At 64.5% G+C, this 55,150-nt stretch carries 57 protein-coding genes (1 of these 57 cut by a window edge); 36 read left to right on the plus strand and 21 right to left on the minus strand.

Annotated elements, in window-relative coordinates; all coding sequences use genetic code 11:
- The 6 genes from EP237_RS08070 to EP237_RS08095 all read left to right on the plus strand — a co-directional run.
- Nucleotides 1–416: Hint domain-containing protein (locus EP237_RS08070; protein WP_206052269.1), on the plus strand; the 416-nt coding region annotated here is incomplete at its 5' end.
- Between the two features lie 105 nt (nucleotides 417–521).
- Complete coding sequence (locus EP237_RS08075) at nucleotides 522–2,315, plus strand: Hint domain-containing protein (protein WP_127559946.1); 1,794 nt, start codon at nucleotides 522–524, stop codon at nucleotides 2,313–2,315.
- Between the two features lie 340 nt (nucleotides 2,316–2,655).
- Nucleotides 2,656–3,363: a Hint domain-containing protein gene (locus tag EP237_RS08080; RefSeq protein WP_164744660.1), complete on the plus strand. Its 708-nt coding sequence runs from the start codon at nucleotides 2,656–2,658 to the stop codon at nucleotides 3,361–3,363.
- 120 nt (nucleotides 3,364–3,483) lie between these two features.
- The gene (locus tag EP237_RS08085) at nucleotides 3,484–3,861 is read left to right on the plus strand and encodes an NADH:ubiquinone oxidoreductase subunit NDUFA12 (protein WP_127559950.1); all 378 of its coding nucleotides are present in this window, start codon (nucleotides 3,484–3,486) and stop codon (nucleotides 3,859–3,861) included.
- Nucleotides 3,862–3,883: 22 nt separating this feature from the next.
- Nucleotides 3,884–4,333, plus strand: a complete 450-nt coding sequence (mlaD, locus tag EP237_RS08090; protein WP_127559952.1) for an outer membrane lipid asymmetry maintenance protein MlaD — start codon at nucleotides 3,884–3,886, stop codon at nucleotides 4,331–4,333.
- Complete coding sequence (locus EP237_RS08095; protein ID WP_127559954.1) at nucleotides 4,330–4,761, plus strand: DUF2155 domain-containing protein; 432 nt, start codon at nucleotides 4,330–4,332, stop codon at nucleotides 4,759–4,761. Before mlaD ends, EP237_RS08095 begins: the two co-directional genes overlap by 4 nt.
- Here the strand turns inward: EP237_RS08095 and aat are convergent.
- A complete protein-coding gene (aat, locus tag EP237_RS08100) occupies nucleotides 4,704–5,369 on the minus strand; it encodes a leucyl/phenylalanyl-tRNA--protein transferase (protein WP_127559956.1) in 666 nt (221 codons plus the stop codon). The two genes, EP237_RS08095 and aat, sit on opposite strands and share 58 nt — an antisense overlap.
- Before the next feature lie 150 nt (nucleotides 5,370–5,519).
- Between aat and EP237_RS08105 the strand changes: the two genes are divergently transcribed.
- The gene (locus EP237_RS08105; RefSeq protein WP_127559958.1) at nucleotides 5,520–6,587 is read left to right on the plus strand and encodes an agmatine deiminase family protein; all 1,068 of its coding nucleotides are present in this window, start codon (nucleotides 5,520–5,522) and stop codon (nucleotides 6,585–6,587) included.
- Nucleotides 6,584–7,036 (plus strand): hypothetical protein, encoded by a 453-nt coding sequence (locus EP237_RS08110; protein ID WP_127559960.1) that lies wholly within the window; start codon nucleotides 6,584–6,586, stop codon nucleotides 7,034–7,036. Before EP237_RS08105 ends, EP237_RS08110 begins: the two co-directional genes overlap by 4 nt.
- Nucleotides 7,037–7,082: 46 nt before the next feature.
- On the opposite strand, the gene accC is transcribed toward EP237_RS08110, so the two are convergent.
- Nucleotides 7,083–8,432, minus strand: coding sequence for an acetyl-CoA carboxylase biotin carboxylase subunit (gene accC / locus EP237_RS08115; protein ID WP_127559962.1), 1,350 nt, complete (start codon nucleotides 8,430–8,432; stop codon nucleotides 7,083–7,085).
- Between the two features lie 11 nt (nucleotides 8,433–8,443).
- Nucleotides 8,444–8,935, minus strand: a complete 492-nt coding sequence (gene accB / locus EP237_RS08120; RefSeq protein WP_127559964.1) for an acetyl-CoA carboxylase biotin carboxyl carrier protein — start codon at nucleotides 8,933–8,935, stop codon at nucleotides 8,444–8,446.
- 282 nt (nucleotides 8,936–9,217) lie between these two features.
- On the opposite strand from accB, the gene EP237_RS08125 reads away from it, so the two are divergent.
- The 4 genes from EP237_RS08125 to preA all read left to right on the plus strand — a co-directional run bounded on the left by EP237_RS08125 (nucleotide 9,218) and on the right by preA (nucleotide 12,777).
- Nucleotides 9,218–10,555, plus strand: coding sequence for an NAD(P)-dependent oxidoreductase (locus EP237_RS08125; RefSeq protein ID WP_127559966.1), 1,338 nt, complete (start codon nucleotides 9,218–9,220; stop codon nucleotides 10,553–10,555).
- Entirely contained in the window at nucleotides 10,552–10,944 is a 393-nt protein-coding gene (locus EP237_RS08130; protein WP_164744661.1) for a hypothetical protein, read from the plus strand. Before EP237_RS08125 ends, EP237_RS08130 begins: the two co-directional genes overlap by 4 nt.
- A gap of 140 nt (nucleotides 10,945–11,084) precedes the next feature.
- Nucleotides 11,085–11,375, plus strand: a complete 291-nt coding sequence (locus EP237_RS08135) for a hypothetical protein (RefSeq protein WP_127559971.1) — start codon at nucleotides 11,085–11,087, stop codon at nucleotides 11,373–11,375.
- 97 nt (nucleotides 11,376–11,472) lie between these two features.
- Nucleotides 11,473–12,777 carry an NAD-dependent dihydropyrimidine dehydrogenase subunit PreA gene (gene preA / locus EP237_RS08140; RefSeq protein WP_127559973.1) on the plus strand — a complete coding sequence of 435 codons (1,305 nt, stop codon included), beginning with the start codon at nucleotides 11,473–11,475 and terminating at the stop codon, nucleotides 12,775–12,777.
- Nucleotides 12,778–12,899: 122 nt separating this feature from the next.
- On the opposite strand, the gene EP237_RS08145 is transcribed toward preA, so the two are convergent.
- Together EP237_RS08145 and EP237_RS08150 are read right to left on the minus strand one after the other, a co-directional pair.
- Entirely contained in the window at nucleotides 12,900–14,105 is a 1,206-nt protein-coding gene (locus tag EP237_RS08145; protein ID WP_127559975.1) for an aminotransferase-like domain-containing protein, read from the minus strand.
- Nucleotides 14,106–14,186: 81 nt separating this feature from the next.
- Nucleotides 14,187–14,807, minus strand: a complete 621-nt coding sequence (locus EP237_RS08150; RefSeq protein WP_127559977.1) for a TetR family transcriptional regulator C-terminal domain-containing protein — start codon at nucleotides 14,805–14,807, stop codon at nucleotides 14,187–14,189.
- 234 nt (nucleotides 14,808–15,041) lie between these two features.
- Here EP237_RS08150 and EP237_RS08155 point away from each other — a divergent pair, with 234 nt between their 5' ends.
- The 17 genes from EP237_RS08155 (at nucleotide 15,042) to EP237_RS08235 (ending at nucleotide 31,794) form a co-directional block, all read left to right on the plus strand.
- On the plus strand, nucleotides 15,042–16,292 hold the full coding sequence (locus EP237_RS08155) for a Zn-dependent hydrolase (protein WP_127559979.1): 1,251 nt from the start codon (nucleotides 15,042–15,044) through the stop codon (nucleotides 16,290–16,292).
- Entirely contained in the window at nucleotides 16,289–16,540 is a 252-nt protein-coding gene (locus EP237_RS08160) for a hypothetical protein (RefSeq protein WP_127559982.1), read from the plus strand. The genes EP237_RS08155 and EP237_RS08160 overlap by 4 nt, the downstream gene beginning before the upstream one ends.
- Nucleotides 16,541–16,566: 26 nt before the next feature.
- Complete coding sequence (gene hydA, locus EP237_RS08165) at nucleotides 16,567–18,030, plus strand: dihydropyrimidinase (RefSeq protein ID WP_127559984.1); 1,464 nt, start codon at nucleotides 16,567–16,569, stop codon at nucleotides 18,028–18,030.
- A 91-nt stretch (nucleotides 18,031–18,121) separates the two neighbouring features.
- The gene (locus EP237_RS08170; RefSeq protein WP_127559986.1) at nucleotides 18,122–18,907 is read left to right on the plus strand and encodes an ABC transporter ATP-binding protein; all 786 of its coding nucleotides are present in this window, start codon (nucleotides 18,122–18,124) and stop codon (nucleotides 18,905–18,907) included.
- An 89-nt stretch (nucleotides 18,908–18,996) separates the two neighbouring features.
- The gene (locus EP237_RS08175; protein WP_127559988.1) at nucleotides 18,997–19,989 is read left to right on the plus strand and encodes an ABC transporter permease; all 993 of its coding nucleotides are present in this window, start codon (nucleotides 18,997–18,999) and stop codon (nucleotides 19,987–19,989) included.
- Nucleotides 19,986–20,942 (plus strand): ABC transporter permease, encoded by a 957-nt coding sequence (locus EP237_RS08180; protein ID WP_127559990.1) that lies wholly within the window; start codon nucleotides 19,986–19,988, stop codon nucleotides 20,940–20,942. Before EP237_RS08175 ends, EP237_RS08180 begins: the two co-directional genes overlap by 4 nt.
- A 35-nt stretch (nucleotides 20,943–20,977) precedes the next feature.
- Nucleotides 20,978–21,961 (plus strand): ABC transporter substrate-binding protein, encoded by a 984-nt coding sequence (locus EP237_RS08185; protein WP_127559992.1) that lies wholly within the window; start codon nucleotides 20,978–20,980, stop codon nucleotides 21,959–21,961.
- 175 nt (nucleotides 21,962–22,136) lie between these two features.
- On the plus strand, nucleotides 22,137–22,445 hold the full coding sequence (locus EP237_RS08190; protein ID WP_127559994.1) for an EthD family reductase: 309 nt from the start codon (nucleotides 22,137–22,139) through the stop codon (nucleotides 22,443–22,445).
- Nucleotides 22,446–22,520: 75 nt separating this feature from the next.
- A complete protein-coding gene (locus EP237_RS08195; protein WP_240661575.1) occupies nucleotides 22,521–23,852 on the plus strand; it encodes a short-chain fatty acyl-CoA regulator family protein in 1,332 nt (443 codons plus the stop codon).
- A gap of 92 nt (nucleotides 23,853–23,944) precedes the next feature.
- Nucleotides 23,945–24,331 (plus strand): response regulator transcription factor, encoded by a 387-nt coding sequence (locus EP237_RS08200; RefSeq protein WP_127559997.1) that lies wholly within the window; start codon nucleotides 23,945–23,947, stop codon nucleotides 24,329–24,331.
- Entirely contained in the window at nucleotides 24,328–24,612 is a 285-nt protein-coding gene (locus EP237_RS23095) for a hypothetical protein (RefSeq protein WP_164744659.1), read from the plus strand. The genes EP237_RS08200 and EP237_RS23095 overlap by 4 nt, the downstream gene beginning before the upstream one ends.
- Nucleotides 24,612–27,293, plus strand: coding sequence for a sensor histidine kinase (locus EP237_RS08210; protein ID WP_127559999.1), 2,682 nt, complete (start codon nucleotides 24,612–24,614; stop codon nucleotides 27,291–27,293). The genes EP237_RS23095 and EP237_RS08210 overlap by 1 nt, the downstream gene beginning before the upstream one ends.
- Nucleotides 27,294–27,356: 63 nt before the next feature.
- Nucleotides 27,357–28,331, plus strand: coding sequence for a FliM/FliN family flagellar motor switch protein (locus EP237_RS08215; RefSeq protein ID WP_127560001.1), 975 nt, complete (start codon nucleotides 27,357–27,359; stop codon nucleotides 28,329–28,331).
- Between the two features lie 55 nt (nucleotides 28,332–28,386).
- Nucleotides 28,387–29,211: a fumarylacetoacetate hydrolase family protein gene (locus EP237_RS08220; protein WP_127560003.1), complete on the plus strand. Its 825-nt coding sequence runs from the start codon at nucleotides 28,387–28,389 to the stop codon at nucleotides 29,209–29,211.
- A 173-nt stretch (nucleotides 29,212–29,384) separates the two neighbouring features.
- Entirely contained in the window at nucleotides 29,385–30,008 is a 624-nt protein-coding gene (locus tag EP237_RS08225) for a DUF6778 family protein (RefSeq protein ID WP_127560005.1), read from the plus strand.
- 38 nt (nucleotides 30,009–30,046) lie between these two features.
- Complete coding sequence (locus tag EP237_RS08230) at nucleotides 30,047–31,249, plus strand: RSP_2647 family RNA methyltransferase (RefSeq protein ID WP_127560007.1); 1,203 nt, start codon at nucleotides 30,047–30,049, stop codon at nucleotides 31,247–31,249.
- Nucleotides 31,246–31,794: an RSP_2648 family PIN domain-containing protein gene (locus EP237_RS08235; protein WP_127560009.1), complete on the plus strand. Its 549-nt coding sequence runs from the start codon at nucleotides 31,246–31,248 to the stop codon at nucleotides 31,792–31,794. Before EP237_RS08230 ends, EP237_RS08235 begins: the two co-directional genes overlap by 4 nt.
- A gap of 162 nt (nucleotides 31,795–31,956) precedes the next feature.
- On the opposite strand, the gene EP237_RS08240 is transcribed toward EP237_RS08235, so the two are convergent.
- From EP237_RS08240 to EP237_RS08255, 5 genes are all read right to left on the minus strand, one after another.
- On the minus strand, nucleotides 31,957–32,649 hold the full coding sequence (locus EP237_RS08240) for a M48 family metalloprotease (RefSeq protein ID WP_127560304.1): 693 nt from the start codon (nucleotides 32,647–32,649) through the stop codon (nucleotides 31,957–31,959).
- A gap of 42 nt (nucleotides 32,650–32,691) precedes the next feature.
- Nucleotides 32,692–34,122 carry an alkaline phosphatase D family protein gene (locus EP237_RS08245; protein WP_127560011.1) on the minus strand — a complete coding sequence of 477 codons (1,431 nt, stop codon included), beginning with the start codon at nucleotides 34,120–34,122 and terminating at the stop codon, nucleotides 32,692–32,694.
- Nucleotides 34,123–34,146: 24 nt separating this feature from the next.
- On the minus strand, nucleotides 34,147–34,761 hold the full coding sequence (locus EP237_RS08250; protein WP_164744662.1) for a DedA family protein: 615 nt from the start codon (nucleotides 34,759–34,761) through the stop codon (nucleotides 34,147–34,149).
- Entirely contained in the window at nucleotides 34,758–35,120 is a 363-nt protein-coding gene (locus EP237_RS23100) for a hypothetical protein (RefSeq protein WP_164744663.1), read from the minus strand. Before EP237_RS23100 ends, EP237_RS08250 begins: the two co-directional genes overlap by 4 nt.
- A gap of 141 nt (nucleotides 35,121–35,261) precedes the next feature.
- Nucleotides 35,262–35,477: a tautomerase family protein gene (locus EP237_RS08255; RefSeq protein ID WP_127560015.1), complete on the minus strand. Its 216-nt coding sequence runs from the start codon at nucleotides 35,475–35,477 to the stop codon at nucleotides 35,262–35,264.
- 148 nt (nucleotides 35,478–35,625) lie between these two features.
- Here EP237_RS08255 and EP237_RS08260 point away from each other — a divergent pair, with 148 nt between their 5' ends.
- Nucleotides 35,626–36,345, plus strand: coding sequence for a winged helix-turn-helix transcriptional regulator (locus EP237_RS08260; RefSeq protein WP_127560017.1), 720 nt, complete (start codon nucleotides 35,626–35,628; stop codon nucleotides 36,343–36,345).
- Nucleotides 36,346–36,413: 68 nt separating this feature from the next.
- Here EP237_RS08260 and EP237_RS08265 read toward each other — a convergent pair whose 3' ends face one another.
- From EP237_RS08265 to EP237_RS08275, 3 genes are all read right to left on the minus strand, one after another.
- A complete protein-coding gene (locus EP237_RS08265) occupies nucleotides 36,414–38,885 on the minus strand; it encodes a GcvT family protein (protein WP_127560019.1) in 2,472 nt (823 codons plus the stop codon).
- A gap of 17 nt (nucleotides 38,886–38,902) precedes the next feature.
- Nucleotides 38,903–40,879 carry an oxidoreductase gene (locus EP237_RS08270; RefSeq protein WP_127560021.1) on the minus strand — a complete coding sequence of 659 codons (1,977 nt, stop codon included), beginning with the start codon at nucleotides 40,877–40,879 and terminating at the stop codon, nucleotides 38,903–38,905.
- Nucleotides 40,880–40,996: 117 nt separating this feature from the next.
- On the minus strand, nucleotides 40,997–42,517 hold the full coding sequence (locus EP237_RS08275; RefSeq protein WP_127560023.1) for a trimethylamine methyltransferase family protein: 1,521 nt from the start codon (nucleotides 42,515–42,517) through the stop codon (nucleotides 40,997–40,999).
- Between the two features lie 95 nt (nucleotides 42,518–42,612).
- Here EP237_RS08275 and EP237_RS08280 point away from each other — a divergent pair, with 95 nt between their 5' ends.
- Complete coding sequence (locus EP237_RS08280; RefSeq protein WP_127560025.1) at nucleotides 42,613–43,524, plus strand: LysR substrate-binding domain-containing protein; 912 nt, start codon at nucleotides 42,613–42,615, stop codon at nucleotides 43,522–43,524.
- Here EP237_RS08280 and EP237_RS08285 read toward each other — a convergent pair.
- From EP237_RS08285 to EP237_RS08300, 5 genes are all read right to left on the minus strand, one after another.
- Nucleotides 43,521–44,705 carry a vWA domain-containing protein gene (locus EP237_RS08285; protein ID WP_127560026.1) on the minus strand — a complete coding sequence of 395 codons (1,185 nt, stop codon included), beginning with the start codon at nucleotides 44,703–44,705 and terminating at the stop codon, nucleotides 43,521–43,523. The two genes, EP237_RS08280 and EP237_RS08285, sit on opposite strands and share 4 nt — an antisense overlap.
- Nucleotides 44,706–44,715: 10 nt before the next feature.
- On the minus strand, nucleotides 44,716–44,883 hold the full coding sequence (locus tag EP237_RS23105; protein ID WP_164744664.1) for a hypothetical protein: 168 nt from the start codon (nucleotides 44,881–44,883) through the stop codon (nucleotides 44,716–44,718).
- Between the two features lie 10 nt (nucleotides 44,884–44,893).
- Entirely contained in the window at nucleotides 44,894–46,273 is a 1,380-nt protein-coding gene (locus EP237_RS08290; RefSeq protein ID WP_127560028.1) for a DUF2927 domain-containing protein, read from the minus strand.
- Between the two features lie 4 nt (nucleotides 46,274–46,277).
- A complete protein-coding gene (locus EP237_RS08295; RefSeq protein ID WP_240661576.1) occupies nucleotides 46,278–46,709 on the minus strand; it encodes a GNAT family N-acetyltransferase in 432 nt (143 codons plus the stop codon).
- 147 nt (nucleotides 46,710–46,856) lie between these two features.
- Complete coding sequence (locus tag EP237_RS08300) at nucleotides 46,857–47,699, minus strand: AAA family ATPase (protein WP_127560032.1); 843 nt, start codon at nucleotides 47,697–47,699, stop codon at nucleotides 46,857–46,859.
- Between the two features lie 182 nt (nucleotides 47,700–47,881).
- On the opposite strand from EP237_RS08300, the gene dksA reads away from it, so the two are divergent.
- The 4 genes from dksA to EP237_RS08320 all read left to right on the plus strand — a co-directional run bounded on the left by dksA (nucleotide 47,882) and on the right by EP237_RS08320 (nucleotide 51,932).
- Nucleotides 47,882–48,304 carry an RNA polymerase-binding protein DksA gene (gene dksA / locus EP237_RS08305; RefSeq protein WP_127560034.1) on the plus strand — a complete coding sequence of 141 codons (423 nt, stop codon included), beginning with the start codon at nucleotides 47,882–47,884 and terminating at the stop codon, nucleotides 48,302–48,304.
- A 106-nt stretch (nucleotides 48,305–48,410) separates the two neighbouring features.
- Entirely contained in the window at nucleotides 48,411–49,583 is a 1,173-nt protein-coding gene (locus EP237_RS08310; RefSeq protein WP_127560036.1) for an FAD-dependent monooxygenase, read from the plus strand.
- Nucleotides 49,584–49,970: 387 nt separating this feature from the next.
- Nucleotides 49,971–51,398, plus strand: a complete 1,428-nt coding sequence (locus EP237_RS08315) for a Do family serine endopeptidase (protein ID WP_164744665.1) — start codon at nucleotides 49,971–49,973, stop codon at nucleotides 51,396–51,398.
- A 144-nt stretch (nucleotides 51,399–51,542) separates the two neighbouring features.
- Nucleotides 51,543–51,932 (plus strand): nuclear transport factor 2 family protein, encoded by a 390-nt coding sequence (locus tag EP237_RS08320; protein WP_127560039.1) that lies wholly within the window; start codon nucleotides 51,543–51,545, stop codon nucleotides 51,930–51,932.
- 14 nt (nucleotides 51,933–51,946) lie between these two features.
- On the opposite strand, the gene EP237_RS08325 is transcribed toward EP237_RS08320, so the two are convergent.
- The gene (locus EP237_RS08325; protein WP_127560041.1) at nucleotides 51,947–52,549 is read right to left on the minus strand and encodes a TetR/AcrR family transcriptional regulator; all 603 of its coding nucleotides are present in this window, start codon (nucleotides 52,547–52,549) and stop codon (nucleotides 51,947–51,949) included.
- An 87-nt stretch (nucleotides 52,550–52,636) separates the two neighbouring features.
- On the opposite strand from EP237_RS08325, the gene EP237_RS08330 reads away from it, so the two are divergent.
- Nucleotides 52,637–53,113 carry an MAPEG family protein gene (locus tag EP237_RS08330; protein ID WP_127560043.1) on the plus strand — a complete coding sequence of 159 codons (477 nt, stop codon included), beginning with the start codon at nucleotides 52,637–52,639 and terminating at the stop codon, nucleotides 53,111–53,113.
- On the opposite strand, the gene EP237_RS08335 is transcribed toward EP237_RS08330, so the two are convergent.
- Entirely contained in the window at nucleotides 53,110–53,871 is a 762-nt protein-coding gene (locus tag EP237_RS08335) for an enoyl-CoA hydratase/isomerase family protein (protein WP_127560045.1), read from the minus strand. The two genes, EP237_RS08330 and EP237_RS08335, sit on opposite strands and share 4 nt — an antisense overlap.
- Nucleotide 53,872: 1 nt before the next feature.
- Nucleotides 53,873–55,150: the 3' portion of a phenylacetate--CoA ligase family protein gene (locus EP237_RS08340; protein ID WP_127560047.1), read on the minus strand. It continues 18 nt past the right edge of the window; 1,278 of the gene's 1,296 nt are visible here — the last part of the coding sequence; the start codon falls outside the window, past its right edge; the stop codon is at nucleotides 53,873–53,875.

Here is a 55,150-nt window from a genome sequence, read left to right on the forward strand (position 1 = left end):
CCGCCGAACGGCTGATGCCGGTGCGTTTCGCTGCTGGCGCGCTTGGCGATGGCCTGCCACACACGGATCTGACCGTGACCGCCGATCATGGCATGCTGGTCGATGGTGTCATCTGCCACGCGGGGGCTCTTGTGAACGGCACGACGATCACCCGCGTGCCACTTTCCGAGATGGGCGAGCGTTACACCGTCTACCACATCGAGACCGAGAACCACGAAATCATCCTCGCCGCCGGCGCGCCTGCTGAGACCTTCATCGACAATGTTTCCCGCCGGGTCTTCGACAACTTCGCCGAATTCGAAGCGCTCTATGGCGACGTGCCGGAGATGGAAGAGTTGCCCTATCCGCGTGCGATGTCCGCGCGACAGGTGCCGAAGGGCATTCTCATGCGCCTTTCGCAGCGAGATGTCGCCTGAGGGCGATCTCGACCTGCCTCTGCAACGCAGATTGACCGGCCGTTTGAGCGCGTGATACCGCTATTGGCATTGGTTTTCTATTAACTCTGCCTGCGGGGGTGTTTGGTGCTAGAGATTGTCAACACGGGCACCACCGATCTGGTGCATCTGACCGCTGTCCAGGTGAAATGGTCCGGCGTTCACATCGGCGGCGGCATCTATTTCAGCGCCAATCACTTCCCTTCGGCAGGCGGATCCCACACGGCAACGCCTCAGCAAGGCCTGCCCGGCGCGGCAGAGAGCCACGCAACGACGGAGTATGACTTTACGCTGCCCTCCGGGGGTGCCCCCTGGACAGCCTATCTGGAAGATCTTGACGGCAACAGTACCCCGGAAACGATCCTCGCCGGGTTCGACATCAGCCTGCAGGTGGGGGATCCTCTGGTCTCCACGGGGGCATTCTACAACGGTCCCGCCGCGCCGATGCTGATCGCCAACGATCCCAATGACCTGTCCGGCAATGTGGTGATCACCGGCTATCCCGAGGAGGACAACTCGCTCAACAACACCGCGGGCGTCCTGCACCAGACCACCGGCACCCTCGCCGCCGGTGACTATACCGAGCAGAACGTCAGCGGGGATATCGGCGGCTACTACACCGTAGAGGGGGCCGAACCCGTTGGCGGCATGAGCGGCGGAGGCACCTTCCTGACCTTCGATCCGAGCGGAGCTGGTGCGTCCCAGTCCTACCTGATCGGCGTCGTGGTGCGGGGGGGCGAATATACCACGCCCGGCGGGGTCGTGACCGGGACCTATGCGGAGTCCTCCAGCCTGTCGCCCCATTACGCCGAACTTGCCGCCGCGATCGAGTCCCTCTCTGGGGCGGACGCGCGGACCGCCGATGACTTTGCCCGCATGGTGCTGATGTCCGCGCAGTCAGCCGGGTCGTCCCTGACAACCGTCAATGGCCAGTTCTTCCACGAAGACATCTTCGGCGGGGTGAACAACGACACCCTTCTCGGCAATGGCGGCAATGACAGCATCTTTGGCCGGGACGGGGCGGATACGGTCAATGGCGGCGATGGCAGTGACACCTTGTCTGGCGGGACAGGCGCCGACCTGTTCCGTGGTTTCGGGGGAGGCGCAACCGACCGGATCACGGATTTCAATGCCGGTGAAGGGGACATCGTCGATCTGTCATCGCTCTTCAGCAACTTCTCCGAATTGCTTGCAGCCGCCACGGAACAAGGGGATGGATCATTGCTGATCTCCCTGCCCGCCGGGGTTGGCGGCGGATCCCTGGTGATGGACGGAACCAGCCTGTCTGCCTTGAACACCGCGAACACCAACCTTGTGTGCTTCTGTGCAGGGACGCAGATTGCAACGCCGGACGGCCCGCGCGCGGTCGAGGACCTTGGGATCGGTGACCGGGTTCAGACCGTTGAAGGGCGTTCCGTTCCGATCAAATGGATCGGTCGCCAGACGGTCATGACCCGCTTCGGCCCCGCTGAACGGCTGATGCCGGTGCGCTTTGATGCCGGGTCTTTGGGCGAGGGCCTGCCGCACACCGATCTGACAGTGACTGCCGATCATGGCATGCTTGTGGAGGACGTCATCTGCCACGCGGGGGCTCTGGCGAACGGGGTGACCATCCACCGGGTGCCTTTGGCCGAGATGGGAGAGACCTTCACCGTCTACCACATCGAGACCGAGGAACACGAAATCATCCTCGCAAATGGCGCGCCCGCCGAGACGTTTATCGACAATGTCTCCCGCCGGGTCTTCGACAACTATGCCGAGTTCGAGGCGCTCTACGGCGACGTGCCGGAGATGGAAGAGCTGCCTTACCCCCGCGCGATGTCTGTGCGGCAGGTGCCAGATTGGATGCAAAGGAAGCTTTTGCCATCTAAAGTTGCTTGATCTTCGGTAGCAAATGCTGCCCTCTACTGACTCTGGTGGATCACGTTTTCTGCTTTTCCTAGTCACTGCGCCTACGGCTTGGCGCATGCTTGTTAAGCAGTAGGCGTTGCATAATTACCAATAAATATTCAATCCGGAGTTAGGACACAGAATGGCCACTTACGACATTACCCACACCCTGGCTTACGACTACGGAAGCCCGGCAGGCTCGAACGGTTCGGTCCTTCTTCCAGCGCAAAACACCATAGCAGAGCTTAACGATCTACAGGGAGATATGGAGTTCACGGTAGGAAACTCCGTTCAGCTTTCAGGAGTCACGTACACATATGTTGGTCAGGTCATGATTGACGGGCAATCCTGGCCGATTTTCGACTATGTCGACACCAATCCGTTCCAGTTCCGGCTGGTCATGATGAATCAGCCCCCTTTGTCGCCACCTGCAACGCTAACCCCCGGTGATATCAGTACCGCTGCTTTCCCAACTTGTTTTGTCGAGGGCACAAAAATCAACAGTCCAGACGGAGAGCGCGCAGTTGAGAGCATCAAGATCGGAGATCGCGTACTCTCATCTGATGGCTCTGCTGTCCCGGTCAAATGGATCGGCCGTCAGACCGTCTCCACCCGGTTTGGTCCCGCCGAACGGCTGATGCCGGTGCGCTTTGCCGCTGGATCGCTTGGCAACGGACTGCCGCATACAGACCTGACGGTGACCGCTGACCACGGGATGCTGGTCGATGGAGTCATCTGCCACGCCGGGGCCTTGGTGAACGACACCACGATCACCCGCGTTCCCCTGTCCGAGATGGGCGAGACCTACACGGTCTATCACATTGAAACCGAGGAACACGAGATCATCCTCGCCAATGGTGCAGCTGCGGAGACGTTCATCGACAATGTCTCCCGCCGGGTGTTCGACAACTATGCGGAGTTCGAGGCGCTCTATGGTGACGTGCCCGAAATGCAGGAACTGCCTTATCCGCGTGCGATGTCCGCGCGGCAGGTGCCTCAGCACATTCGCGCGAGGATCTCGGCCAAGGCCGTCGCCTGATCCTCTCCCGCGGGCGGCCAAACCCCGCCCGCGACACCCATTCGCAGGGTTTCACGCTGGACCTTGGCCCGCAGATGCGGCATTAGAACCACAACGCGTATCTTGCCGGAGGCACAGCCCATGCTCTCTTTCCTCAACCGTCTGGTGACCTGGTGGAACGGGTCGACCGTCGGCACCCAGCTCTATACATGGCGCAATGGCCAGAAAGTGGGCGAGGACGATCAGGGCAACACCTATTTCCAGACCCGCGATGGCAAGCGCCGGTGGGTCATGTTCAACGGCGAGGCCGAAGCGTCCCGCGTCAGCCCCGACTGGCATGGCTGGCTGCACCACACCTATGACGAGTCGCCCGCCGACCGTCCGCTCGCTCACAAGGCCTGGGAAAAACCGCATCAGGCCAACATGACCGGCACCATGGCCGCCTATGCGCCCTCTGGCTCTCTGCGGCAAGCGCAACCCGCCGAGCGGCGCGACTACGAGGCCTGGAGCCCGGAATAAGCGCGCAGGCAGGAGACACTCCATGTCCGAGAATGCGACCGAAGTTCTGGTAGGCGGAGTCGTTCTGGCCGCGGCTATCGGCTTTTTTGTCTATGCCGGGCAGGTCACCGGGTTCGAGGCCGCAAGCGACAGCTATGAACTCAGCGCCTCGTTCCGCTCTGCCGACGGGATCGGTGTGGGCACCGATGTGCGCCTTGCCGGTGTCCGGGTCGGGTCGGTCACCGGGCTGGAGCTGAACCCCGTCACCTTCCGTGCCGATGTGGATTTCACCGTCGCGGGTGCCATCGAGGTGCCGGACGACACGCAGGCGGTTATCGCCTCCGAAGGGCTGCTTGGCGGCAATTTCCTGGAACTGGTGCCGGGCGGATCGGCCTTTAATCTGGCCCCTGGCGACGAGGTTTATGAAACCCAAAGCGCCGTCAGCCTGACCACGCTGATCCTGCGCGCCGTCGGTGGCGGGGACGGGGAATGACCCTGCGCGCGCTTGTTCTGGGTCTGGCTCTGCTGCCGATGGTGGCGGCTGCGCAGACGGGCGGTGTGGAACTGACCATCGAGCCCAATCCGAACGTGGATGCCGGCCCGCCGGTCGTGACCGCGCCCGGAGCGTTTCTGCGGGCGCTGGACAAATCCGTTGGCCGCGCCACCGATATCGAGATTGAGACGGGACAGACCGTGGTTCTGGGCCGAATTGCTGTGCGCCTGCTGGAATGCCGGTATCCGGAGGGCTCGCCGGGGTCTGAGGCTTATGCGCATCTGGAGATCACCGATCTGGAGGGGCGAGGGCTGTTTGACGGCTGGATGATCGCCAGCTCGCCCGCCCTGTCGGCGCTGGAACACCCGCGCTATGATGTCTGGGTTCTGCGGTGCAACACGGCCTCGGGCGAAACCCAGGACGGCTGAGCCTTGAAATTCGCGTCCCAATGCAGCGCGCGTTCCAGCCGCTTGCGATAGTCACTGCGCGGGATTTCCACCGCCCCGAGCGAGATCAGGTGATCGGTCACGAATTGCGTGTCGAAGAGCTGGAACCCCCCATAGCGCAGCCTGTAGACCAGATAGGCCAGAGCGATCTTGGAGGCGTCCCTGCGGCGCGAGAACATGCTTTCCCCGAAGAAGGCCGCACCAAGGGCCACGCCATAGACGCCACCCACCAGGTCCGGGCCGTCCCAGACCTCCAGCGAATGGGCAAAGCCCGCCAGGTGCAGTTGTTCATAGAGATCGAAGATGCGCGGGTTGATCCAGGTTTCGGCCCGGTCGGCGCAGCCCGCGACCGTGCCCGTGAAATCGCTATCCACCCTGATCTGATAGGGCTCGCGCCGGATTGTTCGCGCCAGCGAGCGGGAAATGCGAAACCCGTTCAGCGGAATGATCCCGCGCATTTGTGGATCGACCCAGAACACATCCGGGTCATCGCGTGATTCCGACATGGGAAAAATACCAGCAGAATAGGCACGAAGCAGCAAATCGGGCGTAAGCGCCGGGCGCTGCGGGGTCAGAAGATCATGTGCCATTCAAGCGAGGTCCGAAGCATGTAAGACCCTCAGCCTAACGCAAAAAGGGGGCGCGGGGCCAGACCGGCCTTGCGGACATTGTGTTTCCATTGTGGCCATGGTGAAATCGCGATTGGGGCTTGTGATTTCGAGATGGGGACGCGCCGCTGCATGAACCGAAGAGACGTTCTGAAACGCACCGGCGGTGCCGTCGTCCTTGCTGGAATGCCGGGTGCTCTGATGGCCCGTGAGGGCGGACTGACTGTGCCGCCGGAAGATGCCCCGCATCAGCGGACCTTCATGCAATGGCCCAACAGCCGCACGGTCTATCATGACGCAGGTTTCCTGCGCATGACACAAGCGACCATTGCCCATATCGCCAATACGATTGCCGCGTTCGAACCGGTGACGCTGCTGGCCGCAGAGGAGCATCACGCGCGGATCGGGCGGATGGTCTCTAGCGATGTGGAGCTATGGGACATCCCGACCGAGGATCTGTGGTGCCGCGATGCCGGGCCGCTCTTTGCGCGCCGCCCCGACGGGTCGCTCGTGGTCAGCCATCTGCAATTCAATGGCTGGGGCAACAAGCAGGTCGATACCCATGACAGCCAGATCGCCACCCGCGTCGCGGACCGGCTCGGGCTGCCGGTGATCCCGTCGGGTCTGGTGGGGGAGGCGGGCGGTGTGGACCATGACGGGCACGGGCTGCTCATTGGTCACGAAAGCAGTTGGGTCATCGACAACCGCAATCCGGGCCTTTCCCGCGAAGAGATCGAGGCGCGCCTGCTGGCGGCCTATGGGGCCACACGCATGATCTGGGCGCCGGGCCTGCGGGGGCAGGATATCACCGATTACCATATCGACAGCCTCGCGCGCTTCACCGGGCCGAACCGGGTGCTCATCAACCTGCCTGATGAGCCGGATGAGGCCGACCCCTTCCACATGGCCGCGCTGGACACCCATGACGCACTGATCGCGGGCGGGGTGGAGGTCGAGGTGATCCCGGAGCCTTGGGACCGGCGCGTCGACAGCGAGGATTTCGTGGCGTCCTATGCCAATTACTACGTCTGCAACGGTGCGGTGATCGCGGCGGAGTTCGGCGACGAAGAAACAGATGAAATCGCACGGGTGGCCCTGGCGCGCCATTATCCGGGCCGGGAGGTCATCATGTTGAATGTCGATCCATTGGGCGAGCTTGGCGGCGGTATTCACTGCGCCACGCAGCAGATGCCCGCATGATGGGCTGGTTCCGGAACAACACCGCCCAGATCGAAGCCGGGGCGGCGGTGGTGACGGCCCTTGTTGCGGTGGCGGCGCTTGTGGGCGTCAAACTGCAACTGGATGCAGCGGACGAGATCCAGCGCGCCCAATCGGCCCGCGATGCCTACCGCGCCCATTTGGCCCTTGCGGTGGCGCATCCCGCCCTGGCCGATCCGGTGGATGCCTGCGCGCTGATGGGGTCGCGCAACGGGGCGTCCTATGCGGCCTTTGTCGATCACCTGCTTTATTCCGCCGAGCAGATGCTGACCGTCGATCCAAGCTGGGAAAGCACCTTCGCCGAGGAGTTGGAACCGCATCGCGCCTATATGTGCTCCTCCGTTGCCACGATCAGCTATGATGCGGCGATGGAGCCATTCATCACCCGCTTCCTCGCGGAGGGCTGTGACGAGGCGCCGGTGTGTGAATAGAAAAAGCCGCCCGTTTCGGGGCGGCTTTTCAGGTGCGGGCCTGAACTCAGCCCTGCATGTTGGTTTCCAGCCACTTCTCCAGCCAGTGGATGTTGTACTCCCCGGTCAGGACGGCCTCTTCCTCCAGCAGCGCGTGGAACAGCGGGATGGTGGTGTCGATCCCGTCGATGATCAGCTCGCCCAATGCACGTTTCAGGCGTGACAATGCCTCGGGCCGGTCGCGGCCGTGGACTATGAGCTTGCCGATCAGGCTGTCGTAATAGGGCGGGATCGAATAGCCGGTATACAGCGCCGAATCCATCCGCACACCAAGCCCGCCGGGGGCGTGGAACTGGGTGATCTTGCCGGGGCAGGGGGTGAAGTTCGGCAGTTTCTCGGCGTTGATCCGGACCTCGATGGAATGGCCCTGGACCTGCAGGTCTTCCTGGCTGAAGGACATGGGCAGCCCTTCGGCAACGCGGATCTGTTCGCGCACCAGATCGACGCCGAAAATGCCCTCGGTCACCGGGTGTTCCACCTGCAGGCGGGTGTTCATCTCGATGAAGTAGAACTCGCCGTTCTCGAAGAGAAATTCGATCGTGCCCGCGCCTTCATAGCCGATGGCGGCAATGGCATCGGCGCAGGTCTTGCCGATCCGCGCGCGGGTTTCGGCGTCGATGGCGGGGCCGGGGGCCTCTTCGAAGACCTTCTGGTGGCGGCGTTGCAGCGAACAGTCGCGCTCGCCCAGATGGACCGCGCCGCCCTTGCCGTCGCCAAACACCTGCACCTCGATATGACGGGGCGCGCCGAGATATTTCTCGATATAGACCTCGTCATTGCCGAAGGCGGCCTTGCCCTCTGACCGGGCGGTGCGGAAAGCGTTGTCGAGCTCCGCGGCCGTTTTCGCCAGCTTCATGCCGCGCCCGCCGCCGCCTGCGGTGGCCTTGATGATCACGGGATAGCCGATTTCCTCGGCCACCACGCGGGCGGTTTCCAGATCGGGCACGCCGCCATCGGACCCGGGCACGCATGGCACGCCCAGTTTCTTCATCGTGTCCTTGGCAGTGATCTTGTCGCCCATGATGCTGATATGCTCAGCCGACGGACCGATGAACTTGATGCCGTGATCTTCCACGATCTGCACGAAGTTCTGGTTTTCCGACAGGAAGCCATAGCCGGGATGGATCGCCTCGGCGCCGGTGATCTCGCAGGCCGAGATGATGGCGGCGACGTTCAGATAGCTCTGCGTGCCAGAGGGGGGGCCGATGCAGATCGCCTCATCGGCCATGCGCACATGCATCGCGTCGCTGTCGGCGGTGGAGTGCACGGCCACGGTCTGGATGCCCATCTCGCGCGCCGCGCGGATCACGCGGAGCGCGATCTCCCCGCGGTTGGCAATGAGGATCTTGGTAAACATGCGCGACCCCATCAGGCGATGATCATCAGCGGGGTGCCGAATTCGACCGGGTCGCCGTCGCCCACGAGAATGCGGGTGACCTTGCCCGCGCGGGGAGACGGAATCTGGTTCATGGTCTTCATCGCCTCGACGATCATCAGGGTCTGACCTTCGGCGACCGTGTCACCGACGCTGACGAAAGCGGGGGTGCCGGGTTCGGCCTGCAGATAGGCGGTGCCGACCATGGGTGAGGTCACTGCGCCGGGATCCTGCGCCGGATCGCCGGACGAGGCGGCGGCAGCCGGGGCGGATGCAGCGGGGGCAGGGGCGGCGGCCGGGGCAGGGGCCGCGACGGGGGCAGGCGCGGGGGCGGCCACGATGCTTTGCTTGCTGACACGGACATTTAGGCTGTCATTGTCACCATATTCGCGCATGACCTCCAGCTCGGTCAGTTCATTCTGGGCCAGCAGTTCCGCCAGCGCCTTGATGAAGGCCACGTCCCCGTCATGTGTCTTGTTTGCCATCTCTGCCCTCGGATGTTCTGGCGAGGGACGCCCCCCCGCGCGGATGATCATGTTCCGGGCTATATACGCGTTCCCCAAGGGGCTGAAAAGCCAAACCGGATGCGAAATCGACCCGGTTCTGTGCAAAGCGGCGTCTCATCTGCCCGGAATTGAAGCCTCTGCGCAGGAAAATGACGAATCCGGCGGGTTTTCCGCAGGATTCATTTTTTACCGCTTGATCAAAAAATGGACCTGTGTCAGCGTTTCCTCAAAAGAACAAGCCATTCGATCAGGGAGGCACCCATGACGAACAGCCCGTTTACCCCGGGACTCGCGTCCGGCCGTCTATCGGCCGAAGACTACGCATCCAATTTCGGCGACCTGCATGACCCGCTGGACGATCACGAGGCATTGGTGGCGGCGGATCGCTGTTACTTCTGCCACGACGCGCCCTGCATGACGGCCTGCCCGACGGATATCGACATTCCCCTGTTCATCCGTCAGATCGCCACCGGCACTCCCGAAGCGGCGGCGCGTACGATCCTGTCCCAGAACATCCTCGGCGGCATGTGCGCCCGCGTCTGTCCGACCGAAACGCTCTGTGAAGAGGTTTGCGTGCGCGAAGTGGCCGAAGGCAAGCCGGTCATCATCGGGCAGCTGCAGCGCTACGCCACCGACAAGCTGATGGAGGCGGGGGTGCACCCCTTCACCCGCGCGGCCACCACCGGCAAGAAAGTGGCCGTTGTGGGCGCCGGCCCCGCGGGCCTGTCCTGCGCGCATCGTCTGGCGATGAAGGGCCATGACGTGGATCTGTTCGACGCGCGGCCCAAGGGCGGCGGGCTCAACGAATACGGCATCGCGGCCTATAAGACGGTAAACGGATTTGCCGGGGCCGAGGTGGATTGGCTGATGCAGATCGGGGGCATCACGCTCCATACCGGCAAGGCCCTCGGCAAAGATCTGACCCTCGATGCGCTAAAAGCTGACTATGACGCCGTATTCCTCGGCATGGGACTTGGCGGTGTCAACGCCCTGCGCGCCGAGGGCGAAGACAAGAGCGGCGTCTCCGATGCCGTTGAATTCATTTCCGATTTGCGCCAGTCCGAGGATCTCTCCTCCCTCCCTGTCGGGCGCAATGTGGTGGTGATCGGCGGCGGTATGACCGCCGTCGACGCCGCCGTGCAATCGAAGCTTCTGGGCGCGGAAAACGTGACGATCCTCTACCGTCGCAGCCGCGCTGAAATGCCCGCCAGCCGGTTCGAACAGGATCTGGCGGCGTCGAAAGGCGTGCGGCTGGTGTTCAACGCCAAGCCCGTCCGCGTGACCGGCAACGGCGCGGCGCAGGCACTGGAGGCAGAATACACAATGTCCGGCCCCGACGGGCTGAAAGGCACCGGAGAGACCTTCACAATCCCCGCCGATCAAGTGCTGAAAGCCATCGGCCAGACGCTGGAGGGCGCACCGGACGCGCTGACCATCGAGGGCGGCAAGATCGCCGTCACCGGTCCGGGCCGCACCAGCATGGAAGGGGTCTGGGCTGGGGGCGACTGTGCCTCGGGCGGCGAAGACCTGACCGTGACCGCCGTGGCCGAAGGCCGTGACGCGGCGGAAGACATCCATGCGAGCCTGACGGGCGCATGATGCGGGCGGCGGTCCTCTCCCTGGCCGTCTGGCCCGCTGCCGCCGGGGCGACCGGCGGCGCTGCGCCCGTGGCGGGGTTGGGCCCCTATTGCGACCCGGAAACGGGGCAGGAGGTGTTCACGCTGACCGCCGAAGGCCTCTTCGAGCCGCCGCAGACCCTCTGCCGCTTTCGCACGCCGCTGGCCGAAGACCTCACCTATGAGGGCGAGGTGGCGTGCGAAACCCCGCTGTTCATGGATCCCGCCGCACCCAACACGCCCTCTGATATCATCCTGTCCGGCTACCGACTGTCCCTGCGGCCGGGCGAAGAGGCCGGAACGCTGATCTACCGCCACGATGACGCGGCCCCGGTTGAAACCCTGCATTGCCACGCGGTCTGGCCGCTCTAGGAAAGGGTACACGTTTCTTGGCCCACTGCCGTTCCATCACAAAAGCCTCTGCGCCATTGCTATGCGCCGTGCTGCTCGCCGCGTCGGCTGCCGCTTCTGAGAGCGGGATCAGCGGGGCATGGTGCGCGGACAACGAGACGATGTGGATTCAAGAGACCCGGATCGGCTTCAATGACCACACCCTGTGTGAGGTGGCCTTGCCGATCGCGCTCGGCGAGGACGGTGCCTATTCCACGGGGCTCAACTGCGCGAATGTCTACGTCCTGTCCGAGCGTGCGGACGGGACTCTGGAAACGACAGAGATTCCGTTGCCGGAACTGACCCACCTGACATTGAGAGAGCAGGCGGGCGAGCTTCTCGCCGATTTCTCGGAACAAGGCCAGCTTGTCTATGCGCGCTGCATCTGGGACCCGCAGGGGCAGGAAAATTGACATGACCATCAAGAAAACCCGTCGCCGGACACGAGCGGCACTGGATAAATCGCCCGCGTAGGCTTCGCGGCTTCGTCAACAGGGAAAGGACACCCAAATGGCAGACCTCTCCACCGAGTTCATCGGCATCAAATCCCCCAATCCGTTCTGGCTGGCCTCGGCCCCGCCCACGGACAAGGAATACAACGTCCGTCGCGCCTTCGAGGCCGGGTGGGGCGGTGTCGTCTGGAAGACCCTGGGCGAAGAAGGCCCGCCGGTCGTCAACGTCAACGGCCCGCGCTACGGCGCGATCTGGGGGGCGGACCGGCGCCTGCTCGGCCTCAACAATATCGAACTGATCACCGACCGCCCGCTGGAGGTGAATCTCGAAGAAATGACCCGCGTGAAGAAGGACTGGCCCGACCGCGCGCTTATCGCCTCGCTGATGGTTCCGGTGAACGAGGACAGCTGGAAGGCGATCCTCGACCGGGTGATCGAAACCGGCTGCGACGGGGTGGAACTCAATTTCGGCTGCCCCCATGGGATGAGCGAACGCGGCATGGGCAGCGCCGTGGGGCAGGTGCCGGAATATGTCGGCCAGGTCACCGAATGGTGCAAGAAGCATTCCGACCTGCCGGTGATCGTGAAGCTGACGCCCAACATCACAGACATCCGCAAGCCCGCGCAGGCGGCGAAGGATGGTGGCGCGGATGCGGTCAGCCTGATCAACACGATCAATTCGATCACCTCGGTCGATCTCGATCTCTTCGCACCCGAACCCACCATCGACGGCAAGGGCGCCCATGGCGGCTATTGCGGCCCGGCGGTGAAGCCGATTGCGCTCAATATGGTGGCGGAGATTTCGCGGTCTCCGTCCCTGCAAGGCCTGCCGATTTCCGGTATCGGCGGCGTCACCACCTGGCGCGACGCGGCGGAGTTCATGGCGCTCGGCGCGGGCAATGTGCAGGTCTGCACGGCGGCGATGACCTACGGGTTCAAGATCGTGCAGGAGATGATTTCGGGCCTGTCGCAATACATGGATGAGAAGGGCTTCACCTCGACCTCCGAACTGGTGGGCCGCGCGGTGCCAAACTGCTCCGACTGGCAGCATCTCAACCTCAACTACATCACCAAGGCCCGGATCGATCAGGATGCCTGTATCAAATGCGGGCGCTGCTACGCGGCCTGCGAGGACACCAGCCACCAGGCGATCACCATGTCCGAGGATCGGGTCTTCGACGTGGATGACAGCGAATGCGTGGCCTGCAACCTGTGCGTGAATGTCTGCCCGGTCGAGGGCTGCATCACCATGGAACAGCTGGCCCCCGGCACCGTGGATGAACGCACCGGCAAGGTGGTCGAGAAGGACTATGCCAACTGGACGACGCATCCGAACAACCCGGGGTCCTGCGCGGCGGAATAACGGGTTTGGCTGGCGGGAAAGGCGTTTCGAAACGCCTTTCTCACGCGGTTTCGAAACCGCGTTGGAAGCGCATTCGAATGCGCTTTTCCCAAGCCGCTTCGAAGCGGCTTCCCCGCTCCGGCTCAGAGGCTGCGCAAGAGGTCGCCAAGCCGGTTCATCCCGTCCTCGATCATCGCGCCATCCGCGCAGGAAAACGCCAGCCGTAGCGTATTCTCGCCCGTTCCATCCGCATGAAACGCCCGGCCCGGCACGAAGGCGAGGTTCTTTTCTTCGATCGCGCGGGCCAGCAGATCGGCCGCATCCATCCCACGGGGCAGGGTCAGCCAGATGAACATGCCGCCTTCGGGCCGCGTCCAGTGCACGCCTTCTGGCATATGCCGGGCCAGCGCCTCCAGCATCGCATCGCGCCGCGCCCTGTAGGCAGCCCGGATCCTGTCAACATGGGCGTCGAAACAGGCCTCGGCCACCTTGTGAATGGCCATCTGGTTGATCGTCGCGCTGTGCAGATCGGCGGCCTGTTTCATCAGCACGAGCTGCTGGATCACCGGGCTTGCCGCCACCACCCAACCAACGCGAAGACCGGGCGACAAGGTCTTGGAAAAGCTGCCACAATAGACGGTACGACAGGCCTCCAGATCACCTTTTCGAGCCAGTTCCAGCGCCAGGATCGGCGGCACCGGATCGCCGTCATAGCGCAAGCTCTGATAGGCGGCGTCCTCCAGCACCATGCAATCCAGCTCCTCGGCCAGATCGAGCAGCTTTTCGCGGCCTTCACGGTCCACGGTTTCGCCCGTGGGATTGGCGAAATCGGGCGAGAGGTAGAGGAACTTCACACGGCCACCTTCAGCCTCAGCCGCCGCCCGGTAATCTTCAGCCGCGCGATTGGTGCGGATATGCAGCCGGTCATAGCGTGGTTCATAGGCATTGAACGCCCCGAGCGCGCCCATATAGGTGGGCCAGCCCACAAGCGCGGTATCGCCGGGCGACAACATCAGCTTGCCCAGATAGTCCAAAGCCTGCTGCGAGCCGCTGGTGATCAGCACATTCTCCGGCCTGCAGACGACGCCGATCTTCGCCATTTCCCCCGCGATCCAGGTTCTGAGCGGCAGGTAACCCTCCGACACCGAATATTGCAGGGCCTGATTGGGGGCCTCGGTCAGTACCTGGCTGTAGGCGGCGGCAAACTCGGCCTTGGGAAACAGCGCCGCATCCGGGATGCCGCCCGCGAAAGACAGGATGCCGGGGCGGTCCAGCAGTTTCAGCAACTCCCGGATTTCCGATGCTTTCATGCGGGTCGTCCGGGTGGCGAAATGGGGTGCGAGACTCATGGGCGGGATCCTCCTCGACCGAGGAGCCTACGCGCGCCGAAAAATAAGTCAACAAGATTGACCTAAAAGGCCGATGCGGACCTATTCGGGCCGGAGCAACCTGGTAAACAGCCCATCCAGGAAACTGCCCGCTTCGGCCAGCGGATCGTGCCCCGGCCCCAGCACCGCGCGCACCTGCACGTCGAAATCCGCGTAATGCTGGGTCAGCGCCCATATGGAAAAGAGCAGGTGATGCGGGTCGAGATCGGCGATCTTTCCGGCAGCGATCCAGTCGCGGATGACGGCGGATTTCTCCTCGACCAGCTCGCGCAGCTCTCCCTCCAGCGCGCCGATCATCCGTGGCGCGCCCTGGATGATCTCATTGGCGAAGAGACGGCTTTCGCGGGGAAAATCGCGGCTCATCTCCAGCTTGCGGCGTACATAGGTCATCAGTTCCTCGACCGGCTCGCCCTCCGGGTCCAGATCGCGCAGCGGGTCGAGCCATGTGGTCATCAGTTCGGTCAGCAGGCTGACATGAATGGCCTCTTTCGAAGGGAAATAATACAGCAGGTTCGGTTTCGACAGCCCTGCCTCGGCGGCGATCTGGTCCAGCGTCGCGCCGCGGAAGCCCTGACGCGAGAACACCTCCAGCGCCGCGTCGAGAATCGCCTGCGTGTTCTTGCGCTGAATGCGGGTCTTGGGCGGTTGAACTTTAACGGTCATCAGCATCACATTCCTGCGGTTTCGGGCCGAACCCTTGCGATAGACGGTTCCAACAGCGCCGCCAAGACCCGCAAGAAACAGGTTTTTCGCCTATTTGGCCCGCGAATGCCAATCCTTTGGGTGCAAAATCTTGACTGGTCCTATCCCTTTGATAGCGTGTTCTTGACCAGTTGGTCAAAACAGGAATGAACAGGCCCGGGCACGCATCCGGTCCGCATGACAGGGAGAGCCACAATGTCCGCCCCCGGCGAAAACCTCAAGATCAACGGCGCGCGTCTTTGGGACAGCCTGATGGAGATGGCCAAGATCGGCCCCGGTATCGCGGGCGGCAACAACCGGCAGACCCTGACCGATGACGATGCCAAGGGCCGCGCCCTGTTTCAGCAGTGGTGCGAGGCGGCGGGCTGTTCCATGGGGCTGGACGAAATGGGCAACATGTTCGCCCGGCGCGAGGGCACCGACCCCGACGCGCTGCCGGTCTATATGGGCAGTCACCTCGATACGCAGCCCACGGGCGGCAAGTATGACGGGGTTCTGGGCGTTCTTGGCGGGCTGGAGGCGTTCCGGACCATGAACGACCTTGGCATCAAGACGAAACACCCGATCGTGCTGGTCAACTGGACCAACGAGGAAGGCACACGCTTTGCGCCCGCCATGCTGGCCTCGGGCGTTTTCGCGGGCAAGCATGGTCGCGATTGGGCCTATGACCGGGTCGATGCCGAGGGCAAACGCTTCGGCGATGAACTGGAACGCATCGGCTGGAAAGGCGAGGAAAAGGTAGGCGACCGCAAGATGCACGCGATGTTCGAGCTGCATATCGAGCAGGGCCCAATTCTCGAGGCCGAGGGCAAAGATATCGGCGTTGTCACCCACGGGCAGGGGCTGCGCTGGATCGAATGCACCGTGACGGGCAAGGAAAGCCACACCGGATCGACGCCGATGTCGATGCGCAAGAATGCGGGACGTGGATTGGCGCTGATCACCGAACTGGTGCATGAGATTGCGATGAAGAACCAGCCCAATGCCGTGGGCGCCATCGGTCATATCGACGTCTACCCCAACAGTCGCAACATCATTCCCGGCAAGGTCGTCTTCACCGTCGACATGCGCACCCACCTTCTGGACAAGCTCAACGCCATGGTGGCCGAACTGATGGAGCGGGCGCCGAAGCTGTGCGAAGAGATCGGCGTGAGCTTCGAGTGCGAGATTGTCGGCCAGTTCGATCCGCCCGCCTTCGACGAGGGATGCGTCTCTGCGGTGCGCGATGCGGCCAAACGGCTCGGCTACAGCCATATGGACATTGTCTCTGGCGCGGGCCACGATGCATGCTGGATCAACGACGTGGCCCCCACGGCGATGATCATGTGCCCCTGCGTCGACGGCCTCAGCCATAACGAGGCCGAGGAAATCAGCCCGGAATGGGCAGAGGCCGGCGCGAATGTTCTCTTCCACGCTGTCGTGGAAACCGCGGAGATTGTTGAATGAATTCAAGACTGATCGTTGCCGGGATTGTGGCTCTGACGGCCCTTGGCGGCTGCGTGAATACCGGGATCACCCCCACCAGCCGGGATCAGGTGCCGCAGGCGGTCTGGAACCGCGTGCCGCCCGGAACCCCGGTGCAGGAGATTCAGCAAGGCACCGTCGACGGCTGCTACTGGTACCTGCGCCACGGCCCGCTGGAAACGGTCTGGGTGCCGGTGCGTGACATCGAAAGCGTCCCGATCTGCACCTGATCTGACGCAAACAGGGAGACAACACCATGACCACGAAAGTCATCAAAGGCGGCACGGTCTGTACTGCGGACCGCACCTGGAAGGCCGATGTGCTGATCGAGGACGAGACCATTAAGCAGATCGGCGAGGATCTGAAGGGCGATGAATATATCGACGCGGACGGGGCCTATGTGATCCCCGGCGGCATCGACCCGCATACGCATCTGGAGATGCCCTTCATGGGCACTACGGCGGCCGAAACGTTCGAGACCGGCACCTGGGCGGCGGCCTGTGGCGGTACCACGATGCTGGTCGATTTCTGCCTGCCCGGCGCGGACGGGTCGATCAAGAACGCGATCCATGAATGGCACCGCAAATCGGCCCCGCAGATTTGTGCCGATATCGGCTATCACATGGCCGTCACCGGCTGGAACGAAAGCGTCTTCAACGAGATGAAGGACGCGGTCGATATGGGCGTGAACTCCTTCAAGCATTTCATGGCCTACAAGGGCGCGCTGATGATCGAGGATGACGAGATGTTCGCCTCGTTCAAGCGCTGCAAGGAACTGGGCGCGCTGCCCATGGTCCATGCGGAAAACGGCGACCTCGTGGCCGATATGCAGGAACAGATGATCGCGCAGGGGATCACCGGGCCTGAGGGTCATGCCTATTCCCGCCCGCCCGAATTTGAAGGCGAGGCCGCGAACCGCGCCATTACCATCGCCGATGCGGCGGGTGTGCCTCTCTACATCGTGCATGTCTCCTGTGAGCAGGCGCATGAGGCGATCCGCCGGGCGCGGCAGAAGGGTATGCGCGTTTACGGCGAGCCTCTCATACAATTCCTAACACTTGATGAAACCGAGTATTTCAACAAGGACTGGGACCACGCCGCGCGCCGGGTGATGAGCCCGCCGTTCCGGTCGAAGGACCATCAGGACAGCCTCTGGGCCGGGCTTCAGGCGGGCAGCCTGCAGGTCGTGGCCACCGACCACGCCGCCTTCAACACCGAGCAGAAACGCGCCGGACGTGACGACTTCCGGATCATTCCCAACGGGTCGAACGGGCTGGAGGAACGGCTTGCCGTGCTCTGGACAGAGGGCGTCGAAACCGGCCGCCTGACTCCGAACGAGTTTGTCGCAGCCACTTCAACGAATGTCGCCAAGATCTTGAATATATACCCGAAAAAGGGCGCCATCGTCGAAGGGGCAGATGCCGATATCGTGGTCTGGGACCCCAAGATTTCGAAGACGATCAGCGCCTCGAACCACCATTCGATCCTCGATTACAACGTCTTCGAAGGCTTCGAGGTCAAGGCGCAGGCGCGTTATACGCTGAGCCGGGGCGAGGTCATCTGGGCCTGGGGTCAGAACAGCCAGCCGCAGCCCGGTCGGGGCCGGTTCGTGCCGCGCCCGGCCTTCCCCTCGGCGCATGAGGCGCTGTCGAAATGGAAGGCGCTGACCGCGCCCAAGATGATCCAGCGCGATCCGCTGAACATCCCGGCGGGGATCTGATTATCGTTTGAAAACAATCCGCTCCGGGGGTTTCCCGGAGCGGTTCAATAAGCCGGAACCGGGCAAAACCGGGCAGCCAAAGGGAATAGGTGTGAGCCAGGACACTGTGATCAAGGCCGAGGGCCTCAACCTCGTCTTCGAGACGAATGACGGCCCCGTACATGCGTTGAAGGATGTCGACCTGGAGATCGACAAGGGCGAATTCGTCAGCTTCATCGGACCCTCGGGCTGCGGCAAGACCACCTTCCTGCGCTGTATCGCGGCGCTGGAGACGCCGACGGGCGGCGGCCTGAGCGTGAACGGGATGACGCCCGATGAAGCGCGCCGGAATCGCGCCTATGGCTATGTCTTTCAGGCCGCCGGGCTGTACCCCTGGCGCACCATCGCGGGCAATATCAAGCTGCCCCTTGAGATCATGGGATATAGCCGCGCGGATCAGGAATCCCGCGTGAAGAACGTCCTGGAACTCGTTGATCTTGAAGGGTTTGGAAAGAAATATCCCTGGCAGCTGTCGGGTGGGATGCAGCAGCGGGCCAGCATTGCGCGGGCGCTGGCCTTCGATGCCGATATCCTGCTGATGGACGAGCCGTTCGGGGCGCTTGACGAGATCGTGCGCGACCATCTGAATGAGCAGCTTTTGCAGCTTTGGGCGCGCACGAACAAGACCATCGGCTTCGTCACCCATTCGATCCCTGAGGCCGTGTATCTCTCGACCAAGATCGTGGTGATGAGCCCGCGTCCGGGGCGGATCACCGACATTATCGACAGCCCTTTGCCCAAGGAACGCCCCCTCGATATCCGCGACACACCGGAGTTTCTGGAGATCGCCCACCGGGTGCGGGAGGGGCTGCGTGCCGGTCATGCCTATGACGATTGAGGCGCTGAAAATGGGGGGGTGCCCCCCGTACACCCCCTGTACACCCCCCGTGCACCGGGCGTGCAGACAAATGGCGACGGGGGCGGGTCATGCGTAATGTGCTGCCGATCCTGACCGTGGTCGCGGTGCTGCTCGGGGTCTGGTATCTCGCGGTCGCGCCGATGAACTTTCGCCTCGCGCTCGATGCCGCGACGCGGGGCGGGGCGGATGTGACTCCGGCGACGCCCGATGAGCAGGGGCAGACCGGGCTGATCCGGCTGATGCTGGACAATCCCTCGGTTATGCCCGCGGCGCTCAGCTTCGAACGCCCGCGCCTGCCGCAACCGCAGGCGGTGGTGGTGGAGATCTATGAAAACACGATCGGGCTGGCGCGCAATTGCGAATGGCAGGGGTTCGGGGGCGAGCGGGACAACTGGTCGCCGCTGTCGGATGGCTGCCTGCGCGTGATCGAGAACCGCCGGTCGCTGATCTTCCACGCCTGGCAGACGCTGGCGCCGACTCTGCTCGGCTTTGCCATTGGCACCGGGTTAGGCGTGCTGCTGGCCGTGGGGATCGTTTATAACCGGACGATGGATCTGAGCGTGATGCCCTGGGCGATTGCGTCGCAGACCATCCCCATTCTCGCGATTGCACCGATGGTGATCGTGGTACTGAACGCGGTCGGCATCCAGGGGCTGCTGCCGAAATCGCTGATCTCCAGCTATCTCAGCTTTTTCCCGGTCGTGGTCGGCATGGTGAAGGGGTTGCGCAGTCCGGGGGCGATGGACCTCGACCTGTTGCGCACCTATTCGGCCAGCGGCGCGCAGGAATTCTGGAAACTGCGTCTGCCGAGCTCTCTGCCGTATCTCTTTGCCTCGCTGAAGATCGGCATCGCCGCGGCTTTGGTCGGCACCATCGTGGCGGAATTGCCGACGGGCGCACGGTTCGGGCTTGGATCGCGGCTGCTGACCGGCAGCTATTACGGGCAGACCGTACAGATCTGGGCGGCGCTGTTCATGGCGGCGATCTGCGCGGCGTTGCTGGTCTGGTTGATCGGGGCGGTTGAGAAACGGACGCTGACTCGGTTGGGATTGGTGCGATGAGCGGGACACAGGCGGGGAAATTCCTTGGAAGGAATTTGCAAAGCTCTTCGAAGAGCTTTCTTGCGCCCGTGGCGGGTGCTGTGGCCCTTGCCGGGGCGGGGGCGCTGCTGGATTGGCGGTTGGGCCTGGTGCTGGCGGTGTGGCTGGCGGCCTGGGGGCTGAACATCGTGCTGACCGAAAGCGGCAGCCCGGGACGACGCTTCGTCGTGCCCACCCTTTTCGGCATCACGCTGCTGGTGCTGTGGCAGATGTCCGTGCGGCTCTTCGATATCAGTCAGGTCATCCTGCCGGCGCCCACGGATATCTGGGAGGCGATCACCACGTCGGGCCCGGTGCTTTGGGCCGATTTCGTGCAGACCGTCGTGAAGGGCGCGCTCTCAGGCTATGTGATGGGGGCGGTGCTGGCCATTGCCACGGCCATTGCGGTGGACCGGTCGCAATTTCTGCAACGGGGCCTGTTGCCGGTGGGCAATTTCATCGCGGCGCTGCCGATTGTGGGCACTGCGCCCATTCTGGTCATGTGGTTCGGCTTCGGCTGGCAGTCCAAGGCCGCTGTCGTCGTGGTCATGGTGTTCTTCCCCATTCTCGTGAACACGGTGGCGGGGTTGAAGGAAACCGATGCCATGCAGCGCGACCTGATGCGGACCTATGCGGCGAGTTACTGGCAGAGCTTTGCCAAGCTGCGCCTGCCCGCCGCGCTGCCCTTCATCTTCAACGGGCTTAAAGTTTCGACAACGCTGGCGCTGATTGGTGCTATCGTGGCGGAATTCTTCGGCTCGCCCATTGTCGGCATGGGGTTTCGCATCAAGACCTCGTTCGGCACGCTGGAACTGGCTATGGTCTGGGCGGAGATCGCGGTTGCCGCGGTGGCGGGCTCGGGGCTTTATGGATTGGTGACGCTGGCTGAGAAACGGCTCACCTTCTGGCACCCGTCGCAAAGGGCGGGGCGATAAATGACAACAAAGATCCAACACTCGGAGGTAAGACAATGAAGAAACTGATGACATCGGCGCTGGCCCTTGGCCTTGCGACCGGCGCGGCTGCGGCCGACGAGGTGACGCTGCAGTTGCAGTGGGTCACGCAGGCGCAGTTCGCGGGCTATTATGTGGCGCTGGAGAACGGCTATTACGAGGAAGAAGGGCTCGACGTGACGATCCAGCCCGGCGGCCCCGATATCGCGCCCCCGCAGGTGCTGGCCGGTGGCGGTGCCGACGTGATGCTGAACTGGATGCCCTCGGCGCTGGCGGCCCGTGAACGCGGCCTGCCGGTGGTCAACATCGCGCAGCCCTTCGCGCGGTCTGGCCTGATGCTGACCTGTTGGGCGGATTCGGGCATCACCGAGCCCGCGGACCTTGCCGGTCACACCATCGGCGTCTGGTTCTTCGGCAATGAATACCCGTTCCTGAGCTGGATGTCGCAGCTCGGCATTCCGACCGACGGGTCCGAGGGAGGCGTGACCGTCCTGCAGCAGGGCTTCAATGTCGATCCGCTGTTGCAGCGGCAGGCGGACTGCATCTCGACCATGACCTATAACGAATACGGTCAGGTGCTGGATGCGGGCGTCAGCCCCGATGACCTGATCACCTTCCAGTATGAGGATCAGGGCGTTGCGACGCTGGAAGATGGCATGTGGGTGCTGGAAGAGAACCTGGAAGACCCGGAATTCGTCGACCGTATGGCGCGGTTCGTGCGCGCCTCGATGCGCGGTTGGGACTGGGCCGAGGAGAACCCGGAAGACGCGGCAATGATCGTGCTGGATTATGACGAGACCGGCGCCCAGACCGAGTCGCATCAGGTGCGGATGATGAGCGAGATCGCCCTGCTGACCGCTGGGTCCGACGGGCGTCTGGACGAGGCCGCCTATCAGCGCACCGTGGATACGCTGCTGGCCGGTGGCTCTGACCCCGTGATCACGGCGGAGCCCGAGGGTGCCTTTACCCATGTCGTTACCGATATGGCGCTTGGCCAGTAACATCGCCCCTCAACGAAAATGTGGCGCGGTCCTCTGACGAGGGCCGCGCCGCTTTATTCTGGTGCCCGTGGCGACGCGATGCGTCAGGCCCGGCGGGGCATTGGGTTGAAAGGGATCGGAATTGGGCGTTTCGCCAGAACCATGCTAGGCTGCCCTTCTTTGGGAGGACGAAACGATGGCAATGACGGTTCAGGTGATCTACCCCACCGGTGAGGGCAAGACATTCGACTATGACTATTACGTCGAGACGCATTTGCCGATGGTGGGCAAGGTGATGGGGCCGCATGGGCTGGCCGATGCCATGGTGAGCAAGGGGCTGGCGGGCGGGCCGGATGCGCCTCCGGGATATTTTGCCGTGGCGACGCTGATGTTTCCCGATGAGGCGACCATGAAGGCCGGGCTTGGCGCGGCGGGGCCCTTGCTGGAGGACATTCCCAACTTTACAAATGTACAGCCTGACATGCTGATTGGCACGACGCTGTAAAGCCGCCATCAAGGCTTTGCCAATAAACGGGTTTTCTGTTAATCCATCGGTGTGAAACCCGAGGGATGAGGTCTGATGCGCGAGCGGCAAAATCCGGTGCGGCGGCAATCGCTGACCGGCACACGCATTCGCGAGAGGCGTCTTGCGCTGGCGATGCGGCAGAGCGATCTGGCGCAGGCGGTGGATATTTCGGCGAGCTATCTCAACCTCATCGAACACAACAAGCGCAAGATTGGTGGCAAGCTGGTTCTGGACCTCGCGCGGGCGCTGAAGGTGGAGCCCTCTCGCCTGACCGAAGGCATGGATGCTACCCTGTCGGACATGTTGCAGGCCGCCGCGCGGGATACGGCGCGCAGTTTCGGCCCGCCGGCCGAGACCGACCGGATCGACGAGCTGGCGGGGCGGTTTCCGGGCTGGACCGGGCTGATCGGGGAACAACAGAAACGCATCGCGGCGCTGGAGGCGGCGGTCGAAGGCCTGCAGGACCGGCTGAGCCATGACCCGGTGCTGGCGGAATCCATGCATGAGGTTCTGTCGACGGTAGCCGCCATTCGCTCGACCTCGGATATTCTGGTGCGCGAGCCTGATCTGGACGCACAGTGGCGCGGGCGGTTCCATCGCAACCTGCATGAGGAGGCGGAGCGGCTGTCGGCCTCAGCCACGGCATTGCTGGCGCATTTCGAGGGGCAGGGGGCGCGGGCGGAGACGCTGACGACCCCGCAGGAACAGGTGGAAGCGGTGTTCGAACTGGCGGGCCACCATTTCCCCGAGATCGAGGCGGGCGGGGTGGCGGCGATTCCCGAAGTTCTGGGTCGCATGAGGGCGCTGGCCGATGACGATGCCCGCGACCTCGCCGCCCGCCACCTGGCGCGCTATGCGGCGGATGCCGCGCGCCTGCCCCTGTCCGAGGTGCTGGCCGCGGCGGCGGAGGTGGATTTCGATCCGCAGACCCTGTTGCCGCTGGCAGGCGGCGACGCGGCGCTGCTGCTACGGCGGCTGGCAGCCTTGCCGCAAGGGGGCGCCGAGGCGGTGCCTGCCTTCGGGCTGGCCACCTGCGACGCCTCGGGGGCATTGCTTTTCCGCCGACGCATCAACGCCTTCTCGATCCCGCGCTATGGGTCGGGATGCCCGCTCTGGCCGCTTTACCGGGCGCTCGGGCGGCCCATGGTGCCCGACAGCGCGGTGCTGGACCTGCCCGATGGCAGCCGCTTTCGCGCTTGGGCTGTGTGCCAGCCCATTGGCCCTGCGGGCTTCGGGTCGGAGCCGGTGATGGAGGCCACGATGTTGCTGCGCGCGCTGCCCGACGATGCGCCCGCCAGCCCCGGTGCGGTGCCGGTCGGGCCGGGCTGTGCGCTGTGCCCGAGAGAGGCCTGCGCCGCGCGCCGGTCCGGGGGGCGTTTTGGATAGGGCCACATTCGGAAGGTCCAACAAGTGTTTGACAATGGCCGGGGCATCGGCAAGCTAGGTTTCCAATCCAAACGGGGCAGGGAGGGTCCAGCTTGGGGCGCCGCGTTCTTCTCGTCGAGGACGAGATCAACATATTCGAGGCGATCAGCTTCCTTCTGTCCCGTGACGGGTGGGAGGTCTCGGGCCATGGCAATGGCGCGACGGCGCTGGACGAGATTGCACGGCTCGATCCCGATGTGCTGGTGCTGGATGTGATGCTGCCGGGGCGGTCCGGTCTGGATATTCTGCGCGATCTGCGCAAGCAGCCCGAAACCTCTGATTTGCCGGTTCTGATGCTGACCGCAAAGGGCCAGTCCAAGGACCGGGATCTTGCCCTGGCGCTTGGGGCCAATGCCTACCTGACCAAGCCCTTTTCCAATTCCGAGATGGTGGAGACCCTGAACAGGGTGGCGACGGGCGGGCAAAAGGCCGGGACATGAGCCGCCGCCTGTTTCTCGAACGCCGCACCTACCGGCGCAACCGCCTGCAGGATGCGGCGCGGCTGGCCCCGGTTCTGGGGGCATTCCTGTTCTTCGGGCCGGTCTTCATCCTGACATCCGATACCGGGGTTGGGGGCAGCACCTCTGGCTGGCTGGTCTATTTCCTGGGCGTCTGGTTCGGGCTGGTGATCCTGTCGGCGGCCCTGTCCTATGCCATTGGCCGGGTCTTTCCGGGAGAAGACGGCGCCTGGCCCCCCGCTGACGGGTCGGAGGGCGGCTGATGCTGTCGCTCGACGGTCTGGTTGCCATTTGCGTTGTCTATGTGGTGGCGCTCTTTGGCATCGCCTTTCTGGCCGAGAAGAAAGCCACCGAGGGCAGTGCGCGCTGGCTGAATTCGCCCTTCGTCTACACCCTGTCACTGTCGATCTACACCACCGCCTGGACGTTTTACGGCGCGGTCGGGTCGGCGGCGCGGTCGGGGCTGGAGTTCATGACGATCTATCTGGGCCCGACGCTGGTCTTCATCGGCTGGTTCTGGCTGCTGCGGAAGATGGTCCGGATCGGTCGGGCACAACGGATCACCTCGATCGCCGACATGATTTCCAGCCGCTACGGCAAGTCGGGGGCGCTGGCGGCGCTGGTCACGGTTCTGGCGGTGATCGGAACGACGCCCTATGTGGCGCTGCAATTGCAGTCGGTGACGCTGTCCTTCTCGGTCTTTGCCGATCCCGGTGAGTTCGCGGCCCTTGGCACCGACACCACGGCAGTCTGGGTCGCGGGGGGGCTGGCGCTGTTCACGATCATCTTCGGCACCCGCAGCCTGGATGTGAACGAACGCCACCCCGGCCTTGTCTCCGCCATCGCGCTGGAGGCCATCGTGAAGCTGGCGGCGCTGCTGGCCGTGGGGGTCTTCGTGGTCTGGGGCGTGGCAGAGGGGCCTGAGGATATCCTCGCGCGGATCGACGAGAGCCCGATTTCGGAATGGACATCGAACGGCGCTAGATGGGTGGGGCTGACCACATTGTCGGCGGCGGCGATCCTGTGCCTGCCGCGCATGTTTCAGGTTCTGGTGGTGGAAAACGCCAATGAGGGGCATCTGGCCACCGCGTCATGGGCGTTCCCGCTCTATCTGTTGCTCATGTCCCTTTTCGTGCTGCCGATTGCGGTGGTGGGGTTGCAGGTGCTGCCCGAGGGCGCAAACCCGGACCTTTACGTTCTGACGCTGCCTTTGGCCTTCGATCAGGACATGCTGGCGCTTCTGGTGTTTCTGGGCGGGTTTTCCTCGGCCACCTCGATGGTGATCGTGGCGGCGCTGGCGCTGTCGACCATGCTGTCGAACCACATCATCGTGCCGATCTGGCTGTGGGTGACCAAGGGCGAGGACCCGATGTCGGGCGACATGCGGCGGGTGGCGCTGATGGCGCGGCGGCTGTCGATCATCGGAGTGCTGTTCCTGGGGCTGATCTATTACCGCAGTTCCGGCGGATCGGCGGCGCTGGCCTCGATCGGGCTGATCGCCTTTCTGGGCGTGAGCCAGGTGCTGCCGGCGCTTCTGGGCGGCATCTTCTGGCGTGGGGCGACGCGGGCGGGCGCCCTGGCCGGGATCGCGGCGGGCTTTGCCATCTGGGCCTGGGTTCTGTTGATGCCCAATGCGGCGACCTCGGGGCTGATGCAGGGGACGCTGGAACATGGGCCATTCGGGATCGGCTGGCTGCGCCCTTCCACCCCGCTGGGCATTCGGGGGGCGGACCCGCTCCTGACCGCGATGGTGCTGTCGCTCGGGATCAACACGTTCCTCTTTACCTTCGTGTCGCTGATCACCTTCCCCTCGCCGATGGAGCGGCTGCAGGGCGCGCAATTCGTCAATGTGTTCGATCACTCCGCGCCCACGCCCGGCTGGCAGGGCGGCGCGGCGGCGGCGGATGACCTGTTGATCATGGCGCAGCGGATCCTGGGCACGGGCCGGGCCGGGCGGCTTTTCCAACAGGCGGCGGCGGCGCAGGGGCGGGCGGCGAGCCTGCCGGACCCGAACCCGGATTTCCTGAAGATGCTGGAACGCGAACTGGCGGGGTCCGTGGGGGCCGCGACGGCCCATGCCATGGTCTACCAGATCACCGGGGGCGCGACCGTGTCGGTCCGTGACCTTCTGGCGGTGGCCGATGAAACCGCGCAGATGATGGAATATTCCAGCCAGCTGGAGCGGCAGTCGTCGGAACTGACCCGCACCGCCGCGCGGCTGCGCGAGGCGAACCAGAAACTGACCGAACTGGCCGAGCAGAAGGACACGTTCCTGAGCCAGATCAGCCACGAGCTGCGCACGCCGATGACCTCGATCCGGGCGTTTTCGGAACTCTTGATGCAGGGCGAGGGGCTGGAAGACGAGACCCGGCAGAAATTCTCCCGCATCATCCATACCGAAAGCATGCGCCTGACCCGGTTGCTGGACGACCTGCTGGATCTGTCGGTTCTCGAACATGGGCGGGTGACGCTGAATGAAAGCCCCGTGACCCTGGCCGAGGTGCTGGACAAGGCCGAGGCGGCGACCGGTGTCATGGAATCGGGCGGGCGGATCAGGATCGTCCGCGACCGGGAGACTGAACAGATCGACCTGCTGACCGATGGCGACCGGCTGGCGCAGGTGTTCATCAACCTGATCTCCAACGCCCAGAAATACTGCGATGCGGAGGAACCGGAGCTGCGCATCCGCGTGCAGCGTCAGCCGGGGCGCGTGGATGTGGAGTTCTCTGACAATGGGTCGGGCATTCCGACGCGTCAGCAATCGCTGATTTTCGAGAAGTTCACCCGGCTGGAAACCACCCGAGACGCGCAAGGCGCGGGGCTGGGGCTGGCGATCAGCCGCGAGATCATGCAGCGCCTTGGCGGGCGGCTCAGCTATGTGCCGGGGCAGGGCGGGGCCGCCTTCCGGGTGCGTCTGCCGGGCCGGGCCCTGCGCGCCGCTTGACGCTTTCTTAACGCTTCCCGTGGGACAAGGGGGCGGGCCGATCCGCCCACTGGAAGGAGTGTCATGTCGCCAGACGGGTTCAATCCGGGCCTCAGGCTGAAAATCCGGGCGCCCAAGGGGGGTGACGCGGGGCAGCGGCTGCGCGCGGATGGGGTTGAACCGGCGCTGGCACGGGCGCTGGGCAAGGCGGGCGCACCCTATGAGGGGTTGTCGCTGGCCGCCAAACCCGAGGCTCCGAGATGGGATCTGCCCCTTGCCGATGTGATCGCCGCGCTGCCGGAGGGCGGGCTGGTCTGCCTGCTGGAGGCCGGGCAGGATCGCCGCGCGATCTGTGCGCTGGATCACGGGGCCGTCGACGCGCTGATCGAGGTGCAGACCACGGGCCGTGTCGACAAGGGGCCGGGGTTGCCCCGCGCGCCCACCCGGATCGACGCGGCGCTGACGCGCGATTTCGTCGGGTTGTTCCTGGGCGCCCTTGCCGGGGAATTGGCGGATGCGGCGGGCGTGGACTGGCCGCTCGGCCTGACCTACGGCACCCATCTGCCCGATCCGCGCGGGCTGGAGCTGTTGTTGCCCGATCACCCCTGCCATCTGTTTCAGGCGGCGCTGGATCTGGGCGAGGGGGCCAAGACCGGGTCGGTTCTGCTGGCAGTGCCCGTCACAGGCGCAGACAACCCCGCGCCAAAGGGCAATACCCCCGCGCCGGGATGGGGCCAGCCATGGCAGGAGATCGTGCTGGCCGCCCCCGCGATGCTGGAGGCGGTGCTGCTGCGCCAGACCCTGCCGCTGTCGAGGGTGGAGAGGTTGCAAGCGGGGGACGTGCTGCCCTTTGACCGGTCCGACCTCGCTTCGGTCGCCATCTGCGATGTGCGGGGACGGCGGCTGTTTTCCGCACGGCTTGGCCGCGCCGGAACGCGCCGGGCCGTGAACCTGACCGCTGGCGCGGGCCTGCGCCCGGCCGCCCCGACCAAACCGCCGCCGGACCCTGTTCAACAATCGCCGGCCGCCACGTCCGGGTCAGGCCCGCCACCGGCTTGACCTTCCCGTCCTGTTGCGCCTTTCTGGGCGCGACAGTTATCAAAGAGGACGGGCGATGAAATTTCTGCGCTATGGCGACAAGGGCCACGAAAAGCCGGGCGTTCTGGACGCGGATGGCAATCTGCGTGACCTGTCGGGACAGATCGCTGACCTCTCGGGCGATGTTCTGGGGCGGCTGGCGGAGCTGACCGCCGATGGCCCGCTGGTCGAAGGATCCCCCCGGATCGGCACGCCGGTTGCGGGCGTGGGCAAGATGGTCTGCATCGGGCTGAACTATTCCGACCACGCGGCAGAGGCCAACATGACCCCGCCGGAGGAGCCGATGATCTTCATGAAGGCGACTTCTGCGATTTCCGGCCCCTATGACCCGATCGAACTGCCGCGCGGCTCGGTCAGCACCGATTGGGAGGTTGAACTGGGCGTCGTCATCGGCAAGCCCGCCAAATACATCACCGCCGATCAGGTGCTGGACCATGTGGCGGGGTTCGTGGCCGTCAATGACGTGTCAGAGCGTGATTTCCAGATCCGCCGGTCGGGCCAGTTCACCAAGGGCAAGAGCTGCGACACGTTCGGACCGGTCGGCCCCTGGCTGGTGACCCCGGACGAGATTGCGGACCCGCAGAACGTGGCGCTCAGCGTCGCCGTCAATGGCGAGCTCATGCAGAACGGCAACACGCGCGACATGATCTTCCCCATGGCCGCGGCCATCGCCCATCTGAGCCAGTTCATGAGCTTCCAGCCCGGCGATATCATCGCCACCGGCACCCCCGCGGGCGTCGGCATGGGGATGAAGCCACCGCGCTACCTGCGCGCGGGCGACGAGGTTGTGCTGGAGGTCGCGGGGCTTGGCCAGCAACGCATGCAGGTGGTGCAAGGCTGAGGGCCGGAGCCCCCGGTTCAACCATTTTGACGAAATCCTGTCGATAAATGAAAAAATGCCTTTGCAAAGATGCAAGGGCATCACGTTTCTGCCCAGATTCGACGCCATCTTCTGCCCATGACCAAAAAACGGACCCGGGATTCATTCCCGGAGATCCTGGCAGGAGAAGACGCATGAAACGTATCGTACTCGCATTTCTGGGCCTCGCCGCAATGGGCGTGTCGGCCTGTTCCACCGTCCCGCATGTGGACGTGACGCAAAACATCACCGTGCCGTCAGGCCTCGCCGCGCAGGCAGAGGCCGCCGATTGGCAGGTGGAGACAATCAATATTCTGGTCCCCGACAGCCTGACGGTGTCGGAAGCCAACACGATCAAGCCGCGCTCCGACATTGTCTGGCGCGAAGGCCCCATCGACGGCGACCGTCACCAGCAGGTGCAGGAGCTGATCTTCGAGGCGATGGAATTCGCCCTGCGTCCGCTGGCCGAAGAGGGCACCACGCTGGTCACGGTCGAGCTGGAAGTCACCCGCTTCCATGCCCTGACCGAACGCGCCCGCTACACCATCGGCGGCGAGCATGAGATCGAGTTCCTGTTCACCGTGCGCGACGCCGAAACCGGCGCGGCGCTGACCGGTCCGATCCCGGTCGACCTGACCTTCCGCGCCCATGGCGGCAGCCGCGCCATCGCGGCGGAACGCGAGGGCATCTATCAGCGTGACCGCATCCAGAGCCAGATCATCGGGTGGGCACGGCAGGAATTCGGGCTTGACGCGCAGGGCACAGAATACGTGTTCTGACCGTTCCCAAGACCAGAGAATCCCGATATGGGGGGCGTATGAACACGCCCCCCATTTCCGTTTTGCGCCTGAAACCCAAGGCCGACGCCCGCCGCATCCGCCATGGCCACCCCTGGGCCTGGGCCGATGAACTTGTCCTCGACCGCCGCTCTCGCGCCGTGCCCGCCGGTGCCCTGTGCCTGCTGGAGGATGGCGAACGCCAGCCGCTGGCGATCGGCATCGCCTCCGTCGAGGCAAAGATCGCCTTCCGGGTGCTGGATCGTGACCCTTCTGCCGTGATCGACGCGGACTGGCTGCGCGCTAAAGTGGCCGCTGCGCTCGACCTGCGCGAGCGTCTGTTTGATGCGCCTTACTACCGGCTTGTCCATGCCGAGGGCGACGCGCTGCCCGGCCTCATCATCGACCGGTTCGGCGACGTGCTGGTGGTCCAGCCCAATGCGATCTGGATCGAGGACCGGCTGGAGGATCTGACCGCGATCCTGGCCGATCTGACCGGGGCCACCGCGATCCTCAAGAACGGATCGGGCCGCGCCCGCGCGCAGGAGGGTCTGGCCGAAGACAGCGGCCTGCTCCTCGGGTCCGCCCCCGCCGCGCCGCTTCCCGTCACCATGAACGGTGCCACCTATCTGGCGGACGTCATGGGCGGGCAGAAGACCGGCCTCTTCTATGACCAGCGCCCCAACCACGCCTTCGCGCACGCGATGGCCAAGGGCGCGCGGGTGCTCGATGTCTTCTCCCATGTAGGCGGCTTCGCCCTGGCGACCCTCGCCGGGGGTGCCGACAGCGCGCTTTGCGTCGATGCCTCCACCCCGGCACTGGACCTGGCCACCGAGGGCGCGACCCGAATGGGCTGCGCCGATCGTTTCGCCACCCGCCAGGGCGATGCGTTTACGGTGATGGAGGATCTGGCGGCAGCGGGCGAGCGCTTCGACATCGTCATCGCCGACCCGCCGGCCTTCGCCCCCTCGAAACAGGCGCTGACGCAAGGTTTGCGCGCCTATGAACGGGTCGCGCGCCTTGCCGCGCCGCTTGTGGCCCCTGGCGGCTCGCTGATCCTGTGCAGCTGTTCCCACGCCGCCGATCTGGGCAAGTTCCGCCAGGCCTGCCTGCGCGGCATCGGCCGGGCCGGGCGCGACCCGCGCCTTCTGCACACCGGTTTTGCCGGGCCGGACCATCCGCAGCACCCGGCGCTCAGCGACACCGGCTATCTCAAGGCGCTGGCCTTCCGCCTGCTGCCATGAGGCTTTGCCTCGACGCCTGCGTGCTCTACCCCACGGTGCTGCGCGAAATCCTGATGGCCGTGGCGGGGCAGGGTCTCTTCACGCCGCTCTGGTCGGCGCGCATTGCCGAAGAATGGAGGCGCACGGCGGACCGTCAAAGCCCCGGCGACGGGGTGATCGCGGAAGGCGAGATCGCGCTTCTGAATGCCCGCTGGCCCGATGCGGAGATCCCCGCCGATCCCGATCTCGAACAGCAGCTCTGGCTGCCCGACCCCGCCGATATCCATGTGCTGGCCACCGCCATCAAAGGGCAGGCGCAGGGCATCGTCACCCTCAACCTGCGCGACTTTCCTGCGCGGGAGCTTCAGCCCCACAACCTGCAGGCCCACCACCCCGATGCGCTGCTCTACCGGCTCTGGCAGGACCATCCCGATCCGGTCGCGCAGACCGTGACCCGGGTCCATGCCACCGCCCAATCCCTTGCGGGCGAACCGCTGGACCTGCGCAAGCTGATGAAACGCGCCCGGCTGCCCCGTCTTGGCAAGGCGCTCTCTTCTTCTTGGTGACAAATACTCTCGCCGAAGGCGGTCCAGCCGCTGCAACCAGCACCATCCTGCGGGCACCGCACAGACCTCCCCACGCATCCATGGCAATGCGGGCCGAGGAGGGCCCCGAAGGGGCTTGACGAGGCCCGCTCTCGGATCGACGCCGTAGGCGGCGAAACCCCGTTACCCCCGCGCCTCATCCCATCGGGCTTCCAGTGCCTCGATGGCGGCGATCCGGTCCGGCGTCTTGGGATGGCTCATCAGCCAGGCCGGCGCGCCGCGTCCGGCCATGCCGGTCAGGTTTTCCAGCTTCGACAGCAACGCCTTTTGCGGCCCGGTGCCGAAGCCCGCCTTGACCATCAGCGCCGCCGCATAGGCATCGGCCTCGTATTCATCGCTCCGAGAAATCCGCGCCACGACCAGCGAGGTCAGCATCCCCGCCAGCATCGGCCCCAGCCCCGGCAGGAACCGCCCCAGAACCGAAGCAAGAATCGTGCGCACCGCGTTCTGGCCGGAAAAGTCGATCATCCGCCGCCGCGTATGGCCAAGCGCCACATGCCCCAGCTCATGGGCGACGACGCTGGCCAGTTCCTCGCCGGTCACCTCGCCCGCCCGGTAGCGGTTGTAGAAGCCACGGGTCAGGAAGATCCGTCCATCGGGCGCGGCAAGCCCGTTCACCGGCTCCACCTCATAGAGGTTGACGCGAATGCGCGGCAGCTCCAGCGCCGCGGCCAGCCGGTCCATGACGCCTTTCAGCGCCGGATCGGCCAGTTCGGTCGAGCGTTCATCCAGCTCTCGCCGGGTGCGCCAGGCGGAGAAATGGTACATCACCAGCCCATAGGCGATGGCAAGCAGGATGGGGGTCAGGCGCAAGATCATGGGCAAGATATGGGGCGTGGCGCGCGATTGGGCAAGGGATCAGATCGGCAGGGCAGGGCTGCGCCCCGCCTCCTCGAACTCCCATTCCGCCGACCAGTTGTCGTCCTGCCTTTCCAGCACAAGGTAATTGCGCTCGGCAATATAGCGCTGCGCCTGTCCAGGGATGCGCGCCATGCGGATCTTGTGGCCTCTCAGCGGTGACTCCCCGAAGGCCGCCAGCGCGCCAAGCACCTTGGCCCAGGCTTTGGGCGGCGCCCGGTGCGAAATGCCCGAGGCCACCAGCTGGTGCAGCGTGTCGCCGCTTGGCAGGCTCATCTCGCCTCGCGCCGCCAGGTGAATCTCTCCCGACAGCACCGTGACCTGCTGATCCGCGTGATCGGCGATGCGGGCCATCAGTTCCAGCATATGCGTCCAGCTTTCGCGATGCGCGCGGCTTTGCCACTGGTCGCGCAGATCGTCCTCGTATTTCTGCATGCGCGGGGTCAGCACCATCAGAAGCTCCAGCAGCGACAGGCGCGGGCCGAGCAGCGGGACGCTCGACATCACCAGGGTGCGGCCGGGGCAGGGGCTGCGGGTCTCGTCCTCCATCATCTGCCAGCCGCCCTTGCCCATGACCTCGCGCCGCGTGCGTTCGCTGCGCAGATCGGGGCCGAGGAGGCGCAGGCCGGGGGCAGTGACCGACCAGCCCAGATGCAGGCCGCTTTGATCGCGGAAGCGGGCGGGCAGATCGCCCTCCACCGTGCCATGCTGGAAGAGGAGCGCCGCTTCGCGTGCCACGTCAAACAGCGCCTGACCGACCGGCGAATAGGTGCGCGAGCGGCGCAGCGACCCCCAGCCATCGCAGATGTCATGGTCGTCCCACTGCATCAGCGCCGGGACGCGCGCGGCCAGATAGGCGAACTCGGGCGCCTTGTAGAGCGTGATGTAGCGATCCGCGAAACGCGCGCGCAGATGGTCGCGCAAACTGGCCAGATCGGCGCGGGAGGGATCGCGCGGGATGCGGTCGGGCCAGTCCTCGGACAGGGGATGGCCGTTTGTGGCTTCATCCGCATAGACCTGATCGCCGCCATGCAGGATCAGTGAAAAGGGCCGCGCGTCATGCTCTGCTCCGAGGCGCGCCCACATTGCGTTGCGCTCCGTCCCGTCGCGGTCGAGATCGCCATGTTCCTCGCCATTGCAGGACACAAAGGCCAACCGCCCGCCGCCCTCCGGCAGACCGGCCAGCGCATAATCGGTGCCGTTCCAGCGGTAAGAGGAGGGCCGGTCGAGCGGCACGGAGAACCGCGCGCGGTGCACGGTCACACCGGCCAGATCGGCAAGTCGCGTCATCTCTGCCGCGCCGTCTCCGGTTTCCGGCGCGGGCACCTCCTGCCCCTCGGGCGCGATCAGCAGCGCGGCCAGATGCATCCGTCCGTCGCGGATATCGTCAAGGATGAGGATCGGGCCGAGAATACGGTCAGCGCTGGTCATGGTCCCGATTTAGAGCCCGGTAGGTCAGGGTTCAACCGCGCGGCGCGCCTTCTGGGCCTTCAGCGCCCCGCGAATCCAGATCGCCATTGCCGCCGCCACCGCCAAGGCCGCAAGCAGCCCTACGGCGCTGCCCAGAATGTCGGACACCGCCTCGATCTGGCTGGCGAAGGCAAAGCCGAGGCCCACATAGATCGTGACCCAGATGGTTTCACCCAACACGTCCCAGAAGGTGAAGCGCAGCCAGCCGAGCCCGGTGGTCCCTGCGATGAAATTCACCCAAGGCCCGAGCGGGGCAAACAGCCAGGTGGAAAAGAAGACGCCAAGGCCGCCGCGCTTGTCCACCAGCCCGCGCGCCCGGTTCAGAACCGCGCTGCGGGCCGGGGTGCGGGCGATGCGCTCGACCAGCGGTGCGCCGCCATGGCGGCCGATCAGATATCCGGTCTGGTCGCCCAGAATGGCCCCGCCCCACGCCCCGGCAATGACCTGCCACAGCGCCAGATCGCCCGCCGCCACGAAGGCGCCGCCCGACAGCATCATCAGCGAGGTGGGGATGGGCAGTGCCAGACAGGACAGGAAGGACGAGGCGAAGATCACCAGCGCGCCCCAGGTGGTGACGAGGGCAAAGATCGTGTCGGTCATGGGCGCGCATCCCCCTGTGCGGCCCGGAAGGCGTCGATGGCGGCCTGCAAGTCTTGCGCCAGCAGCTCCACCGTTACCCCGCGTTCTTCTGCCAGTTCCTGCAAGCTGCGCGGGCCGCCGGGGGCGGGTGGCAGGTCCAGCGCCTCGAAGGCCAGTTCGCGCGGGAGGCCCCAGGAATGGGCCACGTATCCGGGCGTCATCCATGGCTCTATCGCCTGATCACGATGCGCGGGATCGGCCCAGTAGATCCAGAACGCCACCAGCCGCACGGCAAAGAACAGGCTCACCGCCAGCGCGCCCCCGAGGATCACGGTGGCAACCGGCGCGGCCTGCCAGATACGGCGGAGAAAGGCGAACATGGGCGGTCCTTTGAAGGGGTATCAGGGGATGACACGGACCATGGCCCGATTTCCGTCGCGGGGGAAGCGCATTTACAGCGCATCCCGCGCAACAGGCAGGTCGGGGTCGGCCCCGTGATCCGCGCCGGCCCCCGCCTTGGGTCAGCCGGCCGCCATGGCCTTGATGTCAGCGGCACTGGGGGTGCTTCCGCCAATGCCCCATTGACCGCTGCGGACCTCCTTGACGCGGACCCAGGTCACGCCGCGCATGGCCTCGCCTTCCACTTCCACCATGGCATTGGTGACCTTTTCGATCATCTGGGCCTTTTGGGCCTGATCGAAGACACCTTCGATGACTTCAATATCGACAAGCGGCATTTTCGTTCTCCTTCAATGTGTTGAACATCGCAAGATTGCCGCCACGGACGCATTCCGTTCCAGTCATCAAACTGAAGCAAATCCACTACAGTTCTTGTACTAGTCCTGTGGTTCCGGACGTGGGAAGCTGCCCGTCAGAGGAGCTGTCATGTCAAAAAACATCTATCCGAGGTTTTGCCCCATCGCCATGGCGTCGGACCTGTTGGGCCCCCGTTGGACAATGCTGATCCTGTGCGAAATGTGGAACGGATCATCGCGGTTCAATGAAATCAGTCGCGGCGTCCCGGGGATGTCCCCCGGTTTGCTGTCGAAGCGCCTGAAAGAGATGGAGGCCAACGGGCTGATCGATCGCCGAAGCACAGGCGCGGGTGCGCATTCCGAATATGTGACGACCGAGCGTGCCGATGAGCTGGAACCCATCGTGGTCAGCCTTGGGGAATGGGCGCATCGGAATATCGATACGAACCTGTCGCTTCAATGCCTCGACGCGCGCATGCTGATGTGGAACATCCGCCGCAAGGTCAACAGGTCGGCCCTGCCGATCCATAAATGCGTCATTCAGTTCACGCTCAATGATCCTCCGAACGAACAGGCGAACTACTGGCTGGTTGTCAAACCGGGGATGGAAACGGACCTGTGCTATCTCGATCCGGGGCACAATGTAGACCTGTTCGTCATCAGCGACTTGCGCGCCCTGACATCGGCCTGGATGGGGCATTCCAGCTTTGAGCGTGAGCTTGAAGAGGACCGGATTTCGCTCATCGGGCATTCGGGGATGGCGCAGACCCTCACCAAATGGCTGATCAAAAGCAAGTTTGCGGATCAAAAGCGGTACGTTGCCCAGGACCGGGCACGCGCCGCTTCATGACCGAAACCAATTTGCATGGGTGCATGCGCCGCCGAAGCTGACCGGCGGCGCGCTGTTCAGTCACGAAACTAGCCGCGCATATTCGCGCCATTCGCGTCATAGCTGGGGCCGTCCAGCACGCGGGCCTTGTACATCTCGCCCAGGATCTCGACCTCCAGCTCCGATCCGGGCGCGGCATGGGCCGCGTCGACATAGCCCATGGCGAGCGATTGGCCCGTTCTGTGACCGTAGCCCCCAGACGACACATAGCCTACGGCCGCGCCATCCTTCAGCACCGCCTCGTCATTGGTGACGTCGATCCCCTCGGCCTCGATCGCCATGGTGACCAGCCGCCGTTTCGGCCCGGCCTCTCTCGCGGCCAAGGTCGCTTCCTTACCGACGAAATCCTTTTTCCAGTTGATGAAGGCCTCCATGCCGCTTTCCACCGCGTTGAAATCGGGGCGGAATTCCAGCGACCACGCACCCCAGCCTTTCTCCAGCCGCATGGACATCAGCGCCCGCGCGCCGTACCAGTGATAGCCCAGATCGGCGCCTGCCGCCTCGATGGCCTCGGCCAGACGCAGCAGGTATTGCGGTTTGCAGTAAATCTCGTACCCCAACTCGCCGCTAAAGCTGATCCGGTTCAGGATCACCGGCACGCCGCCCACGAAGGTCTGCCGCAGATCGCGGAATTTGAACGCCTCGGCGCTCACGTCATCGCGGGTGATCCGCGCCAGCAGTTCCCGCGAATTGGGACCAGAGAGCGCAATCCCGTGCCAGTCGTCGCTGACATTGGCGTAAGACACATCGGCGGGCAGGTCCTTCTCGAACCAGCGGCGATGCGCGTCCTGCATGTCGCCGGAGCCGAAGAGCATGAAGTGATCGTCCGCCAGACAGGCCACGGTCAGATCGCCATAAAGCCGGCCCTTGGGGGTCAGCATCGGCGTCAGCGTCAGGCGACCCGGTTTCGGCACATAGCCCGCAAGGATGCGGTCCAGCCACGCCCGCGCGCCCGCGCCCTTGACCTCATGCTTGGCGAAATTGGCGATCTCGATGCCGCCCACGGCCTCTTGCACCGCTTTCACCTCGCGCGCCACGTAGTCATGCGACCGGTTGCGCTCAAATGTCGGTTCCTCATGGGCATCGTCCGGCCCGTCCGCAAACCACAGCGCGTTTTCCAGACCAAAGCCCTGACCCATTCGCGCGCCCTTGGCGACCAGCCGGTCATAAAGTGCCGTGGTCTTCTGCAAGCGGCCCTTGGGCAGGGTTTCATTGGGGAAGGTCATCACGAAGCGGCGCTCGTAATTCTCGGTCGATTTCACCGTGCCCCAGTCGGGCGTCGCCCAATCGCCGAAGCGCGCCACATCCATGGCCCACACGTCGATGGACGGCTCTCCGTCGATCATCCATTCGGCCATGGTCAGCCCGACACCGCCGCCCTGGCAGAAGCCCGCCATGACGCCCACGGCGCACCAATAATTGGTCATGCCCGGAACCGGGCCGATCATCGGGTTGCCGTCGGGGCCAAAAGTGAAGGGGCCGTTGATCGCGTCCTTGATCCCGGCATTTGCCAGCGCCGGGATGCGTTCGAACCCCAGTTCCAGCCGGTCGGCGATGCGGTCCAGATCGGGTTGCAGCAGCTCATGCCCGAAGGTCCAGGGCGTGCCCTCCACCTTCCACGGCGTGCCCTTGGGCTCATAGGTGCCAAGCAGCATCCCCTGCCGTTCCTGCCGGAAATAGATATTCGCCTCGTAGTCGATCCCGCAGGGCAGGCGGCCAGCGCCCCCGGGCTGCATCCGCTCGACGATCTCGGGGATCGCCTCGGTGATCAGGTAGTGGTGCTCCATCGGCTGCACCGGGATGTGCAGCCCCTGCATATGCCCCACTTCCCGCGCCCAGAGACCCCCGCAATTGACGATGATCTCGGCATTGATGACGCCTTTGGGCGTGGTCACATCCCAGCTTCCGTCGGGGCGTTGCGTGGTCGCGGTCACGCCGCAATGGGTGAAATATTGCGCGCCGTGCACGCGGGCGGCCTTTGCAAAGGCATAGGTCGCGCCAGAGGGGTCGAGATCGCCATCCTGATCGTCCCACAGCGCCGCGTAATACTGGCTGGTGTCAATGAGCGGATGCCGTTCGGCCAGTTCCTTGGGGCTGATAAACTCCTGATCAAGCCCCATGTAGCGCGCCTTGGACCGTTCGCGTTTCAGGTAGTCATACCATTCCTTGGTCGAGGCCGCGTAGAAACCGCCGGTCATGTGAAGACCCACGGAATGGCCGCTGGTCTCCTCGATCTCTTTATAAAGATCAATGGTATAGCCCTGAAGGCGGCTGATATTCGGGTCCGAGCTGATCGTGTGAATCTGCCCCGCCGCGTGCCAGCTGGACCCGCTGGTCAACTCATCGCGTTCCAGCAGGACCACGTCCTTCCAGCCGAACTTGGCCAGGTGAAACAGGATCGAGCAGCCCACCACGCCGCCCCCGATCACCACCACCTTGGCGTGGGAGGGCAGGGGTTTGCCATTGGCGGTTCCGGTTTCGTCTTTCTGGATCTCGGGCATGTCGGTGCTCCTTCCTGTCAGATCTCAAGGCCGCATTTGCGGCCCTCGTAAAAGGCCCATGGCGCCTGGCGCGGGGCCTGTGCGTCGCCGATGAGAATGGGGGCGAGGTCGGACAGCGCCTCCGACAGCGGATCAAAGGCGCGGTTCGTGGTGGCCATGACAAGGGCGGAAGAGGCAATCTCGCGCTCGGACCCGTCCAGCAGGTTGCGCAGCAGCGCCCCGTTGCCGCGCCATTCCAGAATGCCGTGCTCGGTCAGCATCTCGACGCCCAACCTCGCCAGCCGCGCCCGGATCGGAATGTCGGCGCTGGTGCGTGTCAGGTCTTTCCCGACATAAGGATCGGGCGTGACCAGCGTCACCTGCTTGCCCGCTTCCGCCAGATGCCACGCCGTGCCGACGCCGCGCATATTGCCGCCTTCATCCAGGACGATCACATGATCGCCAAGCCGCGCATCGCGGCGCATCACGTCCTCGGCGGCATAGACATGGCCATTCGCCAGCCCCGGCAGCGGGCCAAGCTGCGGCAGCCAGCGTTGTGTCGCCTCCTCATCCGGCAGCGATCCGGTGGCCAGCACCACCTGATCGGCGCCGATCCCCCGCACATCGTCTGCGTCCAGAAAACTGTTCAGATGCAGCCGCACCCCGAGCCTGTCGAACTGCCGTTCGTACCAGTCGAGCAGCTCCGTGATCTGCCCCCGCCGCGGCTGTTCGCCCGCCAGCCGGAACTGCCCGCCAATGACCGCCGCCGCCTCGTGGATCTCGACCGAATGCCCCCGTTCCGCCGCCACCCGCGCGGCCTCCAGCCCCCCCGGGCCCGCGCCGACGACCAGCACCTTTTTCGGCGTCTCGGCAGGCGTAAACCGGTCCCCGCCCCACTGGTATTCGCGCCCCACGGAGGGGTTCACGAGGCAGGAAATCCAGTAATCGCGTGACCGGCGGCCCCAGCACATCTGGTTGCAGGAGATGCAGCCGCGAATGTCCTCCGGCCTGCCCTCCGTCACCTTGCGCGCCAGATGCGGGTCGGCGATCTGCCCGCGCACGATGGAGACCAGATCGGCCTGACCCGACCCGATCACGCTTTCCGCATTGTCGGGCGTCCTGATCCCGCTTTCGGCCTGCACCTTGGCGTGTTTGAGTTCCCGCTTGAACACCTCCGTCGCGGGCACCGTGGGCTTTTCGCCCATCACGAAGGTGGGCATCAGCTTCTCGAAGTCGAGATACCCGCCAGAGCCGCAACTGACGTAATCCAGATGCCCCGTCCCATCATGCAGCGCGAGGATTTCGGTCAGGTCCTCAATCCCGAGGCTCACCGCATAGCTGTCAGAATAACTCACCGACATGCCGACGATGAAATCCTCGCCGCAGGCGCGCCGGATGCCTTCAAGGATGCGCATCGACATCCGCGTGCGGTTTTCCAGCGACCCGCCCCAATCATCATCCCGCCGGTTGCTCCAGGGTGTCCAGAACTGATCGAGAAGCGAGTGATAGGCAGCCCAGATCTCGACCCCATCAAAGCCCGCCTGCTGGCAGCGCCGCGCGGCGGCGATGAAACCCGCGATCATCTCCTCGATCTCGGCCCCGGTCATGGCATGGCTGCCGTCGCTGTCGTGGTAACTGGGCCGCCCCGACGGCCCCCAATGCGGCTGGTAGCTGAGATCGGAATCGCCGTGCTGGCCCACATGGTAAAGCTGCTGCAACACCACCGCGCCCGCGTCTTTCACCGGCTCCAGGATGCGGCGGAAGGCGGGGATCACCGCGTCGTCCTCCGCCAGGAAATTGCCCCGCGTCAGCACGCCGGTGCGGTGGACGGGCACGGGTTCCGCCACGATCATCCCCGCGCCGCCCAAAGCGCGTTCCAGCAGGTAGGCCCCGAACTGGTCGCCCGGCAATCCGTTCACCGACATGTTCGCCGTGTGGGCTCCAAAAGTGATGCGGTTGCGCAGGGTCTTGTGGCGCAGGTCGAGCGGGCTGGTGAGGCGGGGAAAGGCGGTCATGGGCTCTTCCGTCTGCACGAGGGGTGCACGGGGGGTGTACAGGGGGTGTACGGGGGGCACCCCCCTGTTTTTGGCGCTGTCACATCAGATGAACTTATGCGTAAACAGAGGGTTAACCTAGTACCACGCATCGGGCAGCTCCTCCTTGCGGCGGGCGACGAAGGCTTCCAGCTCTTCTCGCATCGCGTTGTCCATCGGCGGGGCCTCATAGCTCTCCAGCATCCCTGTCCAGCGTTCATGGGCACGGGCGCGCATGTCTTTCGATCCGGCCTCTTCCCAGCTTTCCACATTCTCGCTATCGCTCAGTTTGGGTTCATAGAACGCGGTCTGATAATTGCGCATCGTGTGGCCGCAGCCAAGGAAATGCCCGCCCGGCGCGACCTCTGCGTAGGCATCGCGGGCGAAGGCTTCGTCGGACACATCCAGGCCCTGCGACAGCAGCTTTTGATAGCTGCCGAGCCGGTCGGCATCCATCACCAGTTTCTCGAACCCGGTGCACAGCCCACCCTCCAGCCAGCCTGCCGCGTGCAGCACGTAATTGGCCCCCGCCAGCATGGTGGAATGCATGGAGTCAGCACTCTCATAGGCGGCCTGCGCGTCCTCGATCTTGGAGGCCGTCAGCGACCCGCCACAGCGCAAGGGCAGGCCCGCACGGCGCGCAAGCTGGCCGATGGCGTAGTTCGACATGACGGGTTCCGGCATCCCGAAGGTGGGGGCGCCGGACTTCAGCGACATGGACGACAGGAAGTTGCCCAACACGAAGGGCGCGCCCGGGCGGACCAGTTGCGCATAGGCGCAGACCATCATCGCCTCGGCCATCGCCTGCGCGACGCTGGCGGCCGTGCTGACCGGCCCCATGGCGCCCGACAGGATAAAGGGAACCACCACAATCCCTTGATTTCGCGCGCAATATACGCGGATCGCCTCAGTCACCACCTTGTCGACCAGAAGGGGCGAGTTGGTGTTGACGTTGCCCATGATGACGCAATTCTGCTCCATCACATCGGCACCAAACACGATTTCCGCCATGGCGACGCTATCCTCTGCGCGGCTCATTTCCGTGATCGCACCAAGGTGGGGTTTGTCTGACAGGGTCATATGGGCCAGCAGCATGTCAAGGTGGCGCTTGCTGACCGGCACGTCGCAGGGTTCGCAGGTGACGAAGCCGCCGTGATGCAGGTTGGGGTGCATATAGGTGAGCCGCACGAGGTCGCGGAAAGCGGCCATGTCGCCATAGCGCCGCCCGCCCTTAAGGTCGCGCACGAAGGGCGCGCCGTAGATGGGTGCGAAGACCTGATGCGCACCGCCGATGGTCACCGACCGTTCCGGGTTGCGGGCGAGCTGCGTGAACTGGCTCGGGGCCTTCGCACACAGGCTGCGAATCCAGTCAGCGGGAGCACGCACGACATCGCCCTCGACCCGCGCGCCTTCGCGTTTCCACAGTGCAATTGCTTCTGGATCGTCACGAAACGCGATGCCCACATCCTGCAGGATCCAGTCGACCTGTGCCTCCAGCTTTTCGATCTGGTCCTCGTCCAGCACATCGAAGAAAGGCAGCACCCGCCGGATATGCGGCGAGGCGGGGGAGTTGCCGGAACCGGCGCTTCGGTTGCGGGTCGGGCGGCTGCGTCTGGCCATGGCGGGCCCTTTTAAAATTGTTTCAGACACAGGTTAATGCTGATCAAAGCCCTTGTGACGCTTGAAAAGGATGATGTTTAGGATAACCTCAAATTATGCGAAATCTCTGGGATCAGCTTTGTTCACCGCGTCACCTCATGGTGTTCGAAGCCGCCGCCCGCAGCGGGTCATTCACCCGTGCGGCTGAGGAGTTGAACGTTCAGCAGCCCGCTGTCAGCGCCACGATCCGGGCGCTGGAGGACCGGCTTGGCGTCGCCTTGTTCCTGCGTGGGCATCGCAGGGTCACGTTGACGGCAGCAGGGGAACGGCTCTTCTCGGATGTTTCGCGCGCGTTCGAACAGCTTGCGCATTCGGCCACGGCGATCCAACACCTATCACGCCGGGATTACGTGACCCTTAACGCCTCGACCGCCTTCAACAATCACTGGACAATGCCCCGCCTCGCGGCCTTGAAATCGGCGCATCCGCAGATCGACCTGCGTCTTCAGACCAGCGACCGGGAACCGGATCTGTACGCCGAGAATATCAGCCTCGCCGTGCGTCGCGGGGATGGCAACTGGCCCGATTGTGAAAGCGTGCTGATCGCCACGGAACGAATTTACCCCGTCGCTGCGCCCCGCGTGATGGCGGCGGCGGTCAATCTGAAAGGCATCCCCGGCCTGCTGCATCAGCGCCTGATCCATCTGGAAGAGCCGATCCGCGAACGCCCGGTCTGGAGCGACTGGTTCGCCCATTTCGGCATCCGCGCGGAGGTGCCGTCCAGCGGGCTACGCCTGAACGACTACGCCCTTGTCCTGCAGGCGGCGATGGCGGGGGAGGGCTTTGCCTTCGGTTGGCATCACATCGTCACGGGGCTGGTCGATCAGGGCCTTCTGGCCGCCCGCCCGGACTGGAGCTGGTGTTCTGACACCGGGTTCTACCTGGTGTGGTCCAGGCTGCGCCCCCTGTCGGACGACGCAAAGCTGGTCCGCGACTGGATATTGGCGCAGACGAAGGACGCCGTTTAACGCCCCAGCTCCCGCATGCCCCGGTCGATGCCTTCCAGGGTCATCGGCACCATGCGGCCCTCGAAGATGTCGTGGATCATCTTGATGGATTGGGTGTAGCGCCAATGGGGTTCTGGCGTGGGGTTGATCCACATGTGGTTGGGCCATTGGGCGCGGGCGCGGTCCAGCCAGACCTGACCGGCTTCCTTGTTCCAATGCTCATTCGCGCCGCCGGGCATGGCGATTTCATAGGGCGACATGGAGGCGTCGCCCACGAAAATGCATTTGTAATCAGACCCATAGGTGTTCAACACCTCTTGCGTCGGGATCTGCGCGGTCCAGCGGCGGGCATTGTCCTTCCACACGCCTTCATAAAGGCAATTGTGGAAATAGTAGTGTTCGAGATGCTTGAATTCGGACCGCGCGGCGCTGAACAGCTCCTCCACCACGCGGATATGGGGGTCCATGCTGCCGCCCACGTCGAGGAACAGGATGACCTTCACCGCATTGTGCCGCTCGGGGCGGGTTTTGACGTCGAGATAGCCATGTTCGGCGGTGGCGCGGATGGTGCCGTCGAGGTCGAGCTCTTCCTCGGCCCCGGTGCGCGCCCATTGGCGCAGGCGTTTCAGCGCCACCTTGATGTTGCGGGTGCCCAGTTCGATGGTGTCATCAAGGTTCTTGAATTCGCGCTTGTCCCAGACCTTGACCGCGCGCCGATGGCGGCTTTCCTTCTGGCCGATGCGCACGCCCTCGGGGTTGTAGCCATAGGCCCCGAAGGGCGAGGTGCCGGCGGTGCCGATCCAATTGTTGCCGCCCTGATGCCGGCCTTCCTGTTCCTTCAGCCGCTCGCGCAGCGTGTCCATCAGCTTCTCGAACCCGCCAAGCGCCTCGATCTCGGCCATTTCCTCGGCGCTCAGATGCTTTTCAGCGAGCTTCTGCAGCCATTCGGCGGGGATCTCGGCGGCTTCCATGACCTGTTCCGGCGTGATCTGTTCCAGCCCGCTGAAGGCATGGGCAAAGGCCCGGTCGAAGCGGTCCAGATGGCGTTCATCTTTCACCATCGCGGCGCGGGCCAGGTAGTAGAACCCGTCGAGGTCATAGGTCACCATGCCGGTGCCCACGGCCTCCAGGAAGGTCAGGTATTCGCGGACGGAAACCGGGATGCGGGCGGCGCGGAGCGTGTCGAAGAAGGGCAGGAACATCGCCGGTCCCTCAGGCGCCGCCGCGCAGCAGGAAGACGCCGACGAAGGTGCCGACGATCAGTCCGATCAGACCAAGCACGCCCGCGTAGTGCAGGATATCCATGCGATTTCCCTTGCGCCGCCAGGCGAGGAATGCGCCAAGCGCGGCCCCGATGACGAGCCCCAGAAGATTTATCAAGTCGCTCTCCTCAGCTTCGGTTCTGCGGAGACAGGGCGGCGACCTCGGTCAGCCGGGCGCGCACATCCTGATCCCGCCCGAAGCCATAGCGCGCCCATCCAAGCGAGTCGAGGCGCACAGATGCCGCTTCCGACATGCGGCCCTCGATCTCCAGCGCTTCGGCCTTGATCATCAGAAGCGTCGCCAGAAGCGAGGCATTTTCGGCCCGCGTGGCGGCGGGCAGGGCCTCGTTGACCAGCGTCAGCGCCCGCGCCCCGTCGCCCGCCGACAGGGCAAAGGCGGCAAGCTGCATGTTCACATGCGCGGTCTGGATGCTGCCGGGGTCGATGCTGCGGAAATTGTTTCCCGCAGCGATGAAGGCCGTGACAGACGTGTTGGCATCGCGCGACAGGGCCAGCCGCCCTAGCGCGAAATAGGAAAAGCCAAGCCGCGTGTCGGTCCAGCCATGGTTGGTGGCGATGGCGACGGCGCGTTGCGCGGCGGCGATGCGGGCGGGCACCGGTTGCCGTCCGCCAAGCGCCTCTTCGATGGCCAGGATCCAGTCCCGGTCGATGGGGCGGGGGGCGATTGCTGTGGCGCTGTTGCCTGCGGGATTAAGCCGCGACAAGATCGCGGGCAGGCGTGCGGCGACCTCTTCGCGGGTCATGCCGGACCGCAGCGATCCATCGTAATAGGCCCGCAGGATCAGCATGTCGAAGCCGGTCAGGACAGCATTGAAATTGTCATCGTTGAAGATGGAATCGGGCAGCCGGTAGAGGTCATTCAGAGGCCCGAGCGCCTGGCCGATTTCCTCGTGCAGGCAATCGCGCACCTCTTGCGGACTGACATCGTTGGGGATGAAGACCGTGGCATGTTCGCGGGTGGTCAGCGTCGTCCAGTCCAGCGTGCGGGAATTGCCCCGCGCGGCGCGGAACTCGTCCCAGGAGGACACGCGCGGCACCACGAAACAGGCGGCCTGCGGCACGGCACGCTGCATCCGGGCGCGCGGCAGGGTCTCGATGGTGATCGAGGCGGCGGTGCTGCCATGGGGCACGCGGGAAATGTCGATCCGCGCTTCCGAGCGGAGCCGCTGGATCAGCCTGTCCAGATCGCGCGACAGGGTCGGCGGCGCGCCGGGGGTGACAGCCACGGTCACCGGCCCTTCGAACCGCGACAGGACCGGGATCAGCCGCCCGCTTTCCATCTGGAAGCTGAGATCGAGGAAATCGCGCGCAATCGCGGCGTTCGATCGCGTGGGCGGTGTGGGGTTGGGCGTGCCGAACATCGACATGGGCGGCAGGGCATTGGGGATCGTGGTTTCCAGCCGGCCCGGCACATCCGACAGGTCACCCGGTTCACAGGCAGTGAGGACGATGGCGGCTGACAGGAGGAGGGCAGTCTTCTTGAACATCATCTTACCCCGTCGCTCGCCGATAGACCATGAAATCGGTCGCCGTCGCGATCTTGTCGTAAAGCGCGCGGGCGGTGCTATTGCCGGCTTGTGTCAGCCAGTAGACAGCAGGGCGCCCGGCGGCGTCGGCATCCGCATAGACGGTTTCGATCAGCGCCCGAGCCACGCCCTTGCCTCGGGCATCAGGGGTGGTGAACAGATCTTGCAGATAGGTCACCGGCTCGGGCCGCCAGCCATGGGCATGGGCGATGCTGTGAACCAGGCCAACGGCCGTATCCCCATCCCAGGCGATCCAGCCGCGCATGTCGTGCATGTCTGGGTCCGCATAGCGCGCAAAGGTCGCGTCATAGGTGCTGTCGGGAAGCTCGGTCTTGTAGAAGGCCAGATAGTCCCGCCATAGCGGAGCCCAATGGGCGCGATCCCGAGAATGAATCATGCGGATGTCCAGGTTTGTGCTCACCCTCGACGCCTCTTTTTCTTTGGGTTTCTTAGTTGTAACCAGAGCTAGGCGTCGATTGTGGCACAAATCGGGAGCGGTGCAAGCGAAGTCGGGGAAAGCTGCGGGCAAACTCCGGTCGCATGTTCAGCGCCGCTGCTGGCGCGCCATGAAGGCCAGCCGTTCAAACAGCGCCACATCCTGTTCGTTCTTCAGAAGCGCCCCATGCAGTTTCGGCAGCGCGCTGGCCCCGTCGCGTTTCAGATCCTCGGGGTCCAGATCCTCGGCCAAGAGCAGCTTCAGCCAATCCAGCACCTCCGAGGTCGAGGGCTTCTTCTTCAGCCCCTGTTGTTCGCGGATTTCGTAGAACTGGGTCAGCGCCTCGGTCAGCAGGCGTTGCTTGATGCCGGGGTGATGCACCTCGACGATCTGGCGCAGCGTGTCGATGTCGGGGAAGCGGATATAATGGAAGAAACAGCGCCGCAGGAAGGCGTCGGGCAGTTCCTTTTCGTTGTTCGAGGTGATGATGACGATGGGGCGGGTCTTCGCTCGGATCGTCTCGCCGGTTTCGTAGACGAAGAATTCCATCCGGTCGAGTTCCTGCAGAAGATCGTTCGGGAACTCGATGTCGGCCTTGTCGATCTCGTCGATCAGCAGCACGCATTTGCCTTCCATCTCAAAGGCTTGCCAAAGCTTGCCCTTGCGGATGTAGTTCGCAACGTCGTGAACGCGCTCATCCCCCAGTTGGGAATCGCGCAACCGGCTGACCGCGTCATATTCATAGAGGCCCTGTTGCGCGCGGGTCGTGGATTTCACGTGCCATTCGATGATCGGCAGCCCAAGCGCCCCCGCAACCTGCCGTGCCAGTTCGGTTTTTCCGGTTCCCGGCTCGCCCTTTACCAGCAGCGGACGCTCCAGCGTCACGGCTGCGTTGACGGCTACGGTCAGGTCTTCGGTTGCCACATAGGTGGCCGTTCCGTCGAATTTCATTGAAACGCCTCAATAGCTTGCCCGGATGCGGGCGCGACCATAACACGCCCGTACCGGGCGGCAAGCGAACAATAGATGGGGTGACAAGGCGTGCGCGTTCTTGTAATCGGGCGGCAATGCGACCGGGGGCATGCCCCATGTGAGTCGGACACGCCCGCCCCGGTCCCTTTTAGGGGAGCACAATGAAAGCCGAAGTCTTTCTGCCTGAAGATTACCGTCCCGCCGAGGACGAGCCCTTCATGAATGAGCGTCAGCTCGAATATTTTCGCCGCAAGCTTCTGAACTGGAAGAACGGTCTGCTGGACGAAAGCCGCGGCACCGTCGCTGTGTTGCAGGACGACACCCGCAACATTCCCGACGTGGCCGACCGGGCATCCGAAGAAACCGACCGCGCGCTGGAACTGCGCACGCGCGATCGTCAGCGCAAGCTGATCGCCAAGATCGACTCGGCCCTGCGCCGGATTGAAGAGGGCGAGTATGGCTATTGCGAGGAAACCGGGGAACCGATTTCGCTCAAGCGTCTGGACGCCCGCCCGATTGCCACCCTGAGCCTTGAGGCCCAGGAACGCCACGAGCGGCGCGAAAAGGTCCATCGCGACGACTGATACCGGCCGCGCCTGCGGGCGCGACGGTCATGGATCGGCCCCCTTGCCGGGGTCGCCGGCACCGGGGCCTGATCGCCCCGGTGCTTTTTCTTGGAAAGGGCGGAACATGCTGATCGGGCAGGACATCACGGTTCTGGGGGCAGGCATTGGCGGGCTGGCCGTGGCCACGGCGCTGGCACAGCGCGGCGCGCAGGTTCGGGTGCTGGAACAGGCCGATGCAATCCGCGAAGTCGGCGCCGGGCTTCAAGTCAGTCCCAATGGCGCCGTGGTGATGAAGGCGCTCGGGCTAGGTGAGGCGCTTGCCACGGCCGCCCCGCAGGCGCGGGCGGTGGAGCTGCGCGATTTTCGCCGCGGCGAGCCGGTGTTCCGCATGGAGCTGGACCGCGAAGACCAACCCTATCACCTGACGCATCGGGCCGACCTGATCGAGATCCTGCGTCACGCTGCAACCGAGGCCGGCGTGGCGGTGGAGCTTGGCCGCAAGGTCGAAGCCGTCACCACGGATGACAGCGCCACCACCCTGACCTTCGCGGGTGGCGCAGAGGAAACCCTGCCACTGGTCATCGGTGCCGACGGGCTGCAGTCTCAGGCCCGCGCCGCCCTCAATCCCGCCACGCGGCCCTTCTTTACCGGCCAGGTCGCCTGGCGTTGCACTATCCCGCTCGACGCAACCGATACGCCGCCCGAGGCCATTGTCCATATGGGACCGGGCCGCCATATCGTCACCTATCCGCTGCGCGGCGGCGAGCTGATGAATGTGGTCGCGGTCGAGGAACGCGACGGATGGGCCGCCGAGGGCTGGAATCACAAGGACCGGCCCGAGATCCTGCGCGCGGCCTTCGCCGATTTCGCGCCCGAGATCCGCGACCTGCTGTTTCGCGCCGATCAGGTCTATCTCTGGGGGCTCTTTCGCCACCCGGTGGCCAAGGTCTGGGGGCAGGGGCGTCTTGCGCTGCTTGGCGACGCCGCCCACCCGACGCTGCCCTTTCTGGCACAGGGCGCCAACATGGCGCTGGAAGATGCCTGGGTGCTGGCCGATGCGCTGGATCAGGAAGACGATATCGCCACCGCCTTCACCCGCTACCAGGCGCTGCGCAAGACCCGCTGTGCGCGGATCGTCGATGCCGCGTCGCGCAACGCCGAGAACTATCACCTGCGCCCCGGCCCCTATCGTGCGGCGGCCCATATGGCCCTGAGATTGGGCGCGCGGCTTGCCCCCCGGCTTGCGGCCAATCGGTTCCAGTGGCTCTACGGTCATGATGTCACCGCCCGGCGCTGATGCCGCCATCGTCCCCCTCTGGTCCTTCAACGCGGCAATCCCGACAAGTCCGGTTCCGCGACTCAGCGGTTCCGATCTGCGCGGTGTGCGCCGGGCATTTCAGCCGGGGGCCGCATCCGCTTGAGAACCCGCCACAGGGGGGCGATGAGATAAATCACTGAATCCGGCGTGAAATCTGTTCCCATTTGCGCGAGTTCACGCCCATGTGACCGGAAATGCCGAGGCATTGGTTGATTGACTCCCGCTTCGGGCAAATATCTTCTGTCATCAGAGGGCAGGGACAGCCTAAACTGGTTTGACCGGAGGAAATCGAGAGTGACCATGCAAACCACACATCGCCAGGCCGTCGCGCGGGCCCTACCGCGAAGCCGTTCCGCGGCAATTCCCATGACGACCCTTCTACTGATCATCGCAATGGCGCTGGCCGCCATTGCCTCTTCCACGCTGCCGGGCCGTGCCCAGGTGGCGGGTCCGTCCAGCTTTGCCGATCTGGTCGACGAAGTGGGCGACGCGGTGGTCAACATCACCACCACCAACCTTGTCGCATCCGGCACCGGACCGGGGCCGCAAGTGCCCCCCGGATCACCGCTGGAGGATTTCTTCAATGACTTCCTCGACCGCCAGATGCCGGGCATGCCCAATGGCCCCGCGCCGCGCCGCCCCAATGCGCTCGGCTCGGGGTTCGTGATCTCCGAGGACGGGTTCATCGTGACCAATAACCACGTGATCGAAGGCGCAGACGAGATCATGGTGGAATTCCGCGATGGCAGCGAACTGCCTGCCACCGTCATTGGCACCGACCCCAACACCGATATCGCGGTGCTAAAAGTCGAACCCGCAGCCCCGCTGACCTTCGTGCCCTTCGGCGACAGCGACGTGATGCGCGTGGGCGATTGGGTCATGGCCGTGGGCAACCCGCTCGGCCAGGGCTTCTCCGTCTCCGTCGGCATCGTGTCGGCGCGCGAACGGGCGCTGTCCGGCACGTATGACGACTTCATCCAGACCGATGCGGCGATCAACCGGGGCAACTCGGGCGGGCCGCTGTTCAACATGGCCGGTGAGGTCGTGGGCGTGAATACTGCAATCCTCAGCCCCAATGGCGGCTCGATCGGCATCGGCTTCTCGATGGCGTCGAATGTCGTGGCCGGGGTCGTGAACCAGTTGCAGGAATTCGGTGAAACCCGCCGGGGCTGGCTTGGCGTGCGCATTCAGGACGTTACGGCAGAAATCGCAGAAGGCCTGGGGCTGGACATTGTGACCGGTGCCCTGGTCACGGATGTGCCCGAAGGCCCCGCGCGCGCAGCCGGGATGGAAGTGGGCGATGTCATCACCACCTTCGACGGCGTCGAAGTGGATGACACCCGCGAGTTGGTGCGCGTTGTCGGTGCCTCGGGCGTCGGTGAAACCGTGCGTGTCGTGGTCTACCGCGATGGCGCGACGCAGACCCTGCTGGTGACGCTTGGTCGCCGCGAAACCGCCGAATCCGAGGCTTTCCCGGATGCGCCCGGTGCCGAGGTGATGCCGTCCTCCGAGATCCTCGGCCTGACGCTGGCCCCCCTGACCGATGAGGCCCGCGAGGCCAATGGCGTTCAGGATGGTCTGCTGGTCGAAGCGGTGGAGCCGGACTCGGAGGCCGCGGAACGCGGGCTGGAACCCGGTGACGTGATCACCGAGGTTGGCCAGCAGCCGGTCACCGATGTCGCGGGTTTCCAGGCCCGCGTGGATGAGGCCGACGAAGCAGGGCAGAACTCGATCCTGCTGCTGATCCGCCGCGATGGAACCCCGCGTTTCGTGGCGCTGCCGATCGACAAGTAAGCAAAAGCCCCTGTGTCATGCCAGGGCAAGGCCCCGCCGGAATGCATCCGGCGGGGTTTTTCTGTGCCAGATCCATGAAATCTTGGACAGAGCTTTCCCGTCATGTCACCTTTGTCGGATATCTTTCACATGGGGAGTGGGGCGATGATTGACCCAAAGGCAGTGGCCGAGATGGCTGCGCAATACACAGCAGCCTGGAATTCCAAATCAGCAGAGGCCGTTGCGTCATTCTATGCAGAGGATGGTGAGATCATCATCAATCGCGGCGACCCGTGGACTGGGCGCTCCCGTGTTCAGGACATGGCGGCTGGCTTTTACGCAGATGTACCGGACCTGACCCTGACCTGCGATGATCTGCGGGTCTCCGGAAACCACGCGATTTTTGTCTGGAGCTTTACCGGCCATGATGCCGGAACCGGCAATCCCCTCCACGTCAGGGGATGGGAAGAGTGGGAGTTGAATGAAGACCTGAAGGTCGCGGCTTCCCGCGGCTGGTTCGATGCCGAGGAGTACGCGCGCCAGGCGGCGGGCTAGGTCGCCCCTATGCATCATCCCTGAGGCACGGGGTCCTTTGGGGTCAGCCGCGCGATCAGGGCGTCCACCAGATCGTCATGCCCGTGCTTGAGAGGATCGCGCACGCCCTCGGCCAGCCCTGTCATCAGGACCAGCCCAAGCACGGCGGAATGCACGGCAAAGGCCTCTTGCCGCGCCGCAACGGGGTCTGGGCCCAGATGTGCGGCCAGTGCGCCGTATAGCCGGTCGGTGATGGTGTGGACCTTGTCCAGAACCTCTTTGTTACGCGGGTCCTCGGCGCTGCGGGTCAGGGTCTGTGGCAGCAGGTACATGGCGCGAAACCGGGGCAGATCCGAGAGGTGAAACGCCGCGATGGCCCGCACGAAACTGGCGATGGCGATGGCGGTGTCCTCTGCGGCTTTCAGGGCGTCCTCGGCCCGTGTTGCCTCCTCCTCCAACCACGGCAGGAACAGCGCTGCCAGCAGGTCCGGCTTGGTCGGATACCAGTAGAGCACCGCCTGTTTCGATCGCCCGAGCCGTGCCGCAATCGCGTCGAACGAGACCGCCCCAAGCCCGCCCTTGGCCAGCAGGTCGCGGGCAATCTCCAGGATCTGGTCGCCGGTTCCGGAACGGGTCATGGGCGCTGTGCTTGCAAACTTACCATTGGTAGGTAAACTGCGGGACGCCGCACGGAACGTCAAGCCAGGACAGGGAGAACATCGAAGATGACCAGCATTCAGGAGCTTCTGACCTGGGATAACCCGGTCTTCACCGCCTATGTGATTGCCGCCGCCGTGATGGTGCTGAAGGTTATGGGGCAGGGCTGGATGACGGTCTGGCGGATGATGCGCTCGGGCCGGGGGCTGGTCAGCCCGGAGGATGCGGCGAAGGGTCTGCTGAACCCCGCGCCGGACCCGGCGCAGCTGGAGCGTGACGACTATGTCGACCGGTCGCGCCGGATGCACAGAAATGACCTCGAAAACATCCCGGCCTTCTGGGTGGCGGGGTTCCTCTTCGTGCTGGTCGACCCCGCGCCGGGGCTGGCGCAGGGGCTGTTCTACGGCTTCCTCATCGCGCGGGCGGGCCATTTCTGGGCCTACGCAACAGCGCGCTCGCATGAAATCCGCGCCAGTTTCTACACTATCGGCTCGCTTATCGTGATCTGGATGGGCGGGCAGGTGCTGTGGACGGTAGTGACCTAGAATTCCTTGAGCAGCCGCGTGGTTTCGGGGTCGAGGAACCCCGCCACGGTCGCCTCGGTTTCCAGTGCCAGCGCCCGGTGCAGGTCGGGCACGGCGGCGGCGTAGAGCACCCGCTTCATCGCCCGCGCGGACAGGACCGGCAGCGCGGCGAGCTTGCGTGCGACGCTCAACGCCTCATCCGCCAGCGCCGCATCGGCCACAACGCGCCAGGCGACGCCAAGCTCCTGCAACTCCGCCGCGCCGTATTGCTCCCCGAAGAACAGCATCTCGCGCGCCTTGTTCAGTCCCACCAGATTGGGCAGCAGCGTCGTCACCGCCCCGGTGACGAAGAGGTTAAGCGAAACTTCGGGGAAGAACCCCCTGGCGCTTTCCCCCCAGATCGGGAAGTCGCAGTTGATGGCCCATTCGAACCCGCCGCCCACGGCCCATCCGTTGATCGCGCCCACGACGGGTTTCGGCCCGAGGCAGATCGCCCGCGTGGCGGCCTGGATCAGTTCGACAAGCGCGCGCGCCTCGGCCTCGCTTTCGGGGTGGGAATGGTCCTGCCGGTCATCGCCCGCGCAGAACGCGCGGCCCTCGCCGGTGAAGATGATGGCCCGCGTGTCTCGGCAGGCATTGGCTTCGTCGAAGGCGCGGGCCACGTCGCGGATCAGCGCGGGGTTCATGGCATTCAGCCTCTCGGGGCGATTGAGGGCAATCCGCCGCACGCCATCTTCTACAAGATCGCTCCGCACCGTGTCATAGGTGAAGCCGGTCATCTCAATACTCCCTCAGCACGCGCTTGGTCTTGCCTTCCGTCACCGGGAAGGTGCCATGGGGCACCAGCGTGACACGCGCGGTGGCCCCGAGGTTGCGCTTCATCGCGGCCTCGACCTCGGCCTTCAGCGCGTCGTTCGCATCGCGTCCCTTCGCCAGTTCCACCGTGATTGGCAGGGCGTCATAGGGCGGCGGGGCGTTCAGCACGATGCGGTAGTCGCCCGACAGGGCGCCGATCCCGCTCAGCACCGCCGCGACCATGGTGGGGAAGAGGTTCAGCCCCCGCACCACCACCATGTCATCACTGCGCCCCACCACCCGGAAGCGGAAGCCGTGGCGCCCGCATGAGCAAGGGTCGGTCTCGTCTATGGCGATGATGTCGCCGGTGCGGAAGCGCACCAGCGGCTGGCAATCGCGGGCCAGATGGGTCAGCACCAGTTCGCCTTCGACGCCCGCCTTGATGGGCAGCGGTTCTTCCGTTTCGGGGTCGATGAGTTCGGGCCAAAGCACATCGGCCGCCATGTAATGCAGCCGCGTGTCATGTTCGCATTGCGCGGCGAAGTTGGAGAAGACGTCGGACACACCGTAATTGGCGTTGCGCGGCTCCATCCCCCATGTCTCGCGGATGCGATCTCTGAGCGCCGGATCATCCAGCCCCGGTTCGCCGCCGAACAGCCCCAGCTTCAGGCCAAGATCGCGCGGGCGCATCCCCATCCCCTCCAGCACCCGTTCCAGAACGGCGGGGTAGGAGGGCGTGCAGGAGATTGCGTTGATGCCGACCTCCTGGATGGTGCGGATCAGAAGGTCAGTCGATCCCACGCCGAAGGGCACGACCAGGGCACCCGTCGCCTCCAGCGTCATGTGATCGGTCACGCCGCCCATCCACATCTGGTAGTTCAGGCAATGCACCACCGTGTGATCGGGCGTCAGCCCGGCGGAGGACTGGCAGCGCCCGCCGACGGTGCCCGTGATGGCAGAATCGCGCGCCGACATAGCAAGGTTCATCGCCTGCCCCGTGGTGCCCGAGGTCCGGTGCAGCCGGTTGGCGGCGCTGCGCTGCGCGGCGAGGTAGTCGCCGAAGGGCGGGTGGGCGGCCTGAGACAGCCGCAGCCCGGCCTTGTCCGACAGGGGCAGCGCGGGCAAGTCGCGCAGGTCGGCGGGCGGTTCAGCCCCGTCCCAGAGTGCCCTGTAGAAGGCGGAATTCTCCGCCACATGGGCGCGCTGCACGGCCCACGCCTCCTGCTGCGCGGGCAGCAATGCCTCTGCCGGTTGGAATTCGGC

Source organism: Nioella ostreopsis, from assembly GCF_004000255.1.
In the GTDB taxonomy this organism is placed as follows: Bacteria; Pseudomonadota; Alphaproteobacteria; order Rhodobacterales; family Rhodobacteraceae; genus Nioella; species Nioella ostreopsis.

Bases quoted from the DNA above. Each gene is read 5' to 3' on its own strand.
- EP237_RS08110 (WP_127559960.1), top strand. From the start codon at position 6,584: ATGATGGGCTGGTTCCGGAACAACACCGCCCAGATCGAAGCCGGGGCG.
- EP237_RS08180 (WP_127559990.1), top strand. From the start codon at position 19,986: ATGAGCGGGACACAGGCGGGGAAATTCCTTGGAAGGAATTTGCAAAGC.
- EP237_RS08325 (WP_127560041.1), bottom strand. From the start codon at position 52,549: ATGACCCGTTCCGGAACCGGCGACCAGATCCTGGAGATTGCCCGCGAC.
- EP237_RS08280 (WP_127560025.1), top strand. From the start codon at position 42,613: ATGCGAAATCTCTGGGATCAGCTTTGTTCACCGCGTCACCTCATGGTG.
- EP237_RS08315 (WP_164744665.1), top strand. From the start codon at position 49,971: ATGACGACCCTTCTACTGATCATCGCAATGGCGCTGGCCGCCATTGCC.
- EP237_RS08245 (WP_127560011.1), bottom strand. From the start codon at position 34,122: ATGACCAGCGCTGACCGTATTCTCGGCCCGATCCTCATCCTTGACGAT.
- EP237_RS08085 (WP_127559950.1), top strand. From the start codon at position 3,484: ATGCTCTCTTTCCTCAACCGTCTGGTGACCTGGTGGAACGGGTCGACC.
- preA (WP_127559973.1), top strand. From the start codon at position 11,473: ATGGCAGACCTCTCCACCGAGTTCATCGGCATCAAATCCCCCAATCCG.
- EP237_RS08105 (WP_127559958.1), top strand. From the start codon at position 5,520: ATGAACCGAAGAGACGTTCTGAAACGCACCGGCGGTGCCGTCGTCCTT.
- EP237_RS08250 (WP_164744662.1), bottom strand. From the start codon at position 34,761: ATGACCGACACGATCTTTGCCCTCGTCACCACCTGGGGCGCGCTGGTG.
- EP237_RS23100 (WP_164744663.1), bottom strand. From the start codon at position 35,120: ATGTTCGCCTTTCTCCGCCGTATCTGGCAGGCCGCGCCGGTTGCCACC.
- EP237_RS08295 (WP_240661576.1), bottom strand. From the start codon at position 46,709: ATGATTCATTCTCGGGATCGCGCCCATTGGGCTCCGCTATGGCGGGAC.
- EP237_RS08310 (WP_127560036.1), top strand. From the start codon at position 48,411: ATGCTGATCGGGCAGGACATCACGGTTCTGGGGGCAGGCATTGGCGGG.
- EP237_RS08265 (WP_127560019.1), bottom strand. From the start codon at position 38,885: ATGCCCGAGATCCAGAAAGACGAAACCGGAACCGCCAATGGCAAACCC.
- EP237_RS08330 (WP_127560043.1), top strand. From the start codon at position 52,637: ATGACCAGCATTCAGGAGCTTCTGACCTGGGATAACCCGGTCTTCACC.
- EP237_RS08095 (WP_127559954.1), top strand. From the start codon at position 4,330: ATGACCCTGCGCGCGCTTGTTCTGGGTCTGGCTCTGCTGCCGATGGTG.
- EP237_RS08255 (WP_127560015.1), bottom strand. From the start codon at position 35,477: ATGCCGCTTGTCGATATTGAAGTCATCGAAGGTGTCTTCGATCAGGCC.
- EP237_RS08210 (WP_127559999.1), top strand. From the start codon at position 24,612: ATGCTGTCGCTCGACGGTCTGGTTGCCATTTGCGTTGTCTATGTGGTG.
- EP237_RS08125 (WP_127559966.1), top strand. From the start codon at position 9,218: ATGACGAACAGCCCGTTTACCCCGGGACTCGCGTCCGGCCGTCTATCG.
- EP237_RS08195 (WP_240661575.1), top strand. From the start codon at position 22,521: ATGCGCGAGCGGCAAAATCCGGTGCGGCGGCAATCGCTGACCGGCACA.
- EP237_RS08260 (WP_127560017.1), top strand. From the start codon at position 35,626: ATGTCAAAAAACATCTATCCGAGGTTTTGCCCCATCGCCATGGCGTCG.
- EP237_RS08285 (WP_127560026.1), bottom strand. From the start codon at position 44,705: ATGTTCCTGCCCTTCTTCGACACGCTCCGCGCCGCCCGCATCCCGGTT.
- EP237_RS08275 (WP_127560023.1), bottom strand. From the start codon at position 42,517: ATGGCCAGACGCAGCCGCCCGACCCGCAACCGAAGCGCCGGTTCCGGC.
- hydA (WP_127559984.1), top strand. From the start codon at position 16,567: ATGACCACGAAAGTCATCAAAGGCGGCACGGTCTGTACTGCGGACCGC.
- EP237_RS08215 (WP_127560001.1), top strand. From the start codon at position 27,357: ATGTCGCCAGACGGGTTCAATCCGGGCCTCAGGCTGAAAATCCGGGCG.
- EP237_RS08080 (WP_164744660.1), top strand. From the start codon at position 2,656: ATGATTGACGGGCAATCCTGGCCGATTTTCGACTATGTCGACACCAAT.
- aat (WP_127559956.1), bottom strand. From the start codon at position 5,369: ATGGCACATGATCTTCTGACCCCGCAGCGCCCGGCGCTTACGCCCGAT.
- EP237_RS08150 (WP_127559977.1), bottom strand. From the start codon at position 14,807: ATGACCGTTAAAGTTCAACCGCCCAAGACCCGCATTCAGCGCAAGAAC.
- EP237_RS08160 (WP_127559982.1), top strand. From the start codon at position 16,289: ATGAATTCAAGACTGATCGTTGCCGGGATTGTGGCTCTGACGGCCCTT.
- EP237_RS08230 (WP_127560007.1), top strand. From the start codon at position 30,047: ATGAACACGCCCCCCATTTCCGTTTTGCGCCTGAAACCCAAGGCCGAC.
- EP237_RS08270 (WP_127560021.1), bottom strand. From the start codon at position 40,879: ATGACCGCCTTTCCCCGCCTCACCAGCCCGCTCGACCTGCGCCACAAG.
- EP237_RS23095 (WP_164744659.1), top strand. From the start codon at position 24,328: ATGAGCCGCCGCCTGTTTCTCGAACGCCGCACCTACCGGCGCAACCGC.
- EP237_RS08320 (WP_127560039.1), top strand. From the start codon at position 51,543: ATGATTGACCCAAAGGCAGTGGCCGAGATGGCTGCGCAATACACAGCA.
- accC (WP_127559962.1), bottom strand. From the start codon at position 8,432: ATGTTTACCAAGATCCTCATTGCCAACCGCGGGGAGATCGCGCTCCGC.
- EP237_RS08175 (WP_127559988.1), top strand. From the start codon at position 18,997: ATGCGTAATGTGCTGCCGATCCTGACCGTGGTCGCGGTGCTGCTCGGG.
- EP237_RS08155 (WP_127559979.1), top strand. From the start codon at position 15,042: ATGTCCGCCCCCGGCGAAAACCTCAAGATCAACGGCGCGCGTCTTTGG.
- accB (WP_127559964.1), bottom strand. From the start codon at position 8,935: ATGGCAAACAAGACACATGACGGGGACGTGGCCTTCATCAAGGCGCTG.
- EP237_RS08135 (WP_127559971.1), top strand. From the start codon at position 11,085: ATGTGGATTCAAGAGACCCGGATCGGCTTCAATGACCACACCCTGTGT.
- EP237_RS08335 (WP_127560045.1), bottom strand. From the start codon at position 53,871: ATGACCGGCTTCACCTATGACACGGTGCGGAGCGATCTTGTAGAAGAT.
- EP237_RS08190 (WP_127559994.1), top strand. From the start codon at position 22,137: ATGGCAATGACGGTTCAGGTGATCTACCCCACCGGTGAGGGCAAGACA.
- EP237_RS08220 (WP_127560003.1), top strand. From the start codon at position 28,387: ATGAAATTTCTGCGCTATGGCGACAAGGGCCACGAAAAGCCGGGCGTT.
- EP237_RS08145 (WP_127559975.1), bottom strand. From the start codon at position 14,105: ATGAGTCTCGCACCCCATTTCGCCACCCGGACGACCCGCATGAAAGCA.
- EP237_RS08225 (WP_127560005.1), top strand. From the start codon at position 29,385: ATGAAACGTATCGTACTCGCATTTCTGGGCCTCGCCGCAATGGGCGTG.
- EP237_RS08185 (WP_127559992.1), top strand. From the start codon at position 20,978: ATGAAGAAACTGATGACATCGGCGCTGGCCCTTGGCCTTGCGACCGGC.
- EP237_RS08300 (WP_127560032.1), bottom strand. From the start codon at position 47,699: ATGAAATTCGACGGAACGGCCACCTATGTGGCAACCGAAGACCTGACC.
- dksA (WP_127560034.1), top strand. From the start codon at position 47,882: ATGAAAGCCGAAGTCTTTCTGCCTGAAGATTACCGTCCCGCCGAGGAC.
- mlaD (WP_127559952.1), top strand. From the start codon at position 3,884: ATGTCCGAGAATGCGACCGAAGTTCTGGTAGGCGGAGTCGTTCTGGCC.
- EP237_RS08290 (WP_127560028.1), bottom strand. From the start codon at position 46,273: ATGTTCAAGAAGACTGCCCTCCTCCTGTCAGCCGCCATCGTCCTCACT.
- EP237_RS08130 (WP_164744661.1), top strand. From the start codon at position 10,552: ATGATGCGGGCGGCGGTCCTCTCCCTGGCCGTCTGGCCCGCTGCCGCC.
- EP237_RS08235 (WP_127560009.1), top strand. From the start codon at position 31,246: ATGAGGCTTTGCCTCGACGCCTGCGTGCTCTACCCCACGGTGCTGCGC.